Origin of the sequence: Kluyvera genomosp. 3 (genome assembly GCF_011765685.1) — a bacterium.
Classification (GTDB): domain Bacteria; phylum Pseudomonadota; class Gammaproteobacteria; order Enterobacterales; family Enterobacteriaceae; genus Kluyvera; species Kluyvera georgiana_A.
In genome coordinates, this window is record NZ_CP050321.1 from 4505320 (window position 1) to 4562636 (window position 57317).

General features: G+C 56.2%; 56 protein-coding genes (2 of these 56 only partly in view). 24 read left to right on the forward strand and 32 right to left on the reverse strand.

Going from position 1 to position 57317, the window contains the following annotated elements:
• Positions 1-301, reverse strand: the start of a protein-coding gene (gene mpl, locus GY169_RS21030; RefSeq protein WP_167577029.1) for a UDP-N-acetylmuramate:L-alanyl-gamma-D-glutamyl-meso-diaminopimelate ligase. Its footprint begins 1067 nt before the window's first position; the window shows 301 of its 1368 coding nt (coding positions 1-301); its start codon is at positions 299-301; its stop codon lies off the left edge, out of view.
• Positions 302-477: 176 nt separating this feature from the next.
• On the opposite strand from mpl, the gene fbp reads away from it, so the two are divergent.
• Positions 478-1476 (forward strand): class 1 fructose-bisphosphatase, encoded by a 999-nt coding sequence (fbp, locus tag GY169_RS21035; protein WP_064546953.1) that lies wholly within the window; start codon positions 478-480, stop codon positions 1474-1476.
• A gap of 153 nt (positions 1477-1629) precedes the next feature.
• Here fbp and GY169_RS21040 read toward each other — a convergent pair whose 3' ends face one another.
• From GY169_RS21040 to ytfQ, 5 genes are all read right to left on the reverse strand, one after another.
• Positions 1630-3192 carry a methyl-accepting chemotaxis protein gene (locus GY169_RS21040; RefSeq protein WP_167577356.1) on the reverse strand — a complete coding sequence of 521 codons (1563 nt, stop codon included), beginning with the start codon at positions 3190-3192 and terminating at the stop codon, positions 1630-1632.
• An 86-nt stretch (positions 3193-3278) separates the two neighbouring features.
• Entirely contained in the window at positions 3279-4280 is a 1002-nt protein-coding gene (gene yjfF / locus GY169_RS21045) for a galactofuranose ABC transporter, permease protein YjfF (protein WP_163445812.1), read from the reverse strand.
• A complete protein-coding gene (gene ytfT, locus GY169_RS21050; protein ID WP_167577030.1) occupies positions 4267-5292 on the reverse strand; it encodes a galactofuranose ABC transporter, ATP-binding protein YtfT in 1026 nt (341 codons plus the stop codon). The genes yjfF and ytfT overlap by 14 nt, the downstream gene beginning before the upstream one ends.
• Positions 5293-5302: 10 nt before the next feature.
• Entirely contained in the window at positions 5303-6805 is a 1503-nt protein-coding gene (ytfR, locus tag GY169_RS21055) for a galactofuranose ABC transporter, ATP-binding protein YtfR (protein WP_167577031.1), read from the reverse strand.
• A 129-nt stretch (positions 6806-6934) separates the two neighbouring features.
• Positions 6935-7891 carry a galactofuranose ABC transporter, galactofuranose-binding protein YtfQ gene (ytfQ, locus tag GY169_RS21060; protein ID WP_163445815.1) on the reverse strand — a complete coding sequence of 319 codons (957 nt, stop codon included), beginning with the start codon at positions 7889-7891 and terminating at the stop codon, positions 6935-6937.
• 402 nt (positions 7892-8293) lie between these two features.
• On the opposite strand from ytfQ, the gene ppa reads away from it, so the two are divergent.
• Complete coding sequence (ppa, locus tag GY169_RS21065; RefSeq protein ID WP_064546944.1) at positions 8294-8821, forward strand: inorganic diphosphatase; 528 nt, start codon at positions 8294-8296, stop codon at positions 8819-8821.
• Positions 8822-8923: 102 nt separating this feature from the next.
• On the opposite strand, the gene GY169_RS21070 is transcribed toward ppa, so the two are convergent.
• Genes GY169_RS21070 through tamA form a run of 3 tightly spaced genes read right to left on the reverse strand, consistent with a single transcriptional unit; the run spans position 8924 to position 14777 of the window.
• A complete protein-coding gene (locus tag GY169_RS21070) occupies positions 8924-9268 on the reverse strand; it encodes a gamma-glutamylcyclotransferase (RefSeq protein WP_064546942.1) in 345 nt (114 codons plus the stop codon).
• A 2-nt stretch (positions 9269-9270) separates the two neighbouring features.
• Positions 9271-13047: an autotransporter assembly complex protein TamB gene (gene tamB, locus GY169_RS21075; protein ID WP_167577032.1), complete on the reverse strand. Its 3777-nt coding sequence runs from the start codon at positions 13045-13047 to the stop codon at positions 9271-9273.
• Complete coding sequence (tamA, locus tag GY169_RS21080; protein WP_167577033.1) at positions 13044-14777, reverse strand: autotransporter assembly complex protein TamA; 1734 nt, start codon at positions 14775-14777, stop codon at positions 13044-13046. Before tamA ends, tamB begins: the two co-directional genes overlap by 4 nt.
• A gap of 270 nt (positions 14778-15047) precedes the next feature.
• On the opposite strand from tamA, the gene msrA reads away from it, so the two are divergent.
• On the forward strand, positions 15048-15692 hold the full coding sequence (gene msrA / locus GY169_RS21085) for a peptide-methionine (S)-S-oxide reductase MsrA (RefSeq protein WP_167577034.1): 645 nt from the start codon (positions 15048-15050) through the stop codon (positions 15690-15692).
• Here the strand turns inward: msrA and GY169_RS21090 are convergent.
• Positions 15689-16747, reverse strand: coding sequence for a LacI family DNA-binding transcriptional regulator (locus tag GY169_RS21090; protein ID WP_167577035.1), 1059 nt, complete (start codon positions 16745-16747; stop codon positions 15689-15691). The genes msrA and GY169_RS21090 overlap by 4 nt on opposite strands.
• Before the next feature lie 189 nt (positions 16748-16936).
• Here GY169_RS21090 and GY169_RS21095 point away from each other — a divergent pair, with 189 nt between their 5' ends.
• The 9 genes from GY169_RS21095 to araC all read left to right on the forward strand — a co-directional run bounded on the left by GY169_RS21095 (position 16937) and on the right by araC (position 28851).
• Positions 16937-18091: a Gfo/Idh/MocA family protein gene (locus tag GY169_RS21095; protein ID WP_167577036.1), complete on the forward strand. Its 1155-nt coding sequence runs from the start codon at positions 16937-16939 to the stop codon at positions 18089-18091.
• Between the two features lie 19 nt (positions 18092-18110).
• Entirely contained in the window at positions 18111-19289 is a 1179-nt protein-coding gene (locus tag GY169_RS21100; protein WP_167577037.1) for a Gfo/Idh/MocA family protein, read from the forward strand.
• 2 nt (positions 19290-19291) lie between these two features.
• Positions 19292-20359, forward strand: coding sequence for a Gfo/Idh/MocA family protein (locus tag GY169_RS21105; RefSeq protein ID WP_167577038.1), 1068 nt, complete (start codon positions 19292-19294; stop codon positions 20357-20359).
• 12 nt (positions 20360-20371) lie between these two features.
• Positions 20372-21394, forward strand: coding sequence for a Gfo/Idh/MocA family protein (locus GY169_RS21110; protein ID WP_163445823.1), 1023 nt, complete (start codon positions 20372-20374; stop codon positions 21392-21394).
• Positions 21395-21482: 88 nt separating this feature from the next.
• Entirely contained in the window at positions 21483-23027 is a 1545-nt protein-coding gene (locus GY169_RS21115; protein WP_163445824.1) for an MFS transporter, read from the forward strand.
• Positions 23028-23170: 143 nt separating this feature from the next.
• A complete protein-coding gene (locus GY169_RS21120) occupies positions 23171-24514 on the forward strand; it encodes a hemolysin family protein (protein ID WP_163445825.1) in 1344 nt (447 codons plus the stop codon).
• A 192-nt stretch (positions 24515-24706) separates the two neighbouring features.
• A complete protein-coding gene (locus GY169_RS21125; RefSeq protein ID WP_167577039.1) occupies positions 24707-25930 on the forward strand; it encodes an oligosaccharide MFS transporter in 1224 nt (407 codons plus the stop codon).
• An 18-nt stretch (positions 25931-25948) separates the two neighbouring features.
• Positions 25949-27958 carry a beta-galactosidase gene (locus GY169_RS21130; RefSeq protein ID WP_167577040.1) on the forward strand — a complete coding sequence of 670 codons (2010 nt, stop codon included), beginning with the start codon at positions 25949-25951 and terminating at the stop codon, positions 27956-27958.
• Positions 27959-27978: 20 nt separating this feature from the next.
• On the forward strand, positions 27979-28851 hold the full coding sequence (gene araC, locus GY169_RS21135) for an arabinose operon transcriptional regulator AraC (RefSeq protein ID WP_167577041.1): 873 nt from the start codon (positions 27979-27981) through the stop codon (positions 28849-28851).
• Positions 28852-28907: 56 nt separating this feature from the next.
• Here araC and GY169_RS21140 read toward each other — a convergent pair whose 3' ends face one another.
• Positions 28908-29114 carry a DUF1107 domain-containing protein gene (locus tag GY169_RS21140; protein WP_064546918.1) on the reverse strand — a complete coding sequence of 69 codons (207 nt, stop codon included), beginning with the start codon at positions 29112-29114 and terminating at the stop codon, positions 28908-28910.
• Between the two features lie 323 nt (positions 29115-29437).
• On the opposite strand from GY169_RS21140, the gene GY169_RS21145 reads away from it, so the two are divergent.
• The gene (locus GY169_RS21145; protein ID WP_163445829.1) at positions 29438-29992 is read left to right on the forward strand and encodes a YtfJ family protein; all 555 of its coding nucleotides are present in this window, start codon (positions 29438-29440) and stop codon (positions 29990-29992) included.
• Here GY169_RS21145 and cysQ read toward each other — a convergent pair.
• On the reverse strand, positions 29989-30735 hold the full coding sequence (gene cysQ / locus GY169_RS21150; RefSeq protein WP_167577042.1) for a 3'(2'),5'-bisphosphate nucleotidase CysQ: 747 nt from the start codon (positions 30733-30735) through the stop codon (positions 29989-29991). The genes GY169_RS21145 and cysQ overlap by 4 nt on opposite strands.
• Before the next feature lie 212 nt (positions 30736-30947).
• Here cysQ and cpdB point away from each other — a divergent pair, with 212 nt between their 5' ends.
• Entirely contained in the window at positions 30948-32891 is a 1944-nt protein-coding gene (gene cpdB, locus GY169_RS21155) for a 2',3'-cyclic-nucleotide 2'-phosphodiesterase (RefSeq protein WP_167577043.1), read from the forward strand.
• 22 nt (positions 32892-32913) lie between these two features.
• Here the strand turns inward: cpdB and GY169_RS21160 are convergent, their stop codons facing one another.
• Positions 32914-33300, reverse strand: coding sequence for a winged helix-turn-helix transcriptional regulator (locus GY169_RS21160; protein WP_167577044.1), 387 nt, complete (start codon positions 33298-33300; stop codon positions 32914-32916).
• Positions 33301-33384: 84 nt separating this feature from the next.
• On the opposite strand from GY169_RS21160, the gene GY169_RS21165 reads away from it, so the two are divergent.
• From GY169_RS21165 to GY169_RS21175, 3 genes are all read left to right on the forward strand, one after another.
• Positions 33385-34233: an SDR family oxidoreductase gene (locus tag GY169_RS21165; protein ID WP_167577045.1), complete on the forward strand. Its 849-nt coding sequence runs from the start codon at positions 33385-33387 to the stop codon at positions 34231-34233.
• Positions 34234-34314: 81 nt separating this feature from the next.
• Complete coding sequence (locus tag GY169_RS21170; RefSeq protein ID WP_163445834.1) at positions 34315-35139, forward strand: AraC family transcriptional regulator; 825 nt, start codon at positions 34315-34317, stop codon at positions 35137-35139.
• Between the two features lie 75 nt (positions 35140-35214).
• Positions 35215-36180 (forward strand): DMT family transporter, encoded by a 966-nt coding sequence (locus GY169_RS21175; protein WP_167577046.1) that lies wholly within the window; start codon positions 35215-35217, stop codon positions 36178-36180.
• Between the two features lie 3 nt (positions 36181-36183).
• Here GY169_RS21175 and GY169_RS21180 read toward each other — a convergent pair whose 3' ends face one another.
• On the reverse strand, positions 36184-37833 hold the full coding sequence (locus GY169_RS21180) for a methyl-accepting chemotaxis protein (RefSeq protein ID WP_167577357.1): 1650 nt from the start codon (positions 37831-37833) through the stop codon (positions 36184-36186).
• Positions 37834-38064: 231 nt separating this feature from the next.
• Between GY169_RS21180 and ytfE the strand changes: the two genes are divergently transcribed.
• On the forward strand, positions 38065-38727 hold the full coding sequence (ytfE, locus tag GY169_RS21185; RefSeq protein WP_167577047.1) for an iron-sulfur cluster repair protein YtfE: 663 nt from the start codon (positions 38065-38067) through the stop codon (positions 38725-38727).
• 36 nt (positions 38728-38763) lie between these two features.
• Here ytfE and nudI read toward each other — a convergent pair whose 3' ends face one another.
• The 3 genes from nudI to fklB all read right to left on the reverse strand — a co-directional run bounded on the left by nudI (position 38764) and on the right by fklB (position 41681).
• On the reverse strand, positions 38764-39189 hold the full coding sequence (nudI, locus tag GY169_RS21190) for a nucleoside triphosphatase NudI (RefSeq protein ID WP_163445838.1): 426 nt from the start codon (positions 39187-39189) through the stop codon (positions 38764-38766).
• Positions 39190-39351: 162 nt separating this feature from the next.
• A complete protein-coding gene (gene cycA, locus GY169_RS21195) occupies positions 39352-40758 on the reverse strand; it encodes a D-serine/D-alanine/glycine transporter (RefSeq protein WP_163445839.1) in 1407 nt (468 codons plus the stop codon).
• Positions 40759-41060: 302 nt separating this feature from the next.
• Positions 41061-41681: an FKBP-type peptidyl-prolyl cis-trans isomerase gene (gene fklB / locus GY169_RS21200; protein ID WP_035893271.1), complete on the reverse strand. Its 621-nt coding sequence runs from the start codon at positions 41679-41681 to the stop codon at positions 41061-41063.
• Positions 41682-41887: 206 nt separating this feature from the next.
• On the opposite strand from fklB, the gene GY169_RS21205 reads away from it, so the two are divergent.
• Positions 41888-42529 (forward strand): OapA family protein, encoded by a 642-nt coding sequence (locus tag GY169_RS21205; RefSeq protein ID WP_167577048.1) that lies wholly within the window; start codon positions 41888-41890, stop codon positions 42527-42529.
• An 85-nt stretch (positions 42530-42614) separates the two neighbouring features.
• Here GY169_RS21205 and GY169_RS21210 read toward each other — a convergent pair whose 3' ends face one another.
• From GY169_RS21210 to rpsF, 5 genes are all read right to left on the reverse strand, one after another.
• Positions 42615-43544 carry a DMT family transporter gene (locus GY169_RS21210; protein WP_163445841.1) on the reverse strand — a complete coding sequence of 310 codons (930 nt, stop codon included), beginning with the start codon at positions 43542-43544 and terminating at the stop codon, positions 42615-42617.
• Positions 43545-43691: 147 nt separating this feature from the next.
• Entirely contained in the window at positions 43692-44141 is a 450-nt protein-coding gene (gene rplI, locus GY169_RS21215) for a 50S ribosomal protein L9 (protein WP_064546889.1), read from the reverse strand.
• A 41-nt stretch (positions 44142-44182) separates the two neighbouring features.
• Positions 44183-44410, reverse strand: coding sequence for a 30S ribosomal protein S18 (gene rpsR, locus GY169_RS21220; protein ID WP_000135199.1), 228 nt, complete (start codon positions 44408-44410; stop codon positions 44183-44185).
• A 4-nt stretch (positions 44411-44414) separates the two neighbouring features.
• The gene (priB, locus tag GY169_RS21225) at positions 44415-44729 is read right to left on the reverse strand and encodes a primosomal replication protein N (protein ID WP_064546888.1); all 315 of its coding nucleotides are present in this window, start codon (positions 44727-44729) and stop codon (positions 44415-44417) included.
• A 6-nt stretch (positions 44730-44735) separates the two neighbouring features.
• Positions 44736-45131: a 30S ribosomal protein S6 gene (gene rpsF, locus GY169_RS21230; protein WP_042321529.1), complete on the reverse strand. Its 396-nt coding sequence runs from the start codon at positions 45129-45131 to the stop codon at positions 44736-44738.
• Positions 45132-45469: 338 nt separating this feature from the next.
• Between rpsF and GY169_RS21235 the strand changes: the two genes are divergently transcribed.
• Positions 45470-45745 carry a DUF1471 domain-containing protein gene (locus GY169_RS21235; RefSeq protein WP_163445843.1) on the forward strand — a complete coding sequence of 92 codons (276 nt, stop codon included), beginning with the start codon at positions 45470-45472 and terminating at the stop codon, positions 45743-45745.
• A gap of 80 nt (positions 45746-45825) precedes the next feature.
• Here GY169_RS21235 and GY169_RS21240 read toward each other — a convergent pair whose 3' ends face one another.
• Genes GY169_RS21240 through ulaA form a run of 6 tightly spaced genes read right to left on the reverse strand, consistent with a single transcriptional unit; the run spans position 45826 to position 50231 of the window.
• Positions 45826-46509, reverse strand: coding sequence for an L-ribulose-5-phosphate 4-epimerase (locus GY169_RS21240; protein WP_163445844.1), 684 nt, complete (start codon positions 46507-46509; stop codon positions 45826-45828).
• Complete coding sequence (locus tag GY169_RS21245) at positions 46509-47363, reverse strand: L-ribulose-5-phosphate 3-epimerase (protein WP_167577049.1); 855 nt, start codon at positions 47361-47363, stop codon at positions 46509-46511. Before GY169_RS21245 ends, GY169_RS21240 begins: the two co-directional genes overlap by 1 nt.
• Before the next feature lie 10 nt (positions 47364-47373).
• Positions 47374-48024, reverse strand: a complete 651-nt coding sequence (locus tag GY169_RS21250) for a 3-keto-L-gulonate-6-phosphate decarboxylase UlaD (RefSeq protein ID WP_163445846.1) — start codon at positions 48022-48024, stop codon at positions 47374-47376.
• 12 nt (positions 48025-48036) lie between these two features.
• Positions 48037-48504 carry a PTS ascorbate transporter subunit IIA gene (gene ulaC / locus GY169_RS21255; RefSeq protein ID WP_167577050.1) on the reverse strand — a complete coding sequence of 156 codons (468 nt, stop codon included), beginning with the start codon at positions 48502-48504 and terminating at the stop codon, positions 48037-48039.
• Positions 48505-48513: 9 nt separating this feature from the next.
• Complete coding sequence (gene ulaB, locus GY169_RS21260; protein ID WP_163445848.1) at positions 48514-48819, reverse strand: PTS ascorbate transporter subunit IIB; 306 nt, start codon at positions 48817-48819, stop codon at positions 48514-48516.
• An 11-nt stretch (positions 48820-48830) separates the two neighbouring features.
• On the reverse strand, positions 48831-50231 hold the full coding sequence (gene ulaA / locus GY169_RS21265; protein WP_167577051.1) for a PTS ascorbate transporter subunit IIC: 1401 nt from the start codon (positions 50229-50231) through the stop codon (positions 48831-48833).
• A 362-nt stretch (positions 50232-50593) separates the two neighbouring features.
• Between ulaA and ulaG the strand changes: the two genes are divergently transcribed.
• Both ulaG and ulaR read left to right on the forward strand, forming a co-directional pair.
• The gene (gene ulaG, locus GY169_RS21270; protein WP_163445850.1) at positions 50594-51658 is read left to right on the forward strand and encodes an L-ascorbate 6-phosphate lactonase; all 1065 of its coding nucleotides are present in this window, start codon (positions 50594-50596) and stop codon (positions 51656-51658) included.
• 149 nt (positions 51659-51807) lie between these two features.
• Positions 51808-52563 (forward strand): HTH-type transcriptional regulator UlaR, encoded by a 756-nt coding sequence (gene ulaR, locus GY169_RS21275; RefSeq protein WP_167577052.1) that lies wholly within the window; start codon positions 51808-51810, stop codon positions 52561-52563.
• Here the strand turns inward: ulaR and yjfP are convergent.
• Complete coding sequence (yjfP, locus tag GY169_RS21280; protein WP_167577053.1) at positions 52560-53288, reverse strand: esterase; 729 nt, start codon at positions 53286-53288, stop codon at positions 52560-52562. The genes ulaR and yjfP overlap by 4 nt on opposite strands.
• A gap of 205 nt (positions 53289-53493) precedes the next feature.
• Between yjfP and bsmA the strand changes: the two genes are divergently transcribed.
• Positions 53494-53802 carry a biofilm peroxide resistance protein BsmA gene (gene bsmA / locus GY169_RS21285; protein ID WP_223882131.1) on the forward strand — a complete coding sequence of 103 codons (309 nt, stop codon included), beginning with the start codon at positions 53494-53496 and terminating at the stop codon, positions 53800-53802.
• A gap of 116 nt (positions 53803-53918) precedes the next feature.
• Positions 53919-54206, forward strand: a complete 288-nt coding sequence (yjfN, locus tag GY169_RS21290) for a DUF1471 family protease activator YjfN (protein ID WP_074398809.1) — start codon at positions 53919-53921, stop codon at positions 54204-54206.
• Positions 54207-54263: 57 nt separating this feature from the next.
• On the opposite strand, the gene GY169_RS21295 is transcribed toward yjfN, so the two are convergent.
• The 3 genes from GY169_RS21295 to GY169_RS21305 form a co-directional block, all read right to left on the reverse strand.
• Positions 54264-55877, reverse strand: a complete 1614-nt coding sequence (locus GY169_RS21295) for an isovaleryl-CoA dehydrogenase (RefSeq protein WP_167577055.1) — start codon at positions 55875-55877, stop codon at positions 54264-54266.
• A 110-nt stretch (positions 55878-55987) separates the two neighbouring features.
• Entirely contained in the window at positions 55988-56719 is a 732-nt protein-coding gene (gene rlmB / locus GY169_RS21300; protein ID WP_163445856.1) for a 23S rRNA (guanosine(2251)-2'-O)-methyltransferase RlmB, read from the reverse strand.
• Positions 56720-56847: 128 nt separating this feature from the next.
• Positions 56848-57317 carry the 3' end of a Gfo/Idh/MocA family protein gene (locus GY169_RS21305; protein WP_167577056.1) on the reverse strand. Its footprint extends 598 nt past the window's final position, so 470 of the gene's 1068 nt are visible here — the last part of the coding sequence; its start codon lies off the right edge, out of view; it ends in the stop codon at positions 56848-56850.

The following is a 57317-nucleotide window of genomic DNA, read 5'->3' on the forward strand; positions in this document are numbered from 1 at the left end:
GCAGCACGAAATCGTGCAGCCACTGCGGGCCGGACATATACGGAATGTTCTTCTCCAGCACCGCTTCCACGCACGGGTTACCGCGCGTCATGGCGTTGCCGATGATGACCAGGTCTGGCTGCGGATCAAGCTGGCTGGCGTCATAGCCCTGAATTAAATCAATGCCTTGCTTTTCAAGCAGCGTGCTCATCGGGGGATACACATTGGCATCCGAACCCGTGACTTCGTGACCCAGCGAACGAGCCAGCATTGCCAGACCGCCCATGAAAGTGCCACAAATACCCAAAATATGAATGCGCATACGTCACTATCCTTTTTTTATCTGCCCCGCATTTTACTCATATGTTTGCCGGCAGAGAAATGCATTTCAGGATATTCCGTAGTTTGCTGGCGCGATTCACCTGTGCGTATTTTTTTTATTCTTTGTTAGTATTGTTGCAGCCGTTTTACTCAACATCCACTGTCAGGGAAAGTGTTATGAAAACGTTAGGTGAATTTATTGTCGAGAAGCAGCACGAGTTCTCCCACGCAACCGGTGAGCTCACTGCTTTGCTGTCGGCAATAAAGTTAGGTGCTAAGATCATCCACCGCGATATCAATAAAGCCGGTCTGGTCGATATCCTGGGTGCCAGCGGCGCTGAAAACGTACAGGGAGAAGTACAACAAAAGCTCGATCTGTTCGCGAACGAGAAACTGAAAGCTGCGCTGCGTGCACGTGACATCGTCGCCGGTATCGCCTCCGAAGAGGAAGACGAAATCGTCGTCTTCGACGGCTGCGAGCACGCGAAATACGTGGTCCTGATGGACCCGCTGGATGGCTCATCTAATATCGACGTTAACGTCTCTGTCGGTACCATTTTCTCCATCTATCGCCGCGTTACCCCAGTGGGTACGCCGGTGACCGAGGAAGACTTCCTGCAACCGGGTAACCGTCAGGTAGCCGCCGGTTATGTGGTTTACGGTTCTTCCACCATGCTGGTGTACACCACCGGCTGTGGCGTGCATGCCTTTACCTACGACCCGTCGCTGGGCGTGTTCTGCCTGTGTCAGGAGCGCATGCGCTTCCCGCAGCGCGGCAGCACTTACTCGATCAACGAAGGTAACTACATCAAATTCCCGAACGGGGTGAAGAAGTACATCAAGTTCTGCCAGGAAGAAGATAAGTCCACGCAGCGCCCGTACACTTCACGCTACATCGGTTCTCTGGTGGCCGATTTCCACCGCAACTTGCTGAAAGGCGGCATCTACCTGTACCCAAGCACCGCCAGCCACCCGGAAGGGAAGCTGCGTCTGCTGTATGAGTGCAACCCGATGGCGTTCCTCGCGGAGCAGGCCGGCGGCAAGGCCAGCGATGGTAAAGAGCGTATTCTGGATATCGTGCCAGAGAGCCTGCACCAGCGCCGTTCATTCTTCGTCGGCAACGACCATATGGTTGAAGACGTTGAGCGCTTTATTCGTGAGTTCCCGGACGCGTAATACGTCAGGAGCTGGGTAGCCCCTCACCCTAACCCTCTCCCCATGGGGGAGAGGGGACTGTCCGGTTTTCCCCCTCGCCACATGAGCAGAGGGGTCGGTCGATTTTCTCCCTCGCCCCTTTGGGGAGAGGGCCGGGGTGAGGGGGTAACCCGATTACGCCACCTGCAACCGGAACGACGCCATCGCCGCCACCAGCGCCTGCGACTGCTCTTCCAGCGAACGGGTTGCCGCCGAAGACTGCTGTACCAGCGCCGCATTCTGCTGTGCGGTTTCATCCATCTGGCTCACCGCAATATTCACCTGCTCAATGCCGCGGCTCTGTTCCTGCGACGCGCTGGCAATTTCCCGCATCAGCTTGGTCATCCGCATCACTTCGCTGGCGATCTCATCCATGGTTTCCCCCGCCTGCTGCGCCAGGTCGCTGCCTTCATTGACGTGGGTTTGCGAGTCGGCAATCAGTTGGCGAATCTCTTTCGCCGCATCGGCGCTGCGGCTGGCGAGGTTACGCACTTCACCGGCCACGACCGCAAATCCGCGCCCCTGTTCACCCGCACGGGCCGCTTCCACCGAGGCGTTAAGCGCCAGAATATTGGTCTGGAAGGCAATGCCATCAATCACACTCAGGATGTCCGCAATACGCTTCGCGCTGCCGGAGATATCCTGCATTTTTTCAATCACATAACACACCATCTCGCTGCCACGATCGGCGGTATCCGAGACATCGCGCGCCAGCTTGTGCGCCTGCTCGGCGTTGTCGGCGTTCTGCTTCACGGTGGCGGTCAGCTGTTCCATGCTGGCGGCGGTTTGTTCCAGCGAGGTGGCCGTCGACTCGGTACGCTGCGCCAGGTGGTTATTGCCCGCCGTCAGCTCGCGGCTGCCGATATCAATCTGTGAGCTGGCGTCGCGCACCCGCATGACCGAGTTCATCATTGACTCGCGCATCCCGGCAATCGCCACATTCAGACGCTTAATTTCGGCGCTGCTGGTTTTCAGCGGCGAAGGGGTTAAATCCCCGGACGCCACCTGCTCAAGCTGACCAATCGCCGATGCCAACGGTTTCAACAGCAGATGTTGCAGTTGCAGCCAGGCCAGCGCTATCACCCCTGCGGTCAGTGCAATAGCCAACACCATCAGTGCCAATACGCGATTTTTGGTGCTGTGTACTGCCGCGACTTCAATCTGCCCGCGCGACTCCCCCCAATCCTGGAAGGCGTGAATGGCGTTATCAAACTGGCGGGCCACCGGGATCATCGTTTTTTCCAGCAGATCGTAATAACCGTCGACGTTCTGCTGCTCGAGCGTCGCCAGCATCGGTTTGATCGCCTGAGTGTTATAGACCTCATAGCTTTTCGCGACATCCGCCATCCGTTTTGCGCCATCAGCATCGTCAACCGATGACTGGCTGACGCTGGCGATAATTTTTTGCCCCTGCGTCACTTCGCCGTTAAGGGTTTTGACGGCCTTCGCCGCGTCGTCCAGCATGCCGATTTCCATCAAGCGGATCGCCTGGCCTGCTTCGTTACGCGCACGCAGCAGCAGCGTATAACCCTCATTCAGCTGCGTCATTTGCTCGCTTTGCAGATGGTCAATACGCTGGAGGGAAGCAGAACTTTGAGTGAGAGCATAAATGCCGATACCGCTGACCAGAATCAGCAGCAGAGTCATCACGGCGAGCAGGGACAGCAGGCCGGTACGGATAGAGAGCGTTTTTAGCATCATAGTTTTGTCCGGTAGCAGGGGTACTGTTTGGCGTAAATGACTGGTATCGGCTGCTACCGGAAAAACTTTAGCGTTTCAGTATGTTAGTTCTTTGTTACCGGGAGATCGACGCGGGTGACAGCCGCACTCTGCCGGTTCTCCCACAGCACCGTCAGCGCTCGTTGGAGAGCAATAAAAATAAACAGCAGAATGCCGATAGCGATTTTGGTCCACCACGAGCTCAACGTGCCGTCAAAGTTGATGTAGGTCTGAATCAGCCCCTGAATGCCCACGCCAAACAGCGTGCCCAGCACCGTACCGACGCCGCCGCTCAGCAGCGTGCCGCCGATCACCACCGAGGCGATGGCATCCAGCTCCACGCCAACCCCTGCCAGCGCATAACCAGCCTGGGTATAAATGGAGAACACAATGCCCGCCAGCGTTGCCAGCCCGGTCGACAGCATATAAATGCGCACGATGGTGCTACGCGTCGGAATACCCATCAGGTTAGCCGAGGTGGCGTTACCGCCGATAGCGTAGACCTGATTGCCAAAGCGCGTACGGTGGGCCAGGAAAATCCCCAACACCACGACCAGCAGCATCAACAGCCCCATCGCACTCAGACGGCCGCCGCCGGGAAGGGTCCACGCCAGCCCGGAGAGGGTGTCGTATACCGGGTGATCGATAGGAATCGACTCTTCAGACACCAGGTAGCTCACGCCGCGCAGGAAAAACATCCCGGCGAGCGTAATGATAAATGCCGGGATCTTCAGCGCGTCAATCAACCAGCCCATAAACGCGCCGAAGGCGCAGCCCATCACCAGCACCAGCGGAAAGGCCACCAGCGGCGATAATCCCCAAAAGCCGATCGCCTTGGCGAGAAATACGCCGGTGAAGGCGATCACTGAGCCGACGGAAAGATCGATACCACCGGAGAGGATCACAAAGGTCATGCCTACCGCGACAATCCCGAGGAAGGCGTTGTCGGTCAGAATATTGCAAATCACCCGCGTCGAGGCGAAACCGGGAAACTGGGTCAGACAGTAGAGATAACCCAGGATAAACACCCCCAGGGTGATCATCAGCGGTAAGTTACGTTTTATCATGGCCCCGCATCCTCTTCAGTATCTGAATAAAGCGCGGTGACTGGACGATCAGCACGCACATCACCACCACCGCTTTCACCACCTGGTTTAGCTCCGGCGGGAAGCCAGAGAGCAGAATACCGGTGTTCATCCCCTGGATAATCAATGCGCCCACCACTGAAAGCAGCAGGTTAAAGCGCCCGCCCATCAGCGAACCGCCGCCGATCACTACCGCCAGAATCGCGTCCAGCTCGAGCCATAGCCCGGCGTTGTTGGCGTCGGCACCGCGAATATCCGCCGCCACGATCGTGCCAGCGATCGCCGCACAGACGCCGCTCAGCACGTAGGCCAGCATCACCACAATGCGGGTATTCACCCCGGCGTTTTTCGCCGCGCGAATGTTGATCCCCACCGCTTCAATAAACATACCGAGCGCGGTTTTACGCGTCAGCAGCCAGAAGACAATCAGCGTCACCAGCGCAATAATGACCGGCGTCGGGAACAAGAGAAACTTGCCGCTGCCGATCCACGCCAGCGACGGCGAGTCGAAGGTGACGATCTGCCCGGAGGTGATAAGTTGCGCCACGCCGCGTCCCGCGACCATCAAAATCAGCGTGGCGACGAAGGGCTGAATTTTCAGGATCGCGACCAGGATGCCGTTCCACAGCCCGGCCAGCACGCCGGATCCGATCGCCGCCAGCAGCACTACCGGCAGACTGTGCCCGGCCACGGTCATTGAGGCCGCAGTGGCGCCGGCGATAGCCATCACCGCGCCAACGGAAAGATCGATACCGCCGGTGGCGATCACCAGCGTCATGCCGATCGCCAGCAGCGCTACCGGCGCCGCGCGGTTGAGGATATCAATCGGGCTGCCGAAAAGACGGCCATCCTGTAAGGTTATCTGGAAAAAGTGCGGCGCCACCAGGCTATCGACCAGCAGCACCAGGATTAACGCCGCAATTTGCGGCATACCCGGCGGCCAGCGAAAGCGGCGCGCTGGCTTATCGGTTTGGGGGACAGTTCGGGGCATCACGGTTAACTCCTTAGGCCGCAATCGCGTTCATAATGGCGGGAACAGAGAGCTCAGCGAGCGGGATCTCCGCCACCTGTTGGCGATCGCGCATGATGATCACCCGGTCGGCGTAGCCCACCAGCTCTTCCAGTTCAGACGAGATCACCAGCAGCGCCAGACCGTCCGCGCACAGGGTTTCGATCAAGCGAATGATCTCCGCGTGCGCGCCAACGTCTATCCCACGCGTCGGTTCGTCGAGGATCAGGAACTGCGGGCGCGTCAGCAGCCAGCGCGACAGCAGCACTTTTTGCTGATTGCCGCCGGAGAGAAACTCCACCGGCTGCTCGGCGCTGGGGGTGCGGATCGCCAGCTGGCGAATGAAGCGCTCGGCAATCTCGTTTTGTTCTTTGCGCGGAATTGGCCGCAGCCAGCCGCGTTGCGCCTGCAGCGCGAGGATAATGTTTTCGCGCACTGAGGCGGCGGCAATAATGCCGTCCGTTTTACGATCCTCAGGGCAAAAGCCGATCCCCAGACACGAGGCCTGATGCGGCGATCGCAGGGTTTGCGGCTTGCCTTTGATCGTCGCCTGCCCGCTGTCGGCGGGATGAATACCGAAGATCACTTCCGCGGTCTCGGTGCGTCCGGATCCCAGCAGCCCCGCCAGGCCGACGATCTCGCCAGGGCGGACATGCAGATCGAACGGGGCGATGGTGCCTTTTTTGCCATAGCCTTCAAAGGAAGCCACCGGTTTATCACTTAGTAACGTGCGTCCCGCGCGATGCAGCGCCTGGCTCTCCAGCTCACGACCCAGCATCATTTTTACCAGTTCAATCTGCGGCAGCTCGCGGGTTTCCCGGCAACCGACGAAGGTGCCGTTGCGCAGTACGGTGATCCTGTCGCTCACCGCATACACCTGATCGAGAAAATGGGTGACAAAAATCAGGCTGACCCCGCGATCGCGTAGCTGGCGCATCAGGGTGAAGAGCATCTCCACCTCTTTGGTGTCGAGGCTGGCGGTCGGTTCATCGAGGATCAGCACTTTGGCGGAGAGATCGATCGCCCGACAGATGGCGACGATCTGCTGCATCGCCACCGAAAAGCGGTTTAACGGTTCGCGCACGTCGAGGGAAAAACCGTAGGAAGCCATCAGCGCGGTGGCGCGTTTTTCCATCTCTTTCCGCTGAATAAAGCCAAAGCGTTTCGGCTCGCGGCCAATAAACAGGTTGTCCGCCACCGACATGTTCGGCAGCAGGTTCACTTCCTGATATACCGTGCCAATGCCCAATTGCTGAGCATGCGCGGTATTTTTCGGATGAATTTGCTGCCCTTCCAGCCAGATGCTGCCGCTGTTGGCGTGATAAACGCCGGTCAGCGCTTTAATCAGCGTGGATTTACCCGCGCCGTTTTCGCCGAGCAGCGCCATAATTTCGCCGCGCCGCAGGCTGAAGTTGACGTTATCCAGCGCTTTCACGCCGGGAAAATACTGGCAGAGCCCCTCGGTGCGGAGGATTTCCGGGTTGGTTTCAGTGGTCATGGTGCGCTCCCCCTCACCCTGGCCCTCTCCCCGAGGGGGAGAGGGGGCGTATTGTGCCTGATTGACAGCCCGCACCGCTCGGCTCCCTCTCCCTTACAGGGAGAGGGCTGGGGTGAGGGTATCAGCCGCTTAGTAGCCCATATTTTTCTTCTTCTCTAACTCTTCTTTCGCCGTATCCGGCAGATACAGCGTGGACTTGGTCAGCGTCACTTTTTCCGGCAGGGTGCCGTCTTTCTTGAATTTCTCCAGCGCATCAAACGCCGGGCCAGCCATGTTCGGCGTCAGCTCAACGCTGGCGTTCGCTTCACCGGCAATCATCGCTTTGTAGATATCCGGTACACCGTCAATTGAGCCGGTGAGGATATCTTTACCCGGCTTCAGCCCGGCCTCTTTTATCGCCTGAATGGCACCGATCACCATATCGTCGTTATGGGCGTAAACCATGCAGATGTTCTTACCGTTGTTCTCCGCCTTGATGAAGCTCTCCATCACCTCTTTCCCCTTGCTGCGGGTAAAGTCGCCAGACTGGGAACGGATAATCTTGATGTTTGACGCTTTCGAAATGGCATCAGCGAAACCTTTCTTACGGTCTATCGCCACGCTCGCGCCGACGGTCCCCTGCAGTTCCACCACGTTACACGGCTTGCCGTCGACGGTTTTGATTAGCCACTCGCCGATCAGTTGCCCTTCCAGCACGTTGTTGGCAGTCACGGTGGTCATGTACAGCGATTTATCTTTCACATCGATAGAACGGTCGAGCAGGAACACCGGAATTTTGGCCTCTTTGGCCTCTTTCAGTACCGGTTCCCAGCCGGTCGCCACCACCGGCGCGATAAAGATGGCATCAACGCCCTGAGCGATAAACGAACGCACCGCTTTTATCTGGTTTTCCTGTTTTTGCTGCCCGTCGGCAATCTTCAGGGTGATACCGCGTTTTTCCGCTTCCTGCTTCGCGACGTTGGTTTCCGCCGCGCGCCAGCCCGATTCAGAGCCAACTTGTGAAAATCCCACCGTTAAAGGGGCAGCCATGACCATAGACGACATGGCTGCGGAAACTGCTGTGACAAGAAGTAAGCGCTTCCACATAGAGGTATCCTCGTAGGGTTATTGTTGGTCAAATATTCATCTGCGGAAAAACTATAGACAATGGGAGATGTAACGGAATGCGTTACATCACACTTCAAAAAAGTAAATTATTTGTTAATTACCATTAACAGAACAAGTTCAGGAGGGAGTAGGCGTCGCGCACCCGTTGAAGGCTATCGATTTTGTGGAAATTTTACCCCGCATCAGCCCATTTCCTGGCGCAATGTAAACGGTTCCACGATTTTATTCAGTATGCGGCTAACTTTATGGATTTTCCTGCCATAAGAAGGCACTGAAAAGACCGTGTTTCACGGCGGGAGATGTAAAACAGGCCAAGACTTTCGCGGCGAGTTGGCTATAATACCGGGCACTGATTTGCCACACATTCTAAAGGAAACAGACATGAGCTTACTCAACGTCCCTGCGGGTAAAGATCTGCCGGAAGATATCTACGTAGTCATCGAAATCCCGGCTAACGCAGATCCTATCAAATACGAAGTCGACAAAGAGAGCGGCGCGCTGTTCGTTGACCGTTTCATGTCCACCGCGATGTTCTATCCGTGCAACTACGGCTACATCAACCACACCCTGTCTCTGGACGGTGACCCGGTTGACGTACTGGTCCCGACTCCGTACCCGCTGCAGCCGGGTTCTGTGATCCGTTGCCGTCCGGTTGGCGTTCTGAAAATGACCGACGAATCCGGTGAAGATGCGAAACTGGTTGCGGTACCGCACACCAAGCTGAGCAAAGAATACGATCACATCAAAGATGTGAACGACCTGCCGGACCTGCTGAAAGCGCAGATCACCCACTTCTTCGAGCACTACAAAGACCTCGAAGCGGGTAAATGGGTTAAAGTTGACGGTTGGGACAACGCTGAAGCGGCTAAAGCTGAAATCGTTGCTTCCTTCGAGCGCGCGAAGAAATAAGATTTCTTTTTGAGCGTTAAAAACACCGCCTCCGGGCGGTGTTTTTGTTTGTAGGCCACGCTGATAAAAAAACAACGCCACCCGAGGGTGGCGTTGTCGTATTCAATACTGGTCTTTATCCAACCAGTTGCCGCTTTCTATCAGCTTCAGCCCATCGACCGGGCGCTGATAGACGTACATCCAGGCGCTGCCATACGGCGTCTGAATGAGGTGACGTGCGTATTCGCCCGCTTTGGTACGCAGCGCATCCAGCTCGGCTAGCGTCGAGGCATCAATCCGATAGACTTCACCGTGTACCGTGCCATCGCCGGGCACCGCGCCTGGATAGTGGCCCAGGCTGTACAGTTGATAATCGGTCACGCTGTGATCGCCCAGCCACTGAGCGTTGGTCATCCAGTGGCTGTTGCCCTGTTTGCGCCGTAAACTGCCGTATACAAATATTCGCATTGCTAAAACTCAAACTGATAGAGCAAATCGAGCGCCTGGTCTACGCCAGACACCGCTTCCAGATACAGCTTAGGCATCAGGCGATAGCGTAACGTGAGCGTCGCTAACGAGTCAAAGATCCCAACGCCATATTTCACCTGCAGACCTGGCAATACGTATCCGCTGACCACCACCTGGGAAGAGTCGCCCACCCCCTGGGTATCCAGCGCCAGATTACTTACGCCAAACGTCTCGCCGATTTTACCCACAACCTGACCACTTTGTGCAACCCCCATACCAATAAGCATTGAGGTCATCGCTGCGCTGTCGCTCTGACCGCTGTCCAGTCCCTGTCCACGAACGAGGTAGGAGAGCGCTTCCTGCTGCGACATCGCCGGGTCGGAGAAGACTTCCGCCTTTGGCTGATCCGCCGAGCCGGTTACGCGAACGCCGGCGATCACATCGTTTTCGGTGGCATCCGGGTTACGAATGGCTTCGATATTCAGCAGCGGCTGATCCGGTGGGCCGGAGAACAGCAGCTCGCCTTTACGGACGATCAGATCCTGGCCGTAGGCGTGGAAGCGCCCTTCCGGAATATTGATCTGCCCGTTAAGCCCCAGCCCCTGTTTATCCTGCGCCACCTTCAGGTCGCCGGTCAGGCGCGCTTTCAGGCCAAACGCATCCAGACGAACGTTGTTGCCGACGTGGATAGTCAGGTTACTGTTGATCGGAATTGAAGCCGATTTGGTCTCTTTTGGCTGGAGATCGTTATTCAGCAGCACTTCGTCACTGGAAACGCCCACTGCGCTTTCTGGCACCTCTTTCACCACGATACGCGCCCACGGCACATCAACGTTACCGTCAAGGGTAAACAGGCTCGGCGTGGCGTTAAACACAACGTCTGGCGAGACGTCGAGACGTACCATCGGCGGCACGGTAATTCGCACGCGAGAGCCTTTCGCCGCAATACGCGCGCGCCAGTTTTCAATCTGCCGCCAGTCAGCGTCGCCGTTCAGGCTGATCTGCCCCTGTGAGGTTCGCACCTCCCCTTGCAACGTCGAGGTGGCGCCGTTGAAGTTCATCGTCAGCTGGCTTGGCTGCATGTCGAAGGGCATAAAGTTACCGTCAACGTCCAGCCCATTCAGCTGAAGCTGGCCGAACATCAGCGGGCTCTGAAGATCGCCGCCGAGACGCAGATTCGCGTTCAGCTTGCCGTCCGCCTTTTCACCACGCGAGAAGATCGGGTTCACCATCGCCAGCGAGAAGTTACGGATGTTGACGTTACCGCCGAGGTTACGTCGCCCCTGCGGGTCGGTCACCTGCACCTGTCCATCCAGTTGGCCGTTGTTGGTCAGGCGAATCAGCCAGCCCAATTCGGCGCGGTTGTTGTGCAGATCGGCGCTCAGATTCAGCGTATCGAAAGCCACCGGCAGCGGCGCGTTGTTGACGATCTGGGTGACCTTGACGTTGCGCCCGGCGAGGGTGACTTTACCCTGTGGCAGCCCTTCCTTAGTGGTGTCCCAGGAGACATCCGCGTTGCCGCTAAACACGCCGCTAGCCTGAGTGTCCTCCGGCATAAACGGCTTGAGCATCGCCAGATCGAAACGGTTGAGGTTCACCACCGCACGCCCTGCCGCGCCCGCGTCAATTGTCTGCGGTACGCACAGCTCGGCGTTCGGGTTCACCCAACAGTGCGGCCCGATGCTGATTTTCTGTTCCAGGTTACGGTAGTCCAGCGCGATATCACGGTTGATGGACCACGGGCCGACCGGCGTCTGGAAGCGGGTATTGCTTAACGCCCCCTTCCAGCGTTCTTCTTTGCGGTCAAAGCTCCCCGCCAGCGCCAACTGGCCAGAGACCGGCTCGCCCTGAATTTGCAGCTGTAGCGAGTGCTGCTTTTCGTTGCCTTTCGCCGCCAGATGCACCAGCCCGATATTCACATCCGGCTGCACGATGCGCTCAACGCGGACGTCGAGATTACCGCCAATCTGATCGGTGGATTTCACGTCGCCATCGACGCGCACCTGGCCAATCGACAGCTCCTGCCAGCGCAGACCACGCGCGGTGATGTCCGCCAGCAGCTGCGGCGCATCGACCGTACCGCGAATCTTCACCAGCCCTTTCGCCGTGCCGCCTAATCCTGGCAGCATGTTGTCGAGCTTCGGCGCGTCGATATTGGCATCGAGCTCCAGGTCTTTCACCCCCAGCTCGCCCTTCACGTCGGCGGTGTTATTGCCCAGCGCCACATGCAGCCCCGGAATGGTCCATTGCAGATAGCTGTTACCACGCAGAGAGCCATCGACTTTCACTTTATTTTGCTTCACGTTACCGCTGATTTTCATCTCCGGTACGTTCATCTGCCAGCTACCGCCGTACAGGCTGCCGTTAGTTTTGATCAGGCCATCGAGCTTCGACGGCCAGTCCGGCGCCAGCTTCACGGTGTTGATGCCATGCAGCGCCAGCTCGCCGCGCCAGCTGATCGCCTGCTGCCAGTCGAGCAGCGCGGTCAACTCCGTTTTGCCTTCCAGCGCCGCGACGGTGAGCTTGTCGAGGTTCACCTGCCGCTCGTTGCCTTTGGCGTCGAGAGTGATGTTCGCCGGCGGCACGTCCTGCCCTTTCACCGCGGTGCGGAACGACAGGGTGTAGTCGGTCATCTTACCGCCGAGCTTCAGCTTCAGGTCATCGGCCTGGAACTGTTTCTCGCCGGTAAACGGCCAATAGAGCTGCTTGCTGTTCACCTCAAGGTTGAACGGCAGCCCGGCTTCCGCCAGCTGCGCCTGCGCGCGAATACCCATATCCACCGGGCCGGAAAGGTTAACCCCCACTTCCAGTTGCTTGCGCACCGCGCCGCCCACCTTCAGCTTCACCTTTTCGCCCTTCAGCGGGTCCATATTCAGGGTGCTGTTAAGCGTGAGGTCTACCGGCCAGTCGTTGATCAGCGTCGCGGTACCGCTGGCGTTCACCGTGCCCTGGCTGGAGTCGATATCCAGCGCGTCGAGCTTCATATTGCCGTCGATACTGCTGACCTTCAGCAGCATCTTATACACCGTCAGGTCGGTATCGCCGGTAATACGCAGCTGCTCGCCGCTAAAGGATTCGATATTCAGATTCAGCGGCAGATGCACATCGGTCATCTCCGGCAGCACCGGTTTCGAGAACAGCTCGGTCATGGTTTCGCCGAGCGGTTTTTCCTGCGGCTGCGGGTTATCTATCTTCGGCTCCACCACCTCTTTCTGCGCCACGTCGGCGACTTTCGGCAAAGCGATGAGCAGGCCTTGCAGCGTCGTTGGCGTCAGCGTCAGGTTCTTTTCCTGCCACGTCAGGCCGCTGCTGAAGTCCATCACCGACACCGTGGTGTCATCAATCTTGATATTGACGTTGTTGAGCGCGAACCGCTTCAAGGTGATTGGATACGGCGTCGAGAGATTCAGCGGCCCGCTGTCCTCTTCCTCCACCGGCGCGGCAGGCGGCATTTTGCTGCTGTCGATTGCCACGTTGATGTTGCTGAGCGCGACATCGTTAACGCACACGCTGCTGTGCCACAGGCAATTGAGCTCCACCGCCAGATGAAGTTCACCGGCATCCACCGCCACGCCCGGCTGGGTGTAGCGGACGTTTTTCAGCGATAAATCGCGCCAGCCGCCGGTGACCTGGCCTATCTCCAGCCCCGGGACCCAGCGGTTCGCCGCGTTAAACAGCAGATGCAGCCCCGTGGTGGTGCCAATCAGAAATCCCACGATGCCCAGCAGCAGCACGACAAAAATCAGTACGCCGAGGCTTATTTTTTTCCATAACGTCATAGCTCAGGCCCCAGACCGATGTAAAACTGTAATCCGTGTTCATCTTTGTCGCCCACCGGGACGGCAAAGTCGAGCTTGATGGGCCCCACTGGCGACTGCCAGCGTACGCCAACCCCCGCGCCGGTTTTCCAGTCGCTCTGGCGAATATCGCTGACCGCTTCCCCGCCGTCCATGAACACGGCACCCCACCATTTCCCCGTCACGTTGTACTGATATTCCAGCGAGCCGGTGGCCAGTTTTGATGCCCCGATGAGCTTGCCTTTGCTGTCTTCCGGGGAAATTGACTTGTACTTGTAGCCGCGAATACTGCGGTCGCCGCCGGCGAAGAAACGCAGGTCAGGTGGTACGCGGTCAAAGTCGCCGGTTTCAATCCAGCCGAGGTTGCCACGAATCACAAAGCGATGGCGATCGTAAAGGGTACGAATCCAGACGTTTTGCGCCTGAAACACCGAGAAGTCGACATCCGAACCCCAGGCGGTATTCGAGTAGTCGATCGAGTAGCGCTGAGAGTCGCCCCAGGTGGGCATCAGGCCGCCGCGTGAGCGGGTACGGCTGATAGAAACCCCCGGATAAAACAGCATAGTGGTGTTGGTGACATCGGCCTGCGTAAAGTGGTCAAGACTCCAGCGCAGGTTAATCGCGCGCTGCCAGCCGCTGGAAAGATCCCAGAAACGTGAGACCGCAAGCGTGGTGGAGTCGGCTTTGGTGTCGTTGAGGTCGGTACTTTTAAAACCGCCCTGCACCAGATAATACTGCTCAAGCGGGTTTTTCAGTAGCGGCATCTTATAGCTGAAGTCCAGCTGCTGTTCCGGCGCCGAAACGCTGAGGCTGGTCGTCAGGCTGTGACCGTAAGAGTTCACCCACGGTTTTTTCCATGACGCTTTCACCCGCGGGCCAACGTCGGTGGAGTAACCTCCCCCCAGTTCTACGGTATTTTCGCTGCGCGGCGATACCACACCATGCAGCGGTAAGACCTTAGTTTTCCGTGATTTATCAAACTCCGGCGCCACAACCACCGAGTTAAACCAGCCGGTGGCGGACAGCCGACGGTTCAATTCCGCCAGATCGCTGGATTGGTAATAGTCGCCCTTTTTGAACGGCACCAGATGCTGCAAATACTCTTCGCGAATCTGCGAGCCTTCGAAGGTGACGTCACCAAAGCGGTAGCGCTCGCCGCTGTCATAGTCGATATCCCAGAACGCCTGATGACGATCGACCGCCACGCCAAGCTGGCTCTTTTTGAACTCGCTATCGAAATACCCCTTACGCAGCGCCACGCTGGTTAACGACCCTTTGAAATGATCGTAATCGCCATGGTTGAGCACCGTGCCAATTTTGGGTCGGGTTTTCAGCAGATCCAGATAGTCGCGGTCGGTACGCGCCCCGCCGCGCAGGATCACATCGGTGCCGCCAATGCGCACCGGTTCACCCGGCGTCACCTTGGCCAGCAGCACCTGACGCCCCTTGGCCGGCGGTGGTTTAAGTTCAAAATCGATGGTCGGTTCGTAATAGCCGAGGGCTTTCAACCCTTCGCGAATGGCATCATCCACGCGTGCGCGAAAGCGACGATCCGGCGATACTTCGTCGCTGTCGATGGTCGATAGCTGGGCTCGAACGTTTTTTTGTAGTTCGCCTGAGAGCCCTTCAACCTGTAGTCGGATGTTTGCTGCACTGGCAACACCGCTGGTCAGCAATAAGCTCACCACACATAACTGGCGGATTTGTCGCACGTTTTCTCCTGAATATCCTTGTTTCCACCCCAAAAGGGAAACGGAAGTCCGCTCCGCGGCCATGACTGCGTTTTAGCCTTTTTCACGCCCTGATGGCGCGCGGCATTCAACGTCAGCTTAAAAAACCCACTCTTTGTCGGGTTGAAATAAAGACAGAGCCCCAAATTATTCTTATGTTTAAATTTAGACGTATTCGGCGTGGTTATTGTGTTAAAAGACACGCCCGGTTACAACCTTAACGGAAATTACTGTTCCCCGGAGGCGGTCCCTATGAGCTTGTTCGACAAAAAACATATTGTATCTCAATCGGATGCATTACCCGGAAGAAATACACCCATGCCGGTTGCAACGCTCAATGTTGTGACTGAACACTCAATGACCCACGTGCCGGAAGGCATGGAGGTCGCGCTGTTTGCGATGGGCTGTTTCTGGGGCGTGGAGCGGCTGTACTGGCAGCTTCCCGGCGTTTACAGCACTGCGGCGGGCTACACCGGCGGCTATACGCCGAACCCGACATACCGGGAAGTCTGTAGCGGGCAGACCGGGCACGCGGAAGCGGTGCGTGTGGTGTATGACCCGGCGGTGATTAGCTATGGCGAACTGCTGAAAGTGTTCTGGGAGAATCACGACCCGGCGCAGGGCATGCGTCAGGGCAACGATCACGGTACACAGTATCGCTCGGCAATCTATCCACTGACCCCAGAACAGGAACAGGAAGCGCACGCCAGCCTGCAACAGTTCCAGGAAGCCATGCGCAGCGCGGGCGACGCACGTGATATCACGACCGAAATCGCCCTCGCGAAGCCGTTCTACTACGCGGAAGATGAACACCAGCAGTATCTGCATAAAAACCCGTACGGCTACTGCGGCATCGGGGGAATTGGCGTGTGCCTGCCGCCGCAGCTGCAGGGCTAACCATCCAACGCCAGACGCGCCGCATGGCGCGTCGCGTTTGCCACCGTGCCAAAATCCATCACTTTGCCCTGTAATAACAGGTTGTAGACCGGCGACTGCGGGCGGTTGAGGCGGGTTTGCAGCAGATGTACGGCTTCAATGCCCAGATCGCGGCAGGGCACGAGAATGCCAGTGACCGGCGCAGTCAGGCTGCTTTCCAGATTCCACGTAAAATCGGTGGTAATCAGAGAGATATCTTCGGGGACACGCAGCCCGTGGCGTCGCAGCGCCTTCATCACCCCCTCAGTCATGCTGGTGCTGTTGGGGAAGATAACATCGGGCCACTGCGCGCGATCGTGGGTCGTCAGCCAGGTGTCCAGCGCCAGCTCCGCCTCTTCCGCCGTAAACCACTCGGTGACCAGCAGGTCATGCTGAGGGTTGAAAGGAACATGGTGATAGCGATAGGCCTCTTTAATCCCGTCCAGCCGGGCATAGAGCGTTTCCCGACGCAGGCAGGTCATCGTCAGAACCCGCCGATGACCTTGCTCAAACAGATAGCGCATCGCGGTAAAGCCAATCGCCCGGTGGTCGGGCGACACGCAGTCCAGCGACATCTCTCGGTCGATGGAGTTGATCAGCACGCAAGGCTTATTCAGCGTGCTGGCCAGTTTAAGGATCATGGGATCATCCGTGCCGATAATGATCACCGCGTTGATGCTCTTGTGGCTGGCTTTTTCGAGGAATAATTTAACGTCGGCGTGCTGCTCCTCCAGCGCACAGTGGCTGATCCACACATCATGCGGCGCGCTGGCTTCGGCAATCCCCTTCGTGACTTCCAGATAAAAGGTATCGCCCCGCCCCTGAAAGGTGCGCTCCGGCGCGAACACCGCAATGCCGTTAATCAGCAGCCGTCCGTTAGCCAGCGAGTCCAGCACCCCGAGCTGGCGGGCGCATTTCACAATCGTCTCTCGCGCTTTTTCACTGGTGTAGGATTTACCGCTCAGCACCCGGGAAACGGTACTGATGGAGTAGCCGGTACGGGCGGCAATTTCATCCATTTTGAGCTTACCTGGCATTGTGTGACCTCGCTCGCAATCATATTTTGCAAATTTTTGCAGATGCAGTTCGCTGATTTTAAAACCCATTTTCAGTTTTCCGCGCATATTCCTTTTCTACCTGCGAGCATTCTCACAAATTCCGTTTGTCCACCTTCGCCCGCTTCCCTATTTTCAGATTTCAGTCATTTCTATTACGTAAGGTGCAACATGGATAAGGTGCGTTTTGGCATTATCGGCGTGGGCAATATCGGGACCGTCCACGCCCGATACCTACTGGCGGGTACGGTAAAAGAAGCCTGCCTGACGGCAGTGTGTGACAACAATCCCGACAAACATTCCGCCATTCGCCAGGTGGTCGGTAATGACGTCACCCTCTTCAGCAACGCCGAAGAGATGCTGAAAAGCGGGCTGATTGACGCGGTCATCGTCTCCACGCCGCACTATGACCATCCAGGTCTCTCCATGCTGGCCATGCGTCACGGCATTCACACCCTGTGTGAGAAACCGGCAGGCGTCTACACCGCGCAGGTGCGCGAGATGAACGAATTCGCCCGCGACTGCAACGTGGTGTTCGGCATGATGTTCAATCAGCGCCCTAACCCGCTGTATCAAAAAGTGAAAGATCTGATCGACAGCGGCGAGCTGGGCGAACTGCGCCGCTCCAACTGGATCATCACCAACTGGTATCGCTCGCAGAGTTACTACAACTCCGGCGGCTGGCGCGCCACCTGGAAGGGGGAAGGCGGCGGCGTGCTGCTGAATCAGGACCCACACCAGCTGGATTTATGGCAATGGCTGGTCGGTATGCCGGTACGGATGCGCGCTTTCTGCCAGTTCGGTAAACATCGCGATATCGAAGTGGAAAACGAGGTCACCGCCTATGCCGAATACGCCAACGGCGCGACCGGCGTCTTTATCACCACCACCGCCGAAGCGCCGGGGACCAACCGTCTGGAGATCGCCGGCGATCGCGGCAAAGTGGTGGTGGAAGACGGCAAGCTGCGCTTCTGGCGGCTGCGGGAATCGGAAACCGAATTTAACGCCCGCTGGGAAAACGGCTTTGGCGAACCCGAATGTTGGGAAGTGACCATTCCCGTCGCGCCGGAGTGCAGCGACCACCACGTCATCACCGCTAATTTCGCCGCCGCGGTGCTGCACGGCACGCCGCTACTGGCGCCGGGTACCGAGGGTATTCACGGTCTGACGCTGTCAAACGCCATGCACCTCTCCACCTGGACCGATGATTGGGTTGACCTGCCGTTCGACGAAGCGCTGTTTAAAAAGCTGCTCGATGAGCGCATCGCTACCTCCATCGATAAACAGGTGGTCAGTAAAACTCTCGATGCCTCCGGCACCTGGTAATCCGCAGCAGGAGAACACCATGTTACGCATTGCGATTGTGGGAACCGGCAACATCTCCCACAGCCATATTCAGGGCTATCAGGAATTTGCCGACCGCTGCCAGATTGTGGCGCTGGTCGATATCTACCCGGAGAAGGCGCAGGAAAAGAAAGTGCGCTACGGGCTGACGCACGCCACCGTGTTCAGCAGCCATCAGGCGCTACTGGAGTCCGGCCTTGAGGTGGATATCGTCGACGTCTGTACCCCGCCGTACGTGCACGCCGAAATCAGCATCGACGCGCTCAACGCCGGGAAACACGTGCTGTGCGAGAAGCCGATGGCGGCCTCGCTGGAAGAGTGCGACGCGATGATCGCCGCCCAACGCGCCAGCGGCAAAATCCTCTCCATTATCGCCCAAAACCGCTTTACCGACGCCTTCTGGCGCTTAAAGCAGGTCGTCGATTCCGGCGAACTGGGGAAAATCTGCCACGCGCAGGTGGACTCCTTCTGGTGGCGCGGCCACTGCTACTACGACCTGTGGTGGCGCGGGACGTGGGAGAAAGAAGGCGGCGGCTGCACGCTTAACCATGCGGTGCACCACATTGACGCCATCCAGTGGATGCTCGGCTTCCCGAAAGAGGTGGTGGCGATGATGACTAACGTCGCCCACGATAACGCCGAAGTGGAAGATCTTTCCGCCGCCATATTCCGCTACGACAGCGGCGCGCTGACGCAATTGACCGCCTCGGTAGTCCATCACGGTGAAGACCAGAAAATCGTGATTCAGGGCGATAAAGCGCGTATCTCCGCACCGTGGGACGTGTGGGCCAGCGTCTCCGCCGACAACGGATTCCCACAAGAGCAACACGATAGCGAACGTGAAGCGCGGCTGGATGCGCTGTTCCGCCATACGTCGCCGCTGAAATACACGCTACACGCCGGGCAGATTAACGACCTGCTCAATGCCGTTGAACAGCACGGTGAGCCGCTGATTGATGGCGTGCAGGGCAAACGCTCGCTGGAGCTGATCACCGCGATTTATCAATCGTCAATTACCGGACGGGTGGTGACGCTTCCCGTCAGCCCGGATGAGCCCTGGTACAAAACCGGCGGCCTGGTTTCCCTCGCCCCGCACTTCTACGAAAAGGCCGCCTCGGTGGAGAACTTCTCGGAAGTGGGCGCAATTCCGTTGGGCAAAAATTTGGACAAAGGAGCATAAGCATGAGTATCAAAGACGGTATGAACTACGCCCCGGTGGGTAAACCGCAACCGGTTGTCGCCGAGGGCGAGTTTATTATTGCCGCCGCCGCGTTGGACCACGGTCATATCTATGGCATGTGCAACGGCCTGATTGAAGCTGGGGCGACGCTGAAATGGGTTTATGACCCCGATCCAGCCAAAGTCGACAAGTTCGTCCAGCAGTATCCGCAGGTACAGGTTGCGCCGTCGCTGGAAACCATCCTCAACGACAGCAGCGTACAGCTGGTTGCCGGTGCCGCCGTACCTTCTGAACGCTGCGCGCTGGGGCTGAAGGTGATGGACGCGGGTAAAGATTACTTTACCGATAAAGCGCCGCTGACCACGCTGGCGCAGCTGGAGGCCGCTAAACGTAAGGTGGCGGCAACCGGGCGCAAATACGCGGTTTACTACAGCGAACGTCTGCACGTTGAAAGCGCCGTGTTCGCCGGGCAACTGGTGCAGCAAGGCGCGATTGGCCGCGTGATGCAGACGCTCGGCGTCGGCCCACACCGTGAAGGCGAAGGTCGCCCGGACTGGTTCTATGAGAAGGAATTCTTCGGCGGCATCCTGTGTGATATCGGCAGCCACCAGATTGAGCAGTTTCTGTTTTACACCGGTAACACCGACGCGCGTGTCGTGGCAAGCCAGGTGCGCAACGTTAACCATCCGCAGTATCCGCAGTTCGAAGATTTCGGCGACGCGATGCTGGCCGGGGATAACGGCGCGACTGGCTACTTCCGCTGCGACTGGTTTACCCCGGACGGCCTCTCCAGTTGGGGCGACGGTCGCCTGACCCTGCTCGGCACCGAAGGCTACATTGAAATCCGTAAGTACGTCGATATCACTCGCGGCGAGCAGGATGTGGTGTATCTGGTCAACAAGGAGGGCGAATTCCGCTATCCGGTCGCCGGTCAGGTGGGCTTCCCGTACTTCGGCCAGCTGATTCTGGACTGCCTGAACCGTACGGAAAATGCCATGACCCAGGCGCACACCTTTAAAGCCGCCGAGCTGTGCGTAAAAGCGCAGATGCTGGCGAACGCGGTGGAATAACAGGAGGCGGCGATGCAAACACGTCATGCGGCGATTATCGGCTGCGGCGCTATTCACACCTGTCACGTGGACGCGCTGCGCCACGTTCCGGGCGCGGTGCTGCGCGCGATAGTCGATATCGATAGCGAAAAGGGGAGCCGGCTCGCTGCCGACTATGGCTGTCAGTTTTATCAGGACTATCGCGAGATGCTGCTGGATGATGCCATTGACGTGGTGCACATCTGCACGCCGCATTACCTGCATAAACCGATGATCCTTGCCGCGCTGGCGGCAGGGAAACAGGTGTTCTGCGAAAAGCCGGTGGTGATGAATCCGCAGGAGGTGAGCGACATTCAGGCCGCCGCCACGATCGCCCAACGTCATGTGGGTGTCTGTTATCAGAACCGCCTTAATCCTACCAGTCTGGCGATTCAACGCTGCATTGAGGAAGGCCGGCTTGGCGCAATGCGCGCCGTGAAAGCGGTGCTCACCTGGTCACGTTCCGGCAACTACTATGCCGCGAGTCCGTGGCGCGGCAGTTTCGCCACCGAGGGGGGCAGCCTGTTGATCAACCAGGCCATTCATACCCTGGATCTGATGCAGTGGTTTGGCGGCGGCGTGCGGCGTCTGAAGGGCGTAGTCGACAGCACCCTGCTGGCCGACGAAATCGAGACCGAAGACAGCGCGATGGTGACGCTGTGCTTTAACAACGGCGCGCGCGGCCTGTTCTATGCCAGTAACTGCTACGCCAGCGACTCCCCGCTGCTGCTGGAAATAGAGTTCGAATACGGCATGCTGAGGTTGCATGACAACGCGCTGTGGCAAATTTGCGCCGATGAGCACGTTCTGTTGGCCAGCGACGCCTCGCCAGACGGCGTGGGCAAAAGCTATTGGGGCATCGGTCATCAACAAGCCGTACTGCATTTTTATCAGGCGTTAGACACTCCCGCGGCCGCCAGCTTCTGCGATATCCGCGAAGCGGCGAAATCATTACAGATGGTTAATACCATTTACCAATCGTCACTATTGAGGAAATGGGTGAATATAAACGAGTGATCGTCATCCGATTTTTCCTGCTGTCAATAATATAAGGTGCAGAGGTCACTCTGCACCGACACCCTACCAGTACAGGAATAATAATATTATGGTGAAACCAACCGAACGTCGTGTTGGCTATGGCATTGCTATTGGCTACGGAGTCACTGATTTATTTGGCGGCGGCGCCTTTGCCGTTATCGGAACATGGCTTTTATTTTTCTATACTACCTATTGCGGTTTATCCGTATTAGAAGCCGGTTCAATATTTGCCATTGCACGTATTATCGACGCTATTTTAAGCCCGGTGATGGGATACATTACTGATAACTTTGGCAATACCTGGCTTGGCCGTAAATTTGGCCGCCGCCGCTTTTTCTTATTGATTAGCTCTCCGCTGATGTTTCTCTACGCCCTCGTCTGGCTGACCGATATGAACTATTGGTACTACCTGGGCACCTATCTCTCTATCGAACTGCTCTCAGCGATGGTACTGGTCCCCTGGGAGACGCTGGCCGCTGAAATGACCAACCGCTTCAGCGAGCGGACGCGGCTTTCCGGCGTACGCATGATGTGTTCCGCCCTCGGTGGTTTTCTGGCAGTCTCCGTCCCCGGTATTATTATGCAATATACCGGTAAAGATAATTCCTTTACCTACACCCTGACCGGGATTGTTTTTGCGGTTATTTATTGCGTCGCGGTATTTACCACCTGGGCCTGCACCTGGGAAGCCAAAGATGTGCGAGAAGAGTATGAATTTCAGCCGGATAATCAACGCAGCAGCGGTCTTTTAAATCATTTGAAATACCTGGTAATCGACCTTATTTCTTCATTTAAGATAAGAATATTTCGCCAGCATATTTTAATTTATATTTGCTCTTTTACCGCCATGGATGTCTTTGGCTCGGTATTTACCTATTACGTGGTTTATGCTCTGCATCACGATGCCGAAATGGTTTCCGGTTTATTAAGTATCGCCGCTTTTGTCTCTATTCCCGGCACGTTCGGCTTTATGATGCTGATGAATAAATTCAACCTCACCCCCTCCGGGGCGCTGCGGCTCTCCTACGGCAGTATTCTGCTGGTGCTGGCGTTTCTGTTTACCGTCTATATCGGTAATCTCCAGGTCCCGACGCTGCTGTTTTCTTCGGTGTTTGTCCTGCTGGGGCTGGCGAAAGCCGGGCTGTACTACATACCGTGGAACATCTACAGCTTTATTCCGGACGTTGATGAAATCGTCACCCGCCAGCGCCGCGAGGGAATTTTCGCGGGCGTGATGGTCCTGACCCGCAAAAGCACCGTCGCATTAGCCATTATGCTGATTGGCATCGTGCTCGAAGAGAGCGGCTTCGTCAAAGGCGGCGGCGCGCAGCCGGCCAGCGCCCTGCACGCGATTATTGGCCTGATGATTTTCGCCACCGCCGGGCTACTGGCCATCAGCTTCTATGTCACATATCGCTTTAAGCTGACGCAGAAAACTCACAGCCTGTTGGTTAAAGAAGTGGCCCGCCGTAAGCTTGGCGGCAACGCCGAAGACTGCGATCGGGAGACCCGTGACGTCATCCACGCACTGACGGGCTATGCCTATAATGAAGTCTGGGATGCGACACCGAAGCGTCGCGCAAAAACCACACCGTTACCGACTAACGGTTAACCTCTGGCAGCTTTACAGTCCCTTACGCTATACTAACCCCTGAAATTGCCGGCCTAACGCCTTCGGGCCGGTTTTCAATGTGTATTTCACACGGATTTATCAACTTCCCTTCCGAGGATCTGGCCCCACGGGTTAGATAAGATATGTTAAACAGTATATTCATCATACTTTGCCTGATCGCCGTCAGTGCGTTCTTCTCAATATCTGAGATTTCACTTGCCGCATCGCGCAAAATCAAACTGAAACTGCTTGCCGATGAAGGCAACATCAACGCCCAACGCGTGCTGAAAATGCAGGAAAACCCGGGCATGTTCTTCACCGTGGTGCAAATTGGCCTCAATGCGGTTGCTATTCTTGGCGGTATCGTCGGCGACGCGGCGTTCTCTCCGGCGTTTCACTCGCTGTTCTCCAACTATATGTCAGCGGAACTCTCCGAGCAGTTGAGCTTTATTCTCTCCTTCTCGCTGGTCACTGGCCTGTTTATCCTGTTTGCGGACTTAACTCCGAAACGCATCGGTATGATTGCGCCTGAAGTGGTGGCTTTGCGTATCATCAACCCGATGCGCTTCTGCCTGTTGGTCTTCCGGCCGCTGGTGTGGTTCTTCAACGGCATGGCTAACATCATTTTCCGTATCTTCAAACTGCCGATGGTGCGTAAAGACGACATTACCTCCGACGATATCTACGCGGTGGTGGAAGCCGGCGCACTCGCGGGCGTGCTGCGTAAACAAGAGCACGAGCTGATTGAAAACGTATTCGAGCTGGAGTCCCGCACCGTGCCGTCATCAATGACGCCGCGTGAAAACGTCATCTGGTTCGATCTGCATGAGGACGAGCAGAGCCTGAAAAACAAAGTGGCCGAGCATCCGCACTCCAAGTTCCTGGTGTGTAACGAAGATATCGACCACATCATTGGCTACGTCGATTCCAAAGACCTGCTGAACCGCGTGCTGGCCAACCAGAGCATGGCGCTGAACAGCGGCGTGCAGATTCGCAACACGCTGATCGTGCCGGATACGCTGACGCTGTCCGAAGCGCTGGAAAGCTTTAAAACCGCCGGTGAAGACTTCGCGGTGATCATGAACGAGTACGCGCTGGTGGTGGGCATTATCACCCTCAACGACGTGATGACCACCCTGATGGGCGACCTGGTCGGCCAGGGCCTGGAAGAACAAATTGTCGCCCGTGACGAGAATTCCTGGCTGATTGATGGCGGCACACCGATCGACGACGTGATGCGCGTGCTGGATATCGATGATTTCCCACAGTCGGACAACTACGAAACCATCGGTGGTTTCATGATGTTTATGCTGCGAAAAATCCCGAAACGCACCGACTCGGTGAAATTCTCCGGCTATAAATTTGAAGTGGTGGATATCGATAACTACCGTATCGATCAGCTGCTGGTGACCCGCATCGACAACAAACCAACGGTGCTGGTACCGAAACAGGCGGACATCGCCGAACGCGAACAGGGCGCCGCCTGATTCCCTTACCGGGCTACGCCTGTAGCCCGTAAAACCCTCCTTCCCCGCAGAATGTGAAGCGGCTCACGCCCGTTTCGCCATAGCAGATTAGTACTGGTCGATAGCGGAACATTTATGACTCCCCGTGGCGCGAAACGGTAACGTTGCTCGCGTCTCTACAACAAGATTCCTGGATAAGGAAACGAGGGTATCATGAATAAAAATTACTCTATGAGCTGCCTGTTCTTCCTGTTTTTCTTTATCGGCTGGGGCTGCTGCTACCCCTATCTGTCGCTGTGGCTGACCGAAACCATCGGTATCAGCTATACCGACGTTGGCCTGGTCTATTCGTTTACCGCCATCATCGCAGTGTGCGTGCAGCCGCTGTTCGGTTTTATCTCCGACAAGCTGGTCTACCGTAAACACCTGATGTGGATGCTGGCCATCATCATCACGCTTTTTGCCCCCTGGTGGATCTACGTTTTCGCCCCGCTGCTGAAGTACAACGTCATTCTTGGCGCGCTGGCGGGTGGGGTATACATCGGGATGGCCTACGGCGCGGGCTGCGGTATCTGTGAAGCCTATATTGATAAGGTCAGCCGCGCCTCCGGCTTCGAGTTTGGCCGCGCGCGCATGTTTGGCGGGATTGGCGCCGCCATTGGCACCTTTGCCGCCGGCAAGCTCTACGGCATCGACCAGAACATGATTTTCTGGCTGGCCAGCACCGCGGGCGTCTGCCTGCTGCTGATCGTCTGGAAAACCCAAGTCGATACGTCCAACGCCGCGGTACATCAGCAAACCAAAGCTACGCCTGTCACCTTTCGAGACGCGGCCGCCCTACTAAAGCTGAAGAAATTCTGGTTCTTCGCTATCTATATGATTGGCGTTGGCGCCGTCTATGAAACCTACGACCAGCAATTTGCCATCTACTACAGCCACTTCTTTGAGAGCAAAGCACGTGGTGCGGAAGTCTTCGGCTACCTGACCACCGGGCAGATCTTCCTCGATGCGGTAGTGATGTTCTTCGCCCCGTGGTTCGTCAACAAAATCGGCCCGAAAAATGCCCTGCTGTACTGCGGCATGATCATGAGTCTGCGCATTATCGGCTCCGCCTGGGCGATTGGCCCTGTCTCCATCAGCCTGATTAAGCTGCTGCACGGTTTTGAAAGCTCCGTGCTGCTGGTGGCCGCGTTGAAATATATCAGCGCCAACTTCAACCCGCTGCTTTCCGCCACCGTTTATCTGATTGGTTTCCAGTTCGCCAAGAGTTTCAGCTCAATTTTCCTCTCAACCGGAATTGGGCATATGTACCAGAGCATGGGCTTTACCAGCAGCTACGTTGTATTGGGCAGCATTGCGCTGTGCTTTACGTTGATTTCCTTTATTTCGCTGGATAACGCGCGCTTTTTCACCCCGCACTCCGCAACCACGCACTAATTACACGAGGTAATCTGCATGTCTGATTTATATTATGGTGTCGCTTATTACGACGAATATATGCCGGAGGATCGCCTGGCGAAAGACATCGCGCTGATGCGTGAAACAGGCATCAACGTAGTGCGTATTGCGGAATCGACCTGGAGTACGCTGGAGCCGCAGGAAGGCGAATACCATTTCTATCACATTGACCGCGTGCTAAACGCAATGCACGAAGCAGGCATCGCGGTGATTATCGGTACGCCGACCTACGCGGTACCGGCATGGCTGGTGGCAAAGCACCCTGACATTCTGGTGACCACCGCCGAAGGCCAGCAAAAGTACGGCCCACGGCAGATTATGGACATCGTGAACCCCAGGTTTCGCCGCTATGCAGAGAACATTATCCGCACGTTGATGGCCCATGTGCAGGATCATCCGGCGATTATCGGCTGGCAGTTGGATAACGAAACCAAGCACTACGACAACGTCGGACGCTATATGCAGGAAGGCTTTGTGCGCAGCTTGCAGGAAAAATATCCCAGCCTCGACCAGTTGAATCGCGACTTCGGCCTCGACTACTGGAGCAACCGCATCGACAGTTGGGATGACTTCCCACCGGTGGAAAACACCATCAATGCCAGCCTCGCCTGTGCGTTCTCGCGCTATCAGCGCCAGCAGGTAACGGAGTATCTGGCGTGGCAGGCGGAGATCGTGCGCGAGTATGCGCAGCCACACCAGTTCGTCACCCACAATTTTGATTTTGAATGGCGTGGATATTCGTTCGGCGTCCAGCCGCGCGTAGACCACTTCGCTGCAGCCAAAGCGCTGGATATTGCCGGGGTCGATATTTATCATCCCAGCCAGAAGCATTTAACCGGACGAGAAATTGCCTTCGGCGGCGCCATTACCCGCGCGCTAAAAGGTGGCAATAACTACTTTGTGCTGGAAACCCAGGCGCAAGGCTTTGCCCAGTGGACGCCCTTCCCCGGCCAGTTGCGGCTCCAGGCCTTTAGTCACGTGGCGTCGGGCGCGGCGATGGTCTCGTACTGGCACTGGCACTCCATCCACAATTCATTTGAAACCTACTGGAAGGGGCTGCTGAGCCACGATTTTTCCCGCAACGCGACCTGGCAGGAAGCGACTACTATCGGCGCTGATTTCGCTCGCCTGTCACCTCAGCTAGCCGGACTGCGAGCCGAGAACGATGTGGCGCTGCTGATTAACAATGAAGCCATGGATGCACTCAATCAGTTCCGCCCCGGCGACGCGCAGGGCAACGTCTATAACGATATCTTCCGCCGCTTCCACGATGCACTGTATGACCACAACATCGCGCTGGATATCATCAACGACATCACCGAGGAGACGTCGCGCTACAAAATACTGATCGTACCCGCCCTGTACGCCGCCGATGACGGTCTGCTCACGCGGATTAACCGCTACGTTGAGCAAGGAGGACGGGCGCTGATTAGCTTTAAGTCCGGCTTCAGTGATGAAAACGTGAAGGTGCGCAGCAGCGCGCAGCCGGGCATTCTGCACAGCGCATGTGGCGTAACCTACAGCCAGTTCACCCTGCCGGAGGACGTGACCGTTGTCGGCTGTACTTCGGCCCTGGACTGCCGCGAACACAACGCCGCCGAGCTGTGGATGGAGCTGCTAACGCCTGCGCCGGGGACCCGCACGCTGCTGCGCTATCAGCATCCGGCCTGGAGCGAGTATGCGGCGGCGACCGAAGCGAACTACGGCAAAGGCCGGGCGCTGTACGTGGGCTTCCTGCCGCACAAGGCGCTGATTAGTCAGCTGTTTGACACCCTGACCGACGGGCTGGAACTCCATTCGCGCACGTCAGCCTACCGCTATCCTTTCATTACCAGAACCCTGCGTAACCGCGACGGCAAACGCATTCACTTCCTGTTTAACTACAGCGGCGATAGTCAAGAGATGCTCGCCGAAACCAGCGGCACCGAGCTGCTAAGCGGTAAATCGGTGACGCTCGGCGAGCCATTGCGTCTCAAAGGCTGGGAATTTAGTATCATCGAAAGTTAACGGCAACGGGCGGAGGAGTTATGGAGTTAGATATCAATGCGCTTTTGCACTTCTCACCATTGATAAAAACTTTCACCTTCAACGCCTGGGTCGTCGCTGGCTTTACGCCTATTACTCGCGGTTCAAAGCTCGACTACTACATCAACCGCCCGCAGGGGATGAAGGGTTATATTATCAACCTGACCCTGCGCGGCCAGGCGCGCGCGAAGGCGGGAGAAGGGTCGCTGCTGTTTGGCGAAAACGAACTGCTGCTGTTCCCGCCTGGCGTGCCACACCACTACGGACGCGATGAGCACAGCGAACATTGGGACCACCTGTGGATCTACTTTATTCCACGTCCTTACTGGATCGACTGGCTCAAGTGGGACCACACGACCCACAGTATTGGCAAAACCACGGTGAACGATCCCCAGCAGCAGCAGGCGCTACGCGATCTTTTTTATGAGGTTATCCATCACCACAACGATACCGCCCCGCTCGCCGAAGCGCTGGCGATGAACGCGCTGGAGCGGCTTATTTTGAGCTGCTTTCAGCTACAGCCGATCAGCAACCGCCACGCCCACGACCCGCGCATCAACGCTATCTGTGATTACCTGAACGAAAATATTGCCCAGGAGATGAAAATTGAGACGCTGGCAGCGATGGTTTTCCTGTCGCCTTCCAGACTGGCGCATCTGTTTAAGAATGAGTTAGGGCAAACCATCTACGCCTGGCGCGAGATGCAGCGGGTGAATCGGGCAAAGTGGTTACTGCAGACCACCACGCTGCCGCTGAATAAAGTAGCGCTGTCGATCGGCTATAGCGACCCGGTCTATTTCACGAAGGTGTTCCGCAAACACAACGGCATTCCGCCGGGGGAGTACCGCAAGCGCTATGCGGCGATGAAGGGCTAAAAACATCAACGGCTCCCATAAGGAGCCGTTTTTAATTCTACCGCGTGGTATCTGCGTTAGGCCATTTCGGTCTGAAGACGCAGTACGTGACGGTTCACTTCAGACATCACAGAAAGGTGCTGGATGTCTCTGACTTTTGGGATAAGAATTTTACCCTTATCAAATTCAAAAGCGCCAACGTCCTTGATATACAACCGTCCACGAAACAGGGTCTTAACATACTTCGCAACCTGAAGCGGGTTGTAGCGTTGGAAAATTTTCATTCTAATCTCCTGCGAGTACTACGCCCTAGTTGATCCACATTTGGCTTCAACGCTCCGGGGCGCAAAGTGAAGTACTCGTTAACTATAGTCCATAACAACAGAGGTCCTCTATCATAGAGGTCCTAATTTACTTTTTTATTACAATAATTCAGAACATTCTTTTCAGCTATACGACGAAGACAGTATAAGGCTTCATTTTCGTGAGATTGTGTGCGTTCCTCCACAAACTGGCACCGCCTTTGCGGGAAAACTCCATTAATCGCACTTATGATTAAAAGCATCGACCAAGTGGTCGGATCACCTGCATATAAAAAGGAAAAACCATGACTCTACGTACGCTTCTTGCGGTTTCATGCCTGTTAATGCCGTTAATGGCAGCCGCACATAATTTCACAAATGGACAACGCGTGGCCCCCGTTGGCGTGGCCGATCGCGGTGAACTCATTCTTGATAACGATAAGTTTAGCTATAAAAGCTGGAATAGCGCGCAGCTCCCCGGCAAAGTGCGCGTCGTGCAACATATTGCCGGACGTTCGTCAGCGAAAGAGAAAAACGCCTCGTTGATTGAAGCCATTAAGGCCGCCAATCTGCCGCACGATCGCTATCAGACCACCACCATCGTGAATACCGATGACGCCATTCCGGGTTCATCGATGTTTGTGCGCAGCAGCATTGAAAGCAATAAGAAGCTGTTCCCGTGGTCGCAGTTTGTCGTCGATAGCGACGGCGTAGTGCGCAAAGCCTGGCAGCTTGAAGAAGGCAGTTCAGCGATTGTGGTGCTGGATAAAGACGGGCGAGTGCAGTGGGCAAAAGACGGTGGCCTGACGGCGGCAGAAGTGCAGCAGGTCGTCGCCCTGCTGCATAAGCTGTTGAATTAAAAAATTGAAACGCGGAAGCCGGGGTTAAGGAACGATTCACGCGGGGTGTAATCCAGCGTTTTTCCCTGCCAGTCGTTGACGTGCGCGCCGGCAGCGGCGGCGACGGCATGTCCCGCCGCGGTATCCCAGATGTTGGTTGGCCCGAAGCGCGGGTAAAGCTGCGCTTCGCCTTCCGCCACCAGGCAGAACTTCAGCGAGGAACCAATCGACGCCGTATCATGCTCGCCTAACTGTTGCAGATACTCTTTCAGCTCGTCATCGTTGGCATAGTGCGAGCGGCTAACCACCACTTTCGGCGGGTTAGCGTCGCGCACCTGAATTGGCTTACGCACGCCGCACTCTTCTTTCCACGCCTTGCCGTTGGCGGCGCTATACATCACCTTCAACACCGGCGCGTAGACCACGCCCAGCACCGCTTTACCGTTCTCAATTAGCGCGATGTTGACGGTGAATTCACCGTTGCGTTTGATGAACTCCTTGGTGCCGTCCAGCGGGTCCACCAGCCAGTAGCGCTGCCAGTGCTGGCGCTCGTCCCAGCCCGGCGGATCTTCTTCGGAGAGAATCGGGATTTCCGGCGTCATCGCCTTCAGGCCTTTGATAATCACATGGTGAGCGGCGATGTCGGCCGCGGTCACCGGCGAATCATCTTTCTTGTTGGCGATGTCTAACGGCTGCTTACCATCGTACACGTCCATGATGGCATCGCCCGCATCGCGCGCAAGCTGACAGACTTGTTCTAACATTTTCCACCTCGTTAAAATTACAGTGGTGTTAACTTATTGTTTTATTTATATCGTATTGCCGCTTAATCCGCTATTCCCATCATCGTTCCGGATAACTGTGAACCGCTGCCGATTTCCCGTCATGATTTTCTGGCATGATTCACATCCTTGTAAGCAACAGAAAACAAATACATTTAAATCTGTGTCTTAGATCGAAAAAAAGGATGCCTCTGATGATCAAGTTTAGCGCAACGCTTCTGGCCACGCTGATCGCCGCCAGCGTCAATGCGGCGACGGTGGACCTCCGTATCATGGAAACCACCGATCTTCATAGCAATATGATGGATTTTGATTACTACAAAGATACCGCCACCGAGAAGTTCGGCCTGGTCCGCACGGCGAGCCTGATTAACGCCGCTCGCGACGAGGTGAAGAACAGCGTGCTGGTGGATAACGGCGACGTTATTCAGGGTAGCCCAATGGGTGACTACGCGGCAGCAAAAGGGTTAAAGCAGGGCGATACGCACCCGGTGTATAAAGCGATGAACCTGCTCGACTACACGGTGGGCAACCTCGGCAACCACGAGTTCAACTACGGTCTGGATTATCTGCACAAAGCGCTGGCGGGTGCGAAATTCCCGTACATTAACGCCAATATCATCGACGTTAAGACCCAAAAACCGATGTTTACTCCGTATCTGATTAAAGAAACGGACGTGGTCGATAAAGACGGCAGCAAGCACACGCTGAAAATCGGCTATATCGGCTTTGTGCCGCCGCAGATCATGACCTGGGATAAAGCCAACCTGAGCGGCAAAGCCACCGTTAACGACATCACCGAAACCGCCCGCAAGTACGTGCCGGAGATGCGCGCCAACGGTGCGGACGTGGTGGTGGTGATTGCCCACTCCGGCCTCTCTGCCGATCCCTACCAGGCGATGGCGGAAAACTCGGTCTACTACTTAAGCCAGGTACCGGGCGTTGACGCCATTATGTTCGGCCACGCCCACGCGGTGTTCCCGAGCAAAGACTTCGCCAGCATTAAAGGCGCGGATATCGCCAAAGGCACTCTGAATGGCGTTCCCGCGGTCATGCCGGGGATGTGGGGCGATCACCTGGGCGTGGTCGATCTGGTGCTGAACAATGACAGCGGCAAATGGCAAGTGACCTCGGCACAGGCGCAGGCGCGACCGATTTACGATGCGGCGGCGAAGAAATCGCTGGCGGCAGAAGACAGTAAGCTGGTCGATGCGCTGAAGGCCGACCACGACGCTACGCGTGAGTTCGTCAGCAAGCCGATCGGGAAATCCTCCGACAACATGTACAGCTACCTGTCGCTGGTGCAGGACGACCCAACCGTCCAGGTGGTTAACATGGCGCAGAAGGCCTACGTTGAGCACTATATTCAGGGCGATCCGGATCTGGCGAAACTGCCGGTGCTGTCTGCCGCCGCGCCGTTTAAAGTGGGTGGCCGTAAGAACGATCCGGCCAGCTATGTCGAAGTGGAAAAAGGCCAGCTCACCTTCCGCAACGCCGCCGATCTTTATCTCTACCCGAACACCCTGGTGGTGGTCAAAGCCAGCGGCAAAGAGGTGAAAGAGTGGCTGGAGTGCTCTGCCGGGCAGTTCAACCAGATCGATCCGCACAGCAGCAAGCCGCAGTCTCTGATCAACTGGGACGGCTTCCGCACCTATAACTTCGACGTGATTGACGGTGTGAACTATCAGGTTGATATCACTCAGCCTGCACGTTATGACGGTGAATGTCAGGTCGTTAACCCGAAGGCCGAGCGTATTAAGCAGCTGACCTTCAACGGCAAGCCGATTGATCCAAACGCCACGTTCCTTGTCGCCACCAACAACTACCGTGCCTACGGCGGTAAGTTCGCGGGCACGGGTGACAGCCACATTGCCTTCGCCTCGCCGGACGAAAACCGCTCGGTGCTGGCGGCCTGGATTGGCGCCGAGTCGAAGAAAGCCGGTGAAATTCACCCGGCGGCGGACAACAACTGGCGTTTAGCGCCGATTCACAGCGACACCAAACTGGATATCCGCTTCGAAACCTCACCGTCAGAAAAAGCGGCGGCGTTTATCAAAGAAAAAGCGCAGTATCCGATGAAACAGGTGGCGACCGATGATATTGGCTTCGCGATTTATCAGCTGGATTTGAGTAAGTAAACAACGAGCCGACACAGGCGTTTTACGCCTGTGTCGGGCTCTGTTGCGCCATCACCAACGGCAAGTTCACCTCAATCCAGTCCGCCAGCGCCGCCACCTTTTCGCTCACCTCTTCTCCCAACGGGGTCAGGCTATACTCTACATGCGGCGGTACCACCGGGTAGGAAACGCGGTTAATAAAGCCGTCCTGCTCAAGCGCCTGCAACGACTGGGCGAGCATCTTTTCACTCACGCCGCCCATTTTACGCCGCAGGTCGCTAAATCGATGCGTGCCCTCACGCAGCGCCACCAGAATCAGTACGCCCCAGCGGCTGGTCACATGTTTGAGTACATCTCGCGAGGGACAGCGCTCGGCAAACAAATTGCCGTTACGCATCTTTTGCGTCAGCGTCGGATTATTTTCTTTCATACTTACCTTTCCGTACGTACTTACTAAAAGTTAGTTATGGTGTTAGCTTACCACAACACCATACGAACACGAAGGAGAATACCCATGATCGCCATTACCGGAGCCACCGGCCAACTGGGCCAACAGGTGTTTGCTAACCTGCTCAACACCACTGCCGCCAACCAACTCGTTGCCGTTGTCCGTAACCCGGCAAAAGCCGAAGCGCTAAGCCAGAAAGGCGTCGTTGTGCGTCAGGCCGACTACGGCGACGAAGCGGCGTTAACCAGGGCCCTGCAAGGTGTCGATAAGCTGCTGATTATCTCCTCCAGCGAAGTCGGCCAGCGCGCGCCGCAGCACCGCAATATCATCAACGCCGCGCAAGCAGCAGGCGTAAAATTCATCGCCTATACCAGCCTGCTGCATGCCGACACCTCTCCGCTGGGGCTGGCCGACGAGCACGTCGCCACGGAAAAAATGCTGGCTGACTCCGGCATTCCTTACGCGCTGCTGCGCAACGGCTGGTATACCGAAAACTATCTGGCGAGCGCGCCTGCCGCGCTGGAACACGGTGTGTTTATCGGAGCTGCCGGTGAAGGCAAAATCGCCTCCGCAACCCGCGCAGACTACGCCGCTGCCGCCGCGCGCGTGATTACCGAAGACGGACATGCCGGGAAGGTGTACGAACTGGCGGGCGATCACGGCTGGACGCTGAGCGAACTGGCCGCTGAACTGGCAAAACAGAGCGGTAAGAACGTGGTTTACCAGAACCTGAGCCAGGCTGATTTTGCCGCCGCGCTGAAGAGCGTTGGCCTGCCTGCCGGACTGGCCGACATGCTTGCAGACTCAGACGTCGGCGCCTCGAAAGGCGGCCTGTTCGACGACAGTCATACGCTCAGCAAACTGATTGGTCGCCCGAGCACGCCCCTTGCCGAGAGCGTCAAAGGTATCCTGTAAGCGTTAAGAATGGGTTAAATGGGGTAGCGCCTCCGCGGGTCATCTCTGATAATGAAGGGATGACCCGGAGGGAGAAGTGACGTGGAAGGCGTACCAGAACAGTTCAACGACGAGAAAGACAGCGCGCGCTTTCGCCACCTGGCGCAGGTGCCGGGCTTAGAGCTGTATCATGCCCATATCTCGCGTTACGCCTTTGAGCCCCACACCCACGAAGCGTTTGGTATCGGCGTGATTGAAGCCGGGGCTGAACGCTTTCGTTATCGTGGTACCCAGCATGTCGCGCCCACCCACTCTATCGTCACCATGAATCCGGACGAGCTGCATACCGGCGAAGCAGAAACCGCCGACGGCTGGCGTTACCGGATGATTTATCTCGACCCCGATCTGCTTGAAAGCGTCACCGGCATTCGCCACTGGTGGTTTGCCGATGCCACCCGTCACGATCCGCTTCGCGCGCTGCAAATTGGCCGCCAGATCCATGCCTTATGGCACACCGACGATCCGCTGGCGCAGAAAGGGCTGCTGCTGGATTTAATCGATACATTCCAGCCGCTGGCCTGTCACGCGCCGGTGCTGGCCGAAGGAATTCACCGCTTCGCCCACGTCCGCGACTATCTGTACGACAACTACATGCATCCGATCACGCTCGATGAGCTGGCGAACGTCGCGGCGCTGAGCCCATGGCACTTCCAGCGCCAGTTTAAGGCCCACTTCCACGTCACGCCGCACCAGATGCTGATGGCGGTACGCCTGTGGCGCGCCAAAGAGTTTCTCACCCGCGGCATGCCTGCTGCCGAAGTCGCAGCGGCCACCGGCCTGACCGACCAGTCTCATCTCACCCGAGCCTTTACCCAGCGCTATGGCATTACCCCCGTGCGTTATCAAAAACAGGTCATCCGTCGCTAATCAGCAATCTCGTACAATACTGAATCCATTTCCCCTCCTACACTTTGCGCATGTTTAACCGAAGTGGATATCACGATGATTAGCGGTGTGCTGTACGCCCTGTTAGCGGGTTTGATGTGGGGGCTGATTTTTGTCGGGCCGCTTATCGTGCCGGATTACCCGGCGATATTACAATCGATGGGGCGCTATCTGGCGCTGGGGCTGATAGCCCTGCCGCTGGCCTGGCTGGGCCGCGCACGCCTGTGCCAGCTCACGCGCAAAGACTGGTGGACAGCGCTATGGCTCACCATGATGGGCAACCTGATTTATTACTTCTGCCTGGCCAGCGCGATTCAGCGCACCGGTGCGCCTGTTTCCACGATGATCATCGGCACATTGCCGGTGGTGATACCGGTATTCGCCAACCTGCTTTATAGCCAGCGCGACGGCAAGCTTTCCTGGCTGCGGCTGATGCCCGCCCTGGTACTGATCGGTTTTGGGCTGCTGTGCGTCAACGTCGCCGAGCTGCATCAGGGGCTACCGAACTTTAGCGGCTGGCGCTACGGCTCGGGCATTGCGCTGGCGAGTATTTCGGTGGTCTGCTGGGCGTGGTATGCGCTGCGTAACGCCCGCTGGCTGCGAGAGAATCCGCATCAGCCGCCATTAATGTGGGCGACCGCACAGGCGCTGGTGACGCTGCCGGTTTCCATCGTGGGCTATATCGCGGCCTGCGCATGGCTAAATACCCAGACGCCGGATTTCTCACTGCCTTTTGGCCCGCGCCCAGCGGTATTTATTGGCCTGATGATGGCCATCGCCGTGCTGTGCTCGTGGGTCGGCGCGCTCTGCTGGAACGTGGCGAGCCAGCGGCTACCGACGGTGATCCTCGGGCCATTGATTGTCTTTGAAACGCTGGCAGGGCTACTGTACACCTTCCTGTTGCGCCAGGAGATGCCGCCAATATTGACGCTAAGCGGTGTTACCCTGCTGGTTATCGGCGTGGTGATTGCGGTGCGCTCGAAACCGCAGAAACCGGCGGTGGTGCCGGTTTCTGAGTCCTGAGGTTTAGAAGGTTTCCCAGTTCGCTTCGCTCAGCGGCGTAGATTTTGCCGCCGGAGCGAAAGCTTTCTTCACCGGTGCGGGCTGGCGCTGCTGCTGGCGGCTGATTTTAAACACGGCTACCGTCTGGTTCAGGCGTGCGGCCTGCTCCTCCAGCGCGGCGGCCGCACTGGCCGACTCTTCCACCAGCGAGGCGTTCTGCTGCGTGACGCGGTCCATCTCGGCAACCGCCTGACCCACCTGATCAATGCCGCGGCTTTGTTCGTCAGAGGCTGAGGCGATTTCGCCCATGATGTCGCTGACGCGGGTCACCGCGTTGACGATCTCCGCCATCGTCTCTCCGGCTTCGTGTACCAGCGCGGAACCGGCGCTGACGCGATTGCCCGAGTCATCAATCAGCCCTTTAATCTCTTTTGCCGCCTGGGCGCTACGCTGCGCCAGCGTGCGCACTTCCCCGGCGACCACGGCGAAACCACGCCCCTGTTCGCCCGCACGCGCGGCCTCTACCGCGGCATTCAGCGCCAGAATATTGGTCTGGAAGGCAATGCCATCAATCACGTTGGTAATCTGCGCAATTTTGCTGGAACTGGCGGCGATTTCGTCCATTGTGCGCACCACGCCGTCAACCACATTACCGCCCTTCTGCGCCGTTTCCGAAGCGTTATGGGCCAGCTGCGTCGCCTGACGGGCGTTATCGGCGTTCTGCTTCACCGTCGCGGTCAGTTGTTCCATGCTGGCTGCCGTCTCTTCCAGCGACGCCGCCTGTTGCTCGGTGCGCGAAGAGAGATCGTTGCTGCCGGCAGAGATTTCGCCCGCACCGGTATAGATGGTATCTGCGCCCTCACGCACCACGCCTACCGTCTTCGCCAATGATTGCTGCATGTCGTTGACGTTACGCGCCAGAAGGGCCATTTCATTGCTGCCCTCGGTATTGATATCGTTGGTCAAATCGCCTTCTGCGATATGCCGAATGTGCGCCATCACGTTATGCAACGGCTTGAGCAACACGCGCTGCATGGCTATCCAGCTCACCACAATCACCGCCACCACCAGCAGCATGATGGCGCCAAGCGTCCACAGAATACGCACATAGTCGCTTTCATTTTGTTTGATACCGGCATTCGTCAACGACGCCTGCGCCGCGCGCCAGTCTTGATAGACGGCCTGCATAGCCCGCTGCTTCTGTTCGGCGTTCTGCTTGAACATCTCCTCCAGCTTGCCTTCCGCCAGCAGCTCATTCATGCGTGCCAGCGTGGCGGAATAGATGCCGTACTGTTTCTCCAGGCTGTCCGACAGGTGACTATCCAGCCCCGGCGTTTCCGGCAGCGCGTAATATTTGTCATAATGATGTTTTGCTTCAGCCAGAAGATTATTCGCCGTATCGACCAGCGTTTTCAGTTCACCGCCGTTAACGCTGCTCGCCATCGTCCCCTGCAGACGCAGCATGCCGCGGTTAAGGGTCACGCGAGCCTGGTTAAGGCTAATCCATGCGTCGGTAAATTCGGCCACGTTCTGGCTGGAAAGCTGAGAGACGGTAAAATTCTGCTTATCGTTATTCAGCGCGCGTACAAATACACCGGCTGAAATCATCTGCATCGCGCCCAACGCGACCAGAACAACAATCAGTACGGTGATTACTTTTATTCTTTTAAACATCATTTGCCTTTTTGTGCAGGTGATCTGAAGTCTCACTATCGGCAGCACGACGGGCTTATTTAATCGATTCAGGTCTTACCAGCGCTATTCTCAATAAGATTCAGCACGTTAAAGGGCAATAATTTTTTGTGACAACCATCACTTAAAATCCTCTCCCCATAAAGGGGTATATCCTCGCCATAAAGATGCATTTAAAATACATCTTATATTATTGATGACGAGGTAACTGCTATGGCCTTTCGCGACCAACCTTTAGGCGAGCTGGCGCTCTCTATCCCACGCGCATCCGCGCTGTTCCGTAAATATGATATGGATTACTGCTGCGGCGGTAAGCAGACGCTTGGCCGTGCGGCCACTCGCAAAGATCTGGACGTTGCCGTGATTGAGGCCGAGCTGGCGAAACTGGCAGAAGAACCGGTGGAAAAAGACTGGCGTGCCGCGCCGTTGGCCGAAATCATCGACCACATCGTGGTGCGTTATCACGACCGTCACCGTGAACAGCTGCCGGAGCTGATTCTGCAGGCGACCAAAGTTGAACGCGTGCACGCCGACAAGCCGAACGTACCGAAAGGGCTGGCCAAATACCTGACCATGCTGCACCAGGAGCTTTCCAGCCATATGATGAAAGAGGAGCAGATTCTGTTCCCGATGATCAAACAGGGGATGGGTAGCCAGGCCATCGGGCCGATTAGCGTAATGGAAAGCGAGCACGATGAAGCGGGCGAACTGCTGGAAGTGATCAAGCACACTACCCAGAACGTCACCATTCCGCCGGAAGCCTGCACCACCTGGAAGGCGATGTACAACGGCATCAACGAGCTGATTGACGACCTGATGGAACACATCAGCCTCGAAAATAACGTGTTGTTCCCGCGCGCGCTCAAAGGCGAATAACGTTATCCCACGCCTCTCCATTCGGGAGGCGTTTTTTTACAGCAGACCTTTCTGGCGGAAGGTTTCTCGCGTTGCCACGTTGAGATCCAGCCCCGCTAACGCTTCGGGTTTCACCCAGGCAATCTCCTGAAATTCTTCATTAAACGTCACATCACGATTGGCGCTCACGCAGTCGAAGATGAGATAAATCATATAGATTTGTTCGGTGGTACCGTCGGCGTAGGTTTTCACCCGCACATCGTCACGGAAAGCCCACGGCTTCACCTCGGTAATCTCCAGCGCATCGCCCAACTCTTCGCGGATTTCGCGACGCAGCGCTTCTTCCATGGTTTCTCCCGCCTCCATGCCGCCACCGGACAGCGCCCACTGGCCGGGGAAAACGCCGCGGTCGTCGGCCATTTTGCACAGCAGGTATTCGCCCTGGTTTTGAATCACCGGGCAAACAATCGTTCTCTGACGCATTTTATCTCCATACGTTTTTCGTTTATGGCTTTGAAATTAGCACGTTGAGAAAAGGGGGGCTACGAGATGGGGCGCAAAAACGAAGAAAGCGCCACAATGGGCGCTTTGTACGGTTTTCCTCTACGGCCCTCTGGGGAGAAGGCCGGAGAGAGGGCAAATATCTTACTTAGCCCGCTGATTCTTACGCAGGAACATCCACCCCAGCCCCAGCACGATGAACCAAATCGGCGTCACCATCAGCGCTTCACGGGTATCGGTTTCCAGCGTCAGCAGGACCAGAACAAAGGCGAAGAACGCCATGCACACCCAGCACATCACCTTGCCCAGCGGCATTTTGTAGATGGATTTTTCATGCAGGTGCGGACGCTGCTTACGGTACACCAGGTAGGAGCACAGAATAATCGTCCAGACGAACATGAACAGAATCGCCGATACGGTGGTGATCATGGTGAAAGCCGCGATTACGCTTGGGTTGACCATCAGCATCACCACGCCGCCCAGCAGGCAGATACAGGAGAAGGTCAGCCCTTTCGCCGGTACCGCACGTTTGGAAAGCTTGGCAAACAGGCTCGGCGCTACGCCGTCCTGCGCCAGACCGAACAGCATACGGCTGGTAGAGAACACGCCGCTGTTGGCGGAAGAAGTCGCTGAGGTCAGCACCACGAAGTTGATAATGCTCGCCGCAGCCGGCAGGCCAACCAGCATGAACAGCTCAACGAACGGGCTCTTATCCGGTACGACTGAACTCCACGGCGTCACGGACATAATCACGATCAGCGCAAAGACGTAGAACATGATGATACGAATCGGAATCGAGTTGATCGCGCGCGGCAGCGATTTCTCCGGATCTTTGGTTTCTGCGGCGGTGGTGCCCACCAGCTCAATCCCCACGAACGCAAACACCGCTATCTGGAAGCCAGCAAAGAAACCGCTAATGCCTTTCGGGAACCAGCCGCCGTCGTTCCACAGATGCGCGAATGACGCCTCTACGCCGGTTGGCGAGGTAAAGTGCGTCAGTACCATCACCAGGCCGACGATAATCAGCGCCACGATGGCGACGATTTTGATCATCGCAAACCAGAACTCCATCTCACCAAACATCTTCACGGTGGCGAGGTTGAGGCCCAGCAGCAGCAGGACCACCGCCAGCGAGGCGACCCAGTCAGACAACCCGGGGAACCAGAATTGGGCATAGGCGGTGATCGCGACGACGTCCGCCATCCCGGTGACTACCCAGCAAAACCAGTAGGTCCAGCCGGTGAAATAACCCGCCCACGGGCCGAGCAGATCGGCCGCAAAGTCGCTGAATGATTTATATTCGAGATTGGAGAGCAGCAGCTCACCCATCGCGCGCATGACGAAGAACAGCATAAAACCGATGATCATATAAACAAAAATGATCGACGGCCCTGCGAGACTGATTGTTTTCCCCGAGCCCATAAACAGCCCGGTACCGATGGCGCCGCCAATCGCAATCAACTGAATATGTCGGTTAGTAAGGTTTCGCCGTAGCGACTGTTCAGCCGGCTCCTGCTCTGAAGCAGCAGCGACTTTGATCTGATCAACCATGTGATTTTCTTCCTGTTGTTTCTGTCTGTGTTGTGCGGGCTCTACTGGCCCTTTATGTCGTCATGCAAAACGATCCCGGTTATAGGATGTCTCGATATTAGGTAAGAATCGGAGGGATGAATACTATGATTTAAATATAATGTTAATTTTATGTTTAAAGTGAGTGTTATATCACCTCACCTATGGGAAACAGCTCACAAAAATACACGCAACAGCGGCATTTGCAAGATTAAATCCCAGGATATATCAAACTTAAGGATTTTATATCCTCCCCCCAGGCGGAGAGAGGATAAATGCCAGAATTACAGGATTTCCAGCAACTCAACTTCAAAGACCAGCGTGCTGAACGGAGGGATAGAAGCCCCCGCGCCGCGCTCGCCGTAGGCCAGGCTGTGAGGGATAGTCAGTTCCCACTTAGAGCCGACTGGCATCAGGGTCAGCGCTTCAATCCAGCCAGCGATAACGCCGTTAACCGGGAACTCAGCTGGTTCGCCGCGTGCCACGGAGCTGTCGAAGACGGTGCCGTCGATCAGTTTACCGGTGTAGTGTACGCGAACGTGATCGGTACGCGCCGGGATTGCCCCCTCGCCCTGAGTCAGTACGCGGAACTGCAGGCCGGATTCGGTGCTGTTCACGCCTTCTTTCTCACGGTTTTCTTCCAGATATTTCACGCCGTCTTCCGCCATCGCGGCAAAACGCTCGCGACGCACCGCATCAGCGCGTTCGTGGATTTCACGCAGCGCGCGATGAACAACGTCTACCGGCACAGCAGGCTGCTTGCCTTCCAGCGCATCGGCGATACCGGCAACCAGTGCTTCCGGCAGTAAACCCTGCAAACCGGACTCGCTCAGCTGCTGTCCTACCTGCAGGCCGATACCGTAGCTTGCCTGTGCTTCAATGGTGTCAAAAGTCGGGGTGGCCATCGTCTTTCCTTTCTTCGGGTATAAAGTAGCGGGCAGCATAGCAGCCACGCCGCACAGGGTAAAACTTTGTGTCAGGAAAGATGACAAATTGCCGGGAAAAAGAAACAATACCGATCGCCCATAGGATATGATGAGAGAACGCTTTAGCACGTTCATCAGGCAGTTATCTATAATGGATAGCAATGACACGGAGCAGGAGGAGAGCCATGCCCGGGAGATTTGAACTAAAACCTTTGCTGGAGAAGATCTGGCACGCGCCGGACAATCTTCGCATCCTGGATCCGTTGCCGCTTGCACACCGCCGAGGTGTGATTGTCGCTGCCCTGGCCATCATTGTCGGGTTCCTGTTGCCTTCCGCTGACGACGCCCCGGTGACGCCGGTCAGCCGTACCGCACAGCTCGACTTCCAGTCGCAGTCACAGCCGCAGCCCGACGCGCAGCCTTTGCATGCCCAACTGGTGACGCCGTCTAACGACCTCGACCAGGTCGCCCCGGTCGCACCCGAGCCGGTGCAGGAAGAGCAGCCAAATGAACAGGAGCAGGCCCCCGTCTCGCGTACTCAGCCTTACCAGGAAAGCAGCAGCAGTACCGAATGGCGAACCTATCAGGTTGAGGCAGGGAAAACGATGGCGCAGCTGTTCCGCGACAACAATCTGCCGCCGACTGACGTTTACGCCATGGCACAGGTAGAAGGGGCAGGCAAACCGCTCAGCAACCTCAAAAACGGACAAAAGGTGCAGATTCGTAAGAACGCCAACGGCGTGGTGACCGGACTGACCATTGAATCCGATAACGGGCAGGTGCTGTTTACCCGTCAGGCGGACGGCAGCTTTATTCGCGCCCGCTAAACGTACAGAGTGCCGGATGGCGGCTTCGCCTTATCCGGCCTACAAAATCGTGACGTTTGCCTGATAAGCGGGGTGCCATCAGGCATTACCGCTTAACCTTATTCACCCACCAAATCCCCGAACACACCAGCACCAGCGCAATCGCATATTTCCATTCGAGAATATTTTCCCCAAGGAAAATTGCCGATAGCACCGACCCCGATACCGGAATCAGGAAGTTAAACGGCGCGATCATCCCGACGCGGTTGTACTTAAGCAGGATACTCCACAGCGCAAAGGCCACCGAGGAGAGCAGCGTCAGGTAGCCGAGAATCGCCACCGAGGAGAGACCGTGGAAGGTCAGCGTGCCGCCGCTCAGGTAGCCGCCAATCACCAGCGCCAGGCCGCCAATCGCCAGCTGATAGCCGGTCATTACCGTCGGGTCGACCGTCTGGGAAATGCGCTTACCGTACAGCGATGCCGCCGACAGGATAAACGCCGCCAGCACCACCGAACCATCGCCCAGCAGGCTAAAGCTGAAGTCCATCAGGCCGCTGTTGAAGTTCACCACCATCACCCCGGCAAACCCGAGAATACAGCCCAGCGTCTTGTTATAGCTGAGTTTGTCGTTCTGGTAGATGAAGTGCGCCAGCAGCACGCTGAAGAAGGTTCCGGTCGCATTCATGATGGACCCTTTCACCCCCGTGGTGAAGGCCAGACCGATGTAGAAGAAGATGTACTGTAGCGAGGTCTGCGTGAGCCCCAGCAGCGTGAGCTGGCCGAACTGGCGCGGGCTTAAACGTGCGATAGGCTTTCGCTGCGCCATCGCCAGCAGCAACAGCAGCAGTCCGGCAAACAGAAAGCGGTAGCCGGCAAAAACGATTTTAGTCGGGATATCGTCGGCAGCAATCTGGAAAATTTCGTATCCGCTCTTGATCGCCGGATAAGCACTGCCCCACAGCAGACAGCAGAAAGCGGCACAGAGGTAGACAACGTTCTTGCGGGAAAATAGCGGATGCTGGCGGAGAGTGTCCATTCTTTCACCAAAAAATTAAAATATTGTTTTAATTTTTTGATTATCGCGAAAAGGATGAAAAATAGCCAGTCGAAAAGTGGTGGCTCAGAAAGGCAAAACGCCGGCACGAGGCCGGCGTCTTGTTGTTATCAAAACGTGGGTTGCAGATTATTCAGCAACAACGTTGATGATAACTTTAGCGAACACTTCGCTGTGAACCTGGAAGTCCACTTCATGCTCACCAGTGGTACGCAGAACGCCGTTCGGCAGACGAACTTCGCTCTTAGCAACTTTAACGCCAGCTGCAGTTACAGCGTCAGCGATGTCGCGAGTACCGATGGAACCGAACAGTTTACCTTCGTCGCCAGCTTTAGACGCGATGGTTACGGATTCCAGTGCGTTGATCTGCGCAGCACGAGCTTCAGCAGCAGACAGAACGTCAGCCAGTTTGGCTTCCAGTTCAGCGCGGCGTGCTTCGAAGAATTCAACGTTTTTCTTGGTAGCAGGAACAGCTTTACCCTGCGGGACCAGGAAGTTACGAGCGTAGCCCGCTTTAACGTTAACCTGATCACCCAGGCTACCCAGGTTTGCTACTTTATCAAGCAGAATAACTTGCATTACCTTATCCTCTCAAAGTCGTATTAATGGACCGTGACCGATTACTGATGACGATCAGTGTACGGCAGCAGGGACAGGTAGCGAGCGCGTTTGATAGCGCGTGCCAGCTGACGCTGATATTTTGCACGGGTACCGGTGATACGGCTCGGGACAATCTTACCGCTTTCGGTGATGTAGTTTTTCAGCGTAGCGATATCTTTATAGTCGATCTCTTGAACGCCTTCCGCGGTGAAACGGCAGAACTTGCGACGACGGAAATAACGTGCCATATGGCTAGTCTCCAGAATCTATCAATTCAATCTGCTCGGCATGCAGTACCATTTTGCTCAGGCCATTCTTTGCTTTGTGGCAACAGATAAAGCCCTGCACGGTGACTGCGCTACCGACCGTTATACTGTGAGTAATGGCCTGGTTTTCCTGCCCGCTGATTATTACAGGCATTTGGCACCACGCCTGCCGGTGAAACCCGGCTTCCTCCTGCACAGAACGATGCTCAAGCACGAACTGGCAATGAGGAATTCCTGATGGACTGACCTTTCGAAGGGGCATCCTGCACACGGTGCCGGATAACACCAGACGGTTGGTCATCAGAAATTACTCTTCAGAATCCCCAGCTTCAGCATCATCTGCGGTTTCGTTAGCGAAATCATCGCGACGTTCACGACGCTCGTCTTTCGCTTTAACCATCGGAGATGCTTCAGTAACAGCGTGTTTAGTACGCATAACCATGCTGCGGATAACGGCATCGTTGAAGCGGAAGGTAGTTTCCAGCTCATCGATCACTTCCTGCGGCGCTTCAACGTTCAGCAGAACGTAGTGAGCTTTGTGCAGTTTGTTGATCGGGTAAGCCAGCTGACGGCGGCCCCAGTCTTCCAGACGGTGGATCTTGCCTTCTGCACCAGTGATGGCAGCAGAGTAACGCTCGATCATACCCGGAACCTGTTCGCTCTGGTCAGGATGGACCATAAAAACGATTTCGTAATGACGCATCGAATTGCTCCTTACGGATTATTCAGCCTCCTGTCTGGGTCAGCCGCGGCCCATGGAGGCAAGGAACGTGTTAAAGGGCGGCTGAAAAATTGACGCGTCATAATACTTGCCTCCCCCCTGAAACTCAAGCTAATTGCACAAAAAGTTCGCACAAAGCGTGAAGTTGATCTAAGTAGATGATTTAAAATTGAACAGTAACGGATGATGCATTTTTTTGAACGACAGCATCAGAAATGGTCGCGATACATCCGCTAAAGATTGATTACACTTAAATCAGAAGCCCCCCACCACCACAGGAGAGCCGAGTAACCGTCAGGACCGTGAGTCAGGAGTCGAGTATGAAAAACATCATGATTGCCATTATCGCTACGCTACTGGTTAGCGCCAGCGCACAGGCCGCCATTAAGATCGATGGCCGTCAGGCGCGTAACATGGACGATGTTCACAGCCTGGGGGTTATCTATATCAATCATAATATCGCCACTGAGCAAGAGGCCGATCGGGCGCTCAGTCAGGAAAGCGATGCTCAGGGAGCAAAATACTTCCAGCCAATCCTGGTGCATGAACCGGGCAGCGACGGCTTGATCCACGCCAGCGCCGCGCTGTATCGCTAATAGCGATAAAAAAGGCTCCGGAATCAGACCCGTCACATCCCAGGGATGTACAGATTCCGGAGCCACATTAGTGCCGCCAGCTACTGTCCGTAGTAGGCATTTGGCCCATGTTTACGCATAAAGTGTTTATTCATGAGATAGCCGTCGATGGGGCTGAGCGCTGGGTTAATCCCGCGCGCAATCCACGCCATTCGAGCCACCTCTTCCATCACCACGGCGTTATGCACCGCATCGTGCGCGTCCTTACCCCAGGCAAACGGGCCGTGCTGATAAACTACAACGCCTGGCGTATGCAGTGGTTCAACGTCGCCCAACGTTTCGATAATCACCTTACCCGTGTTCAGCTCATACTCCCCCTGCACTTCAACCTCGCTCAGGCCGCGGGTACAGGGTATATCGCCAAAGAAGTAGTCGGCATGAGTGGTGCCCAGCGCCGGGATCGCCAACCCGGCTTGCGCCCAGGCCGTGGCGTGAGTCGAGTGGGTATGCACGACGCCGCCAAGCGATGGGTAGCGTTGATATAGCGCCAGATGCGTGGCGGTATCGGAAGAGGGCCGAAACCGCCCTTCCACCACGTTTCCAGCCATATCAACCACCACCATGTCGTCCACGCTCATCGTCTCATAGGCGACGCCGCTGGGTTTGATCACCATCACGCCGCGTTCACGGTCAATCGCACTGACGTTGCCCCAGGTAAAGGTCACCAGCCCGTAGCGCGGCAGATCCATATTGGCTTCAAACACTTGCTGCTTTAGCGTTTTCATCATGCCGCCTCCAGCAAACCGGCGCGGGCCATCCGCGCTTTCACCCAATCGCGGGCTTTCGCCACTTCCGCCAGCGGATCGGCAGCCGTTTCACTCCACATTTCAATCAGATAGGGTCCACAGTAGCCGCTTTCCCGCAGCGTGGTGAAGCAACGTTCGAAATCGACAACGCCTTCACCAAAGGGCACGTTCTTGAACACGCCGGGTTTCGTGTCCTTCACGTGTACGGCCACAATGTGCCCCATCCCCGCCTGAAGCTCCATCTGCACATCGTTATCCCACGCCGACAGGTTGCCGATGTCGGGATAGAGCTGGAACCACGGATTATTGAGGTAGTGCGCGTAACCCAACGCTTTGCTGATCGAGTTCATCAACGGGTAATCCATGATCTCCATCGCCAGCGTCACCTGCGCACGACTGGCCATTTCAACGCTCTCTTTGAGCCCGTCACGGAAGCGACGGCGCGTTTCATCGTTCGCCTGCTGGTAGTAAACGTCGTAGCCCGCCAGTTGAATTACCCGAATGCCGATATCCTGGGCAAACTGGATGGCTTTACGCATGATCTCCAGCCCCTGGTTGCGAACGGCGTCATCTTCACTGCCGAGCGGGAAACGGCGATGGGCGCTCAGGCACATCGACGGTACGCGCACGCCGGTTTCGGCAATCGCGCTCACCAGCGCTAAGCGCTGCTCGCGGCTCCAGTCGAGACGCGCCAGGCGCTCGTCGGTTTCATCCACCGACATTTCAACAAAATCAAAACCCAGCGTTTTCGCCAGCCGCAGACGTTCGAGCCAGCACTCCCCGGCAGGGAGCGCTTTTTCGTAGATGCCAAGCGGCGTTTGTTTCGACAACATAGGCCGCTCCTTAGCCCCAGAGCTGAGCAATAGAACGCTTAAACTGACGCGCCGCTTCCACCGGGGATGCCGCATCACGAATGCTGCGCCCGGCGATAAAGACGTGGATTGGAATGCCGGCGAACAGCGGCAGGTCTTCCAGTGCCAGCCCACCGGTGACGGTGACTTTAAAGCCCATATCCGCCAGACGCTTAATCGCGCTGATATCCGCGTCACTCCACGCCACGCCCGCGGCCTGCGCATCGCGACTGCGGTGATAGACAACCTGCTGAATACCCGCATTGCGCCATTCCTGTGCCTGTTCCCAGGTCCAGAAACCGGTTAACTCGATCTGCACGTCGCCGCTAAACTCTTTCGCCACCTCCAGCGCGCCTTTGGCAGTGTTGATATCAGCACAGCAGATCACGGTGACCCAGTCGGCGTTAGCCTCAAAACACATACGGGAGAGAATTTTGCCCGCATCAGCGATTTTGGCGTCCGCCAGCACGATTTTATGCGGGTACAGCGCCTTCAGATCGCGGACAGCGCGTACGCCTTCACCCACGCAAAGAATGGTGCCAACCTCGATAATATCGACCTCTTCCGCAATCAGGCGGGTGGTTTCATAAGCGTGGGACAGCGTCTGGTTATCCAGCGCCACCTGCAACATTGGTAATGACATTTTGATTCTCCCTTACACAGCCGCCGCGGTGGCGCTATCGATTAAATCCAGTACATCCTGCTCGCTGCGGCAGGCGCGTAAACGGTCGAAGTTAGCTTCATCTTCAAACAGATTGACGATCTGCATGATGCCGTCTTCCTGATGCGTGCGGGCATCTACCGCCGCCAGGGTAATAAGGATATCGACCGGATCGTTATCTTCATGGTTGAACACCAACGGTGTTTTCAGCGTGACCAGCGCAAAGCCGTTTTTCTTCACCCCTTCCTCTGGCCGGCCATGCGGCATAGCCAGCCCTGGCGCAATCACAAAATAGGGGCCAAAACGCTCCACGCCGTCGAGGATGGCCTGGAAGTAGCGAGGCTCAACCACCTCGGCCCCCACCAGCAGGTCAACGCCCAGTTTGACCGCCTCCTGCCAGCTGTTCGCTTCTGCCTGCAGGCGGATGGAATGATTTTCCGCCAATGAATCACGTAGCTTCATGACTGACCCTTACTTAACGTCTTTCGGAAAATGCGCGTTGATCACTTCCATCAGCTTCGGGCCAAAATCAGCCGCCGAGAGCATGTTGCGCACCCCCACCACGTATTTGTTGCCGGAGACGGTGATTTCGCTCGCCACATGGGTGGAGGCAATAATGATATCGGCTCCGCTCAGTTCACTTTTGTACTCGCCGACGGCGCAGCTGTTTACCGTATGGTCTACGCCCTGCTCTTTGAGAAACTGGTCGACTTTCATTTTCATAATCATGGAGCTGCCTTGCCCACAACCACATACAGCCAGGATACGTACGGTCATAATCACACTCCTTAGTGAGCAGAAACTTCTGCCATTTGTTTTTGTGCATCTTCCTCGGCGCGCAGGCTGCGGCCAGCGAAGAACATATAAGCCAGGGCAATCACGATAATGACGGCCATAAAAATCAGCCCAATGGAGGCAAAGCCCTGCATCATCGGCGGCGCCAGAATCGACCAGTCAGCCATGCCCATCCAGGCGCTCATGCCGGTGAGTTTCACCGCCCACACGCAGCCGAAGATTTCAATCATCCCCATCACCAGACAAATTTTGAGCGCCGCTCGCCAGCCGCCAAAGTGGTTCGCGAACACGCCAATGGTGGCGTTGGAGAAAAACATCGGGATAAAGCCAGGAATAATCAGGATGGAAGAGCCGCAGGCCACCAGGATGCCAACGGCAATCAACTGGCCGATGGTGCCCCACATAAAGCCCCACACCACGGCATTCGGCGCAAAGCTATAGATGGCGGCACAGTCAATCGCCAACACGGCGCCGGGGATCAGCCGCTGCGAGATGCCGTTAAAGGCCTCCGAAAGCTCGGCGACGAACATGCGTACGCCCTGGGTAATGATGAAAATCGCCACGGCAAACGAGAAGCCGGTTTGCAGGATATAGATAGACCAGTGGGTCTTACCGGCCATGGCCTGCACCACGTCAAGGCCGAAGGAGAGCAGAATGGCGCCGAAAAAGACGGTCATCACAATCGCCGTCGAGACGATATTGTCATGGAAAATATTCAGCCACCCCGGCAGTTTTAACTCTTCAACGCTCTCCTCTTTTTTACCGAGATACGGCGCTACCTTGTAAGCAATCCACGACGCGAACTGCTGTTGGTGGCCGATGGAGAAGCCGCAGTTATCCGTCACTTCCTGAGTCGGCTTGTACATCATGTTGGAGGTAATCCCCCAGTAGAGCGACACCAGCACCGCGGTGCAGATAATGGCGGTCCACATGGAATAACCACAGATATAGAAGAATACGGCGATAAGCCCGGCCTGCTGGAACATGATGTGGCCGGTGAGCATGATGGTGCGGATGCCGGTAATTCGCCGCAGCAGCACGTAGCAAATGTTCAGCGCCAGCGCGAGCAGCACCGCATATCCCACCCAGCTATAGGCCTCGCCCATACGTTCAATGGTCGCCATCATGGATGCGTAGGTATCGGAAATCGCGCCGTTGATGCCATAAACCTCAGACATTTTCGCCACCACCGGTTTAAAGGTGCTGGTCAGAATGCCGGAACCCGCCTGCAGCAGCATAAAACCAATAATGGTTTTGATGGTGCCCTTGATAATCACGCTCACGCTTTTACGCAGCAGGATGTAGCCGATACAGGTCACGATACCCAGCAGCAGCGGGGCGTTGGTCATCACCTGGTTAAAAAAGACGGTAAAGATGTTGTAGAGGATCTCCATAACGCTCTCCAGTAAATGAGGATGCTGAACCGACAGCCCTGTTCAGCCGGGTGCCAAACACTCTAATAATCAAAAATAATCACAACAAGATTTAATTTGATTAAGTGTGACGAACGCCGCAATAATAAGCTTATGCTTAACATGGAATAGTGACCTCTTAAGAAAAAATAAAAATAAACAATATAAATCAATAAATTAAAAATAAAACATAGACTAACCATTGCTGGTTAATCGTTACAAAATGGACTAAAACAGCGAATCAGACCAAAATCCCCCCATTGCATTCGTGAAAAAATGGTGAGAATATCAATCACAACAAATCACCAAATGATTACTTGTGACGTATTTCAGAGGAAAACATGATGAGTAAAATAGAGACCATTTCGCGAGAATCCTGGATCCTGAGCACCTTCCCGGAGTGGGGGAGCTGGCTAAATGAAGAGATTGAACAAGAGCAGGTCGCGCCGGGGACCTTTGCGATGTGGTGGCTTGGCTGCACTGGAATCTGGCTGAAATCAGAAGGGGGCGCCAACGTCTGTGTCGATTTCTGGTGCGGTACCGGCAAACAGAGCCATGGCAACCCGTTGATGAAGCAGGGCCACCAGATGCAGCGCATGGCTGGGGTGAAAAAGCTGCAGCCTAACCTGCGCACCACGCCTTTCGTGCTGGATCCTTTCGCTATTCGCCAGATCGATGCCGTACTGGCAACACACGATCATAACGATCATATCGACGTCAACGTTGCCGCCGCGGTCATGCAGAACTGTGCCGATAACGTGCCGTTTATCGGCCCGCAAACCTGCGTAGACTTGTGGATAGGCTGGGGCGTGCCGAAAGAACGCTGTATCGTGGTAAAACCGGGCGACATCGTTAAAGTTAAAGACATTGAAATTCATGCGCTTGATGCCTTTGACCGTACCGCGCTGATTACGCTGCCGGCGGACCAGAAAGCGGCCGGCGTGCTGCCGGACGGCATGGACGCGCGCGCAGTGAACTATCTGTTCAAAACCCCAGGCGGAACCCTGTACCACAGCGGCGACTCCCACTATTCCAACTACTACGCGAAACACGGCAACGAGCATCATATTGACGTGGCGCTGGGCTCTTATGGCGAGAACCCGCGCGGGATTACCGACAAAATGACCAGCGCCGATATCCTGCGTATGGGGGAAGCGCTGAACGCCAAAGTTGTGATTCCGTTCCACCACGATATCTGGTCAAACTTCCAGGCCGATCCGCAGGAAATTCGTGTGCTGTGGGAGATGAAAAAAGATCGCCTGAAGTACGGATTCAAACCCTTCATCTGGCAAGTGGGCGGCAAATTTACCTGGCCGCTGGATAAAGACAACTTTGAATACCATTATCCACGCGGTTTTGACGACTGCTTCACGATTGAACCGGATCTGCCTTTCAAATCGTTCCTGTAGTCAGGCTTCCCGGCATCGCTACGCTCGGCCGAGCACAACGATGCCGGGGAATTCCGCCACCTTTTCCCCTTCCCCCGCGTATATAGTTTTAGTAATTTGCTGATATTTCAAATATCATCTTTACTCATCATTTTTTTTCGGAATAGCTCATGACGGAAGCGCAAAGACATCAGATTCTACTGGAACTGCTGGCACAGGCGGGCTTTGTTACAGTAGAGCAGGTGATTTCCCGTCTGGGGATTTCTCCCGCGACGGCTCGCCGGGATATCAACAAACTGGATGAAAGCGGCAAGCTGAAGAAGGTGCGTAACGGCGCCGAAGCCATCAGTCAGCAGGCCCCGCGCTGGTCGCCAATGAACATTCACCAGGCGCAAAACCACGATGAAAAGGTGCGCATCGCCAAAGCCGCCGCACAACTGGTGATGCCCGGCGAGAGCGTGGTCATCAACTGCGGTTCAACGGCCTTTCTGGTCGGCCAGGAGATTTGCGGCAAACCGGTGCAGATCATCACCAACTATCTGCCGCTGGCGAACTATCTGATCGACAAAGAGCACGACAGCGTGATCATCATGGGGGGTCAGTACAACCGCAGCCACGCGATTACGCTGAGCCCGCAGGGCAGTGAGAATAGCCTCTATGCTGGCCACTGGATGTTTACCAGCGGTAAAGGGCTAACGGCGGAGGGGTTGTACAAAACCGACATGCTTACCGCGATGGCAGAACAGAAAATGCTCAATGTCGTCGGTAAACTGGCGGTGCTGGTCGACAGCAGCAAGGTTGGCGAGCGCGCAGGCATGCTGTTCAGCCGCGCCGATGAGATAGATTTGCTCATCACCGGCAAGCAGGCCGACCCGGAGATCCTCAAAAAGCTGGAGGATCAAGGCGTGCAGGTGATCCGCGTTTAAAGATGCTGGCGGAAAAACGCCACCGTGCTGTCCAGCGCCTCTGGCGTAATACGGTGGCGAACGCCCGCCTGCCAGAGGCAGGTGAGATGCGTATCCAGCCCGGCATCCCGCAACGCCTGCTGCAGGCGGAAGGTTTCTCCGGCTGGCACCACATCATCTTCTTCACCGTGCCACAGTAACAGTGGCCTGTCGGACAGGCGCGCCAGCTGATGGCCCACGTCCCATTTTGCCAGCGGAGCCATCAGGCGTTCCCGCTGCTGTGGCTGAGGTGGAAACAGCGTAGCGGAAAGCCCGGTGAAATAGCCCGAGCCCATCAGGCTGGCGACACACTTCAGTTCGGGATGATGCGTCATCAACCCCAGCGCGGTCATGCCCCCCATCGATGCGCCTGCCACCGCCAGCCGCCCTTCGCTCACCATTCCGCTTGCCAGTAGCGCGTCGCGCAGTGCCGGAAACTCGGTGAAATTCTGTAGCAGAATCTGCCAGAAATGCTGCAATCGCTCGGCACCGTCGCCGTTATAACGCTCGCCGTGTTCCGCGGCATTGGGCATCACCACCCGAAAACCGCCCTGCGCCAGCGCCACGGCAAAATAGCTATAAACCAGGTTAGAAGAGGTAAATCCGTGATAAAACACGATAGTCGGCAGCGCCTTTTCCGCGCCTCCTTTAGGCCAGGCATGCAGAACTTGCTGCCCTGCTAATATGCGAGTTTCCAGTTCAATCATCGGGCCTCTCCTTTAACTATGCTGATATAGCAGACGAAATGGATTCAATAATGTAACGACAATACCCCTGATTGATAACATTGAGAACCCGGTTACGGTTTCAGGTTATTTTCATTCGAAAATAGCGCTATGGTTAACAAATCAGGAACATTAACCCAAAAGGGAAATTTTTCCCCACTACACTATGGCTATCAGGAAACGGGAAATGACGATAAAACGGTTAATCCCACTGTTGTTGGCGCTCTCGCTGAGCGGTTGTACCCTGCTGGAAGGCACGCCTGAAGCGCCGCCTCCGGCCACCGACCACCCGCAGGAGATTCGTCGCAACCAGACGGAAGGTTTGCAGCGCATGGGTACGGTTAGCGCGCTGATCTACGGCTCGCCGATGGACGCTGAAGAGACCATCAGGGCGAAAGCCACCGCGCAGAAAGCGGATTACTACGTGATCGTGATGATAGACGATACCGTCGTGCCCGGGCAGTGGTATTCGCAGGCAATCCTTTACCGTAAGTAACCTTGAGCAGCTTTACGTAGGTTTGCACCGTTTCACGTTTCCTTGATGCACAATGACGCCTCTGTCGGAGTACGGAACATGCGTCTGCTATGGACTGCCCTGGTGGGTTAAATGAAATGGAGCTGACGATGAAACAATCACTTACCTTATCTACCCTGCTTTTGTCAGGCGGCACGCACGCTGCTGCGGCGCAATCGGCAGAGTTCGCCAGTGCTGATTGTGTCACCGGGCTCAATGAGATCGGCCTGATTTCAGTGAACAATGTTGCCGGAAGTCTGGAAGACGTCGAACAGGTTATCGCCCGTAAGGCAGATGAACAGGGTGCCTCCTGGTATCGTATTGTTCAGATGTACGAAGAGCCCCAGCAAGATAACTGGCGTGCACAGGCGATTATCTATGCCTGAGACCAGCCGCTAAAGGAAGAAGCGTTCATCTATCACGCTTCTTCCCCCCTTCATGTACTACCTTCCCCTGCCCGTCGCCCGATGTAATACTTCGCTTATCACCTGTTCAGGCAGCAGCACGCCGCCGCGCGGATCAAGCATCATACGACACCAGGCCTGAGCCACAGGTGGAGAGGCATAGCGCAGCATTTGCGCGCCTACCCCCAGCAAATAGAGTTGCCCGGTAATCTCACGGCCCTGAGCTTGTGACGGCTTGCGTAGCCGCTGCTGAAGCTGACGCCAGTGGCGATCGAAATGGCGATCCAGCCCTTTCACCTCCGCACACTCAGCCGCCAGCAGCGCAAGCGCATCCGGCTGTTTCATCAACACGCGCAGCACATCGAGACACATGATATTGCCGGATCCTTCCCAGATGCTGTTCACCGGCATCTCGCGATACAGGCGTGGTAGCTCGCTCTCTTCGCAGTAGCCTATCCCGCCCAGCACCTCCATCGCCTCAGCCACGAACGGAATGCCCGCTTTGCAGATGGCGAACTTGGCGGCGGGCGTGAAGAGTCGCGCCCACAGCGCGTCGTGTGGCTGCTCCCAGGCGTTGGCCAGGCGGAACAGGAACGCCGTCTGCCCCTCGAGCTGGAGCGCCATCTTACCCAACACCTGACGCATCAGCGGCAGATCAACCAGGTTATGCCCGAACGCTTGCCTCTGGAAGGCATGATACAGCGCCACCGACAAGGCGCGGCGCATCAAACTGTGGCTGCCCAGCGCGCAGTCAAAGCGCGTCAGGCCGCCCATTTTGAGGATCTGCCGAATCCCCTCGCCTTCTTCGCCCAACGCCCAGCCGAGCGCCTGCTGAAACTCTGCTTCGCTGCTGGCATTCGCGCGGTTGCCCAGCTTGTCTTTCAACCGCTCAAGGCGAATGGCGTTACGCGTGCCATCAGGCAGCAGTCGCGGCACAAAGAAGCAGGTCAGTCCGCCATTGGCCTGCGCCAGCACCAGATGGGCATCGCTCTGGGGTACCGAGAAAAACCATTTATGTCCGGTAAGTTGATAGCTGCCATCCTCCAGCCGCTCTGCACGCGTACTGTTACTCAGCACATCCGAACCACCCTGCTTTTCGGTCATCCCCATGCCAATCAGCAGACCCCGCTTTTGCACACCAGGCTGCTGATGCGGATCGTAGCGGTCGCTCAGCAACGGCGCGCGCCAGTCGGCAAACAGCGGCGGCAGTGCTTGTTGTAATAGCGGCGTGGCGGCGAAAGTCATGGTAATCGGGCATAGCGTGCCGGCCTCCACCTGCGCATGCAGCATAAAGCGCGCGGCGCGAGCCACAAACGCGCCGCTGCGCGCGTCTTCTTCCCAGGGAAGGTTGTGCACACGGTTGGCGCACAGCCCCTGCATCAGCAGATGCCAGGCCGGGTGAAAACGCACGTCGTCCAATCGCTGGCCCTGGGGGTCATAGCGTAAAAGCTCTGGGGGATGGGCGTTCGCCAGCCTGCCTAACTCTAAGGACTCGGCGGTACCCAGCTGCTGTCCGATACTCGCCAACAGCTCGCTATCCCAACTGGCGCCGTGGCGAGTAATGGCGTCGCAAAGTGCGGTATCAGAAAGGAACAGGTTACTGTTATTTAAGGGAACAGGCTGATTGAAAACGGTGTGAGTTTGCCAGTGCATTGTGTCTCCCTCCGTCAATAGGCAACAGATTAATTATGGACGGTCAGGGACGATGCACAATAAAAAGCCACCCAAAAGGGTGGCCAGGATCAAACTGTAGAGGTTGCGCGTTAGCTGCGTTGGCGTACCGCTTCGAACAGACAGATACCCGTCGCCACGGAGACGTTCAGCGAAGAGACAGTCCCCGCCATCGGGATGCTGATCAGCTCGTCGCAGTGCTCACGGGTCAGACGGCGCATACCTTCGCCTTCCGCGCCCATCACCAATGCCATCGCGCCGGTCATTTTGCTCTGGTACAGCGTGTGGGTCGCTTCACCGGCAGTGCCGACAATCCATACGTTCTCTTCCTGCAGCATGCGCATGGTGCGCGCCAGGTTGGTCACGCGGATCAGCGGTACGCTTTCGGCGGCGCCGCAGGCCACTTTTTTCGCCGTTGCATTCAGCTGTGCCGAGCGATCTTTCGGCACGATAACCGCGTGCACGCCAGCGGCATCGGCGCTACGCAGGCAAGCACCGAGGTTATGTGGGTCGGTCACGCCGTCGAGGATCAGCAGGAACGGGCTGTCGAGTGAAGCGATCAGATCCGGCAGATCGTTTTCCTGATACTGACGGCCCGGCTTCACGCGTGCGATGATGCCCTGGTGCACGGCACCTTCGCTTTTCTCATCCAGGTACTGACGGTTCGCCAGCTGAATCACCACACCCTGCGCTTCCAGCGCGTGGATCAGCGGCATCAGGCGCTTATCGTCGCGGCCTTTCAGAATAAACACTTCCTGAAAACGTTCAGGTGCGCGCTCCAGCAGTGCCTGCACCGCATGGATACCGTAAATCATTTCACTCATTAAAAGTACTCGTTTGAGGCGGGAATGCGCCGGATTATATGGGCAATACCCATGTTGTTACGGCTATTATAACCGACAACGCCCGCAGAGCGAATGCTCCGCGGGCGAAGGATCTGTCTGGGTGATAATCAGATTAAGCGATCGATGTTTTCGACCGCCCGCCGCTCATGCCAGGAGGTAAAGATCGCCGCCATCAGGTTCATCACCCGCAGCACTTCCGCGTTTTTTACCATCGGTTCAGCACCATCGAGGATAACCTCCGCCACATTGTCGTAGAAGCCAACCCTCGGAGATAACGGTTTCGGCAACGGCCACGTGACTACCGCATCCTCATTGGGCGGCGCCATGGTTTTGGTTAAACCGACGCCGGCCTGGATGGGTAAAGGGTCAGTGACCTCCGCCTGTCTATCGGGCGCGACCACGTATCCGCTGAGATCCCAATCGGCGATCAGCGCAGTGCCCTCCGTCCCCTTCACATACCAGCGTGGCAGCTTAATATAGTTTGTCGTACCGACCTCAATATGCGCGGTCAGACCGCTGGTAAAGGTAATATGCGCGGTAAAACCATCGTCAACCTCATGACCCAGCGCGTAGCTAA

Bases quoted from the DNA above. Each gene is read 5' to 3' on its own strand.
- fbp (WP_064546953.1), top strand. From the start codon at position 478: ATGAAAACGTTAGGTGAATTTATTGTCGAGAAGCAGCACGAGTTCTCC.
- GY169_RS21240 (WP_163445844.1), bottom strand. From the start codon at position 46,509: ATGAAAACGCTAAAGCAGCAAGTGTTTGAAGCCAATATGGATCTGCCG.
- tamB (WP_167577032.1), bottom strand. From the start codon at position 13,047: ATGACGTTATGGAAAAAAATAAGCCTCGGCGTACTGATTTTTGTCGTG.
- GY169_RS21130 (WP_167577040.1), top strand. From the start codon at position 25,949: ATGTCTGATTTATATTATGGTGTCGCTTATTACGACGAATATATGCCG.
- GY169_RS21105 (WP_167577038.1), top strand. From the start codon at position 19,292: ATGAGTATCAAAGACGGTATGAACTACGCCCCGGTGGGTAAACCGCAA.
- GY169_RS21205 (WP_167577048.1), top strand. From the start codon at position 41,888: ATGCCCGGGAGATTTGAACTAAAACCTTTGCTGGAGAAGATCTGGCAC.
- cycA (WP_163445839.1), bottom strand. From the start codon at position 40,758: ATGGTTGATCAGATCAAAGTCGCTGCTGCTTCAGAGCAGGAGCCGGCT.
- ulaG (WP_163445850.1), top strand. From the start codon at position 50,594: ATGAGTAAAATAGAGACCATTTCGCGAGAATCCTGGATCCTGAGCACC.
- ytfE (WP_167577047.1), top strand. From the start codon at position 38,065: ATGGCCTTTCGCGACCAACCTTTAGGCGAGCTGGCGCTCTCTATCCCA.
- fklB (WP_035893271.1), bottom strand. From the start codon at position 41,681: ATGGCCACCCCGACTTTTGACACCATTGAAGCACAGGCAAGCTACGGT.
- yjfF (WP_163445812.1), bottom strand. From the start codon at position 4,280: ATGATAAAACGTAACTTACCGCTGATGATCACCCTGGGGGTGTTTATC.
- GY169_RS21245 (WP_167577049.1), bottom strand. From the start codon at position 47,363: ATGTTGTCGAAACAAACGCCGCTTGGCATCTACGAAAAAGCGCTCCCT.
- GY169_RS21175 (WP_167577046.1), top strand. From the start codon at position 35,215: ATGATTAGCGGTGTGCTGTACGCCCTGTTAGCGGGTTTGATGTGGGGG.
- GY169_RS21095 (WP_167577036.1), top strand. From the start codon at position 16,937: ATGGATAAGGTGCGTTTTGGCATTATCGGCGTGGGCAATATCGGGACC.
- GY169_RS21295 (WP_167577055.1), bottom strand. From the start codon at position 55,877: ATGCACTGGCAAACTCACACCGTTTTCAATCAGCCTGTTCCCTTAAAT.
- GY169_RS21180 (WP_167577357.1), bottom strand. From the start codon at position 37,833: ATGTTTAAAAGAATAAAAGTAATCACCGTACTGATTGTTGTTCTGGTC.
- GY169_RS21235 (WP_163445843.1), top strand. From the start codon at position 45,470: ATGAAAAACATCATGATTGCCATTATCGCTACGCTACTGGTTAGCGCC.
- araC (WP_167577041.1), top strand. From the start codon at position 27,979: ATGGAGTTAGATATCAATGCGCTTTTGCACTTCTCACCATTGATAAAA.
- rplI (WP_064546889.1), bottom strand. From the start codon at position 44,141: ATGCAAGTTATTCTGCTTGATAAAGTAGCAAACCTGGGTAGCCTGGGT.
- GY169_RS21250 (WP_163445846.1), bottom strand. From the start codon at position 48,024: ATGTCATTACCAATGTTGCAGGTGGCGCTGGATAACCAGACGCTGTCC.
- yjfP (WP_167577053.1), bottom strand. From the start codon at position 53,288: ATGATTGAACTGGAAACTCGCATATTAGCAGGGCAGCAAGTTCTGCAT.
- GY169_RS21165 (WP_167577045.1), top strand. From the start codon at position 33,385: ATGATCGCCATTACCGGAGCCACCGGCCAACTGGGCCAACAGGTGTTT.
- bsmA (WP_223882131.1), top strand. From the start codon at position 53,494: ATGACGATAAAACGGTTAATCCCACTGTTGTTGGCGCTCTCGCTGAGC.
- rpsF (WP_042321529.1), bottom strand. From the start codon at position 45,131: ATGCGTCATTACGAAATCGTTTTTATGGTCCATCCTGACCAGAGCGAA.
- ulaC (WP_167577050.1), bottom strand. From the start codon at position 48,504: ATGAAGCTACGTGATTCATTGGCGGAAAATCATTCCATCCGCCTGCAG.
- yjfN (WP_074398809.1), top strand. From the start codon at position 53,919: ATGGAGCTGACGATGAAACAATCACTTACCTTATCTACCCTGCTTTTG.
- rpsR (WP_000135199.1), bottom strand. From the start codon at position 44,410: ATGGCACGTTATTTCCGTCGTCGCAAGTTCTGCCGTTTCACCGCGGAA.
- ulaB (WP_163445848.1), bottom strand. From the start codon at position 48,819: ATGACCGTACGTATCCTGGCTGTATGTGGTTGTGGGCAAGGCAGCTCC.
- rlmB (WP_163445856.1), bottom strand. From the start codon at position 56,719: ATGAGTGAAATGATTTACGGTATCCATGCGGTGCAGGCACTGCTGGAG.
- cysQ (WP_167577042.1), bottom strand. From the start codon at position 30,735: ATGTTAGAACAAGTCTGTCAGCTTGCGCGCGATGCGGGCGATGCCATC.
- priB (WP_064546888.1), bottom strand. From the start codon at position 44,729: ATGACCAACCGTCTGGTGTTATCCGGCACCGTGTGCAGGATGCCCCTT.
- GY169_RS21070 (WP_064546942.1), bottom strand. From the start codon at position 9,268: ATGCGAATATTTGTATACGGCAGTTTACGGCGCAAACAGGGCAACAGC.
- GY169_RS21040 (WP_167577356.1), bottom strand. From the start codon at position 3,192: ATGCTAAAAACGCTCTCTATCCGTACCGGCCTGCTGTCCCTGCTCGCC.
- GY169_RS21125 (WP_167577039.1), top strand. From the start codon at position 24,707: ATGAATAAAAATTACTCTATGAGCTGCCTGTTCTTCCTGTTTTTCTTT.
- nudI (WP_163445838.1), bottom strand. From the start codon at position 39,189: ATGCGTCAGAGAACGATTGTTTGCCCGGTGATTCAAAACCAGGGCGAA.
- ulaA (WP_167577051.1), bottom strand. From the start codon at position 50,231: ATGGAGATCCTCTACAACATCTTTACCGTCTTTTTTAACCAGGTGATG.
- GY169_RS21110 (WP_163445823.1), top strand. From the start codon at position 20,372: ATGCAAACACGTCATGCGGCGATTATCGGCTGCGGCGCTATTCACACC.
- GY169_RS21115 (WP_163445824.1), top strand. From the start codon at position 21,483: ATGGTGAAACCAACCGAACGTCGTGTTGGCTATGGCATTGCTATTGGC.
- cpdB (WP_167577043.1), top strand. From the start codon at position 30,948: ATGATCAAGTTTAGCGCAACGCTTCTGGCCACGCTGATCGCCGCCAGC.
- ytfQ (WP_163445815.1), bottom strand. From the start codon at position 7,891: ATGTGGAAGCGCTTACTTCTTGTCACAGCAGTTTCCGCAGCCATGTCG.
- GY169_RS21145 (WP_163445829.1), top strand. From the start codon at position 29,438: ATGACTCTACGTACGCTTCTTGCGGTTTCATGCCTGTTAATGCCGTTA.
- GY169_RS21090 (WP_167577035.1), bottom strand. From the start codon at position 16,747: ATGCCAGGTAAGCTCAAAATGGATGAAATTGCCGCCCGTACCGGCTAC.
- GY169_RS21140 (WP_064546918.1), bottom strand. From the start codon at position 29,114: ATGAAAATTTTCCAACGCTACAACCCGCTTCAGGTTGCGAAGTATGTT.
- GY169_RS21120 (WP_163445825.1), top strand. From the start codon at position 23,171: ATGTTAAACAGTATATTCATCATACTTTGCCTGATCGCCGTCAGTGCG.
- ytfR (WP_167577031.1), bottom strand. From the start codon at position 6,805: ATGACCACTGAAACCAACCCGGAAATCCTCCGCACCGAGGGGCTCTGC.
- ulaR (WP_167577052.1), top strand. From the start codon at position 51,808: ATGACGGAAGCGCAAAGACATCAGATTCTACTGGAACTGCTGGCACAG.
- msrA (WP_167577034.1), top strand. From the start codon at position 15,048: ATGAGCTTGTTCGACAAAAAACATATTGTATCTCAATCGGATGCATTA.
- GY169_RS21160 (WP_167577044.1), bottom strand. From the start codon at position 33,300: ATGAAAGAAAATAATCCGACGCTGACGCAAAAGATGCGTAACGGCAAT.
- GY169_RS21210 (WP_163445841.1), bottom strand. From the start codon at position 43,544: ATGGACACTCTCCGCCAGCATCCGCTATTTTCCCGCAAGAACGTTGTC.
- ppa (WP_064546944.1), top strand. From the start codon at position 8,294: ATGAGCTTACTCAACGTCCCTGCGGGTAAAGATCTGCCGGAAGATATC.
- GY169_RS21100 (WP_167577037.1), top strand. From the start codon at position 18,111: ATGTTACGCATTGCGATTGTGGGAACCGGCAACATCTCCCACAGCCAT.